Annotated in this window: 52 protein-coding genes and 2 pseudogenes; 24 read left to right on the plus strand and 30 right to left on the minus strand. The window is 67.0% G+C overall.

Annotated elements, in window-relative coordinates; all coding sequences use genetic code 11:
* Nucleotides 1-388: pseudogene (locus FV217_RS08005) on the minus strand (EVE domain-containing protein); the annotation flags it as partial.
* A gap of 480 nt (nt 389-868) precedes the next feature.
* Here FV217_RS08005 and FV217_RS08010 point away from each other — a divergent pair.
* The 3 genes and pseudogenes from FV217_RS08010 to FV217_RS08020 all read left to right on the plus strand — a co-directional run bounded on the left by FV217_RS08010 (nt 869) and on the right by FV217_RS08020 (nt 4,459).
* Nucleotides 869-2,005 carry an S-(hydroxymethyl)glutathione dehydrogenase/class III alcohol dehydrogenase gene (locus FV217_RS08010; protein WP_147816672.1) on the plus strand — a complete coding sequence of 379 codons (1,137 nt, stop codon included), beginning with the start codon at nt 869-871 and terminating at the stop codon, nt 2,003-2,005.
* A gap of 213 nt (nt 2,006-2,218) precedes the next feature.
* A complete protein-coding gene (gene fghA / locus FV217_RS08015) occupies nt 2,219-3,052 on the plus strand; it encodes an S-formylglutathione hydrolase (RefSeq protein WP_147816673.1) in 834 nt (277 codons plus the stop codon).
* A gap of 324 nt (nt 3,053-3,376) precedes the next feature.
* A pseudogene (locus tag FV217_RS08020) lies at nt 3,377-4,459 on the plus strand (IS630 family transposase).
* Here the strand turns inward: FV217_RS08020 and FV217_RS22780 are convergent.
* Nucleotides 4,460-4,636: a hypothetical protein gene (locus FV217_RS22780; RefSeq protein WP_187272479.1), complete on the minus strand. Its 177-nt coding sequence runs from the start codon at nt 4,634-4,636 to the stop codon at nt 4,460-4,462.
* 68 nt (nt 4,637-4,704) lie between these two features.
* On the opposite strand from FV217_RS22780, the gene FV217_RS08025 reads away from it, so the two are divergent.
* Nucleotides 4,705-5,337: a site-specific integrase gene (locus FV217_RS08025; protein WP_147816674.1), complete on the plus strand. Its 633-nt coding sequence runs from the start codon at nt 4,705-4,707 to the stop codon at nt 5,335-5,337.
* A 229-nt stretch (nt 5,338-5,566) separates the two neighbouring features.
* Here FV217_RS08025 and FV217_RS22785 read toward each other — a convergent pair whose 3' ends face one another.
* Nucleotides 5,567-5,740: a hypothetical protein gene (locus FV217_RS22785; protein ID WP_187272480.1), complete on the minus strand. Its 174-nt coding sequence runs from the start codon at nt 5,738-5,740 to the stop codon at nt 5,567-5,569.
* A 594-nt stretch (nt 5,741-6,334) separates the two neighbouring features.
* Between FV217_RS22785 and FV217_RS08030 the strand changes: the two genes are divergently transcribed.
* From FV217_RS08030 to FV217_RS08055, 4 genes are all read left to right on the plus strand, one after another.
* Nucleotides 6,335-6,811 carry a BLUF domain-containing protein gene (locus tag FV217_RS08030; protein WP_147816675.1) on the plus strand — a complete coding sequence of 159 codons (477 nt, stop codon included), beginning with the start codon at nt 6,335-6,337 and terminating at the stop codon, nt 6,809-6,811.
* Nucleotides 6,812-7,209: 398 nt separating this feature from the next.
* On the plus strand, nt 7,210-8,094 hold the full coding sequence (locus tag FV217_RS08035) for a cobalamin-dependent protein (RefSeq protein WP_147816676.1): 885 nt from the start codon (nt 7,210-7,212) through the stop codon (nt 8,092-8,094).
* Between the two features lie 1,159 nt (nt 8,095-9,253).
* Entirely contained in the window at nt 9,254-9,814 is a 561-nt protein-coding gene (locus FV217_RS08050; RefSeq protein ID WP_147816677.1) for an HAD domain-containing protein, read from the plus strand.
* Nucleotides 9,815-10,002: 188 nt separating this feature from the next.
* Nucleotides 10,003-10,740, plus strand: coding sequence for a hypothetical protein (locus tag FV217_RS08055; protein ID WP_147816678.1), 738 nt, complete (start codon nt 10,003-10,005; stop codon nt 10,738-10,740).
* Nucleotides 10,741-10,972: 232 nt separating this feature from the next.
* Here FV217_RS08055 and FV217_RS08060 read toward each other — a convergent pair whose 3' ends face one another.
* The gene (locus tag FV217_RS08060; protein WP_147816679.1) at nt 10,973-11,416 is read right to left on the minus strand and encodes a PACE efflux transporter; all 444 of its coding nucleotides are present in this window, start codon (nt 11,414-11,416) and stop codon (nt 10,973-10,975) included.
* Nucleotides 11,417-11,504: 88 nt separating this feature from the next.
* Here FV217_RS08060 and FV217_RS08065 point away from each other — a divergent pair, with 88 nt between their 5' ends.
* A complete protein-coding gene (locus FV217_RS08065) occupies nt 11,505-12,413 on the plus strand; it encodes a LysR family transcriptional regulator (protein WP_147816680.1) in 909 nt (302 codons plus the stop codon).
* A 157-nt stretch (nt 12,414-12,570) separates the two neighbouring features.
* On the opposite strand, the gene FV217_RS08070 is transcribed toward FV217_RS08065, so the two are convergent.
* The 4 genes from FV217_RS08070 to madL all read right to left on the minus strand — a co-directional run bounded on the left by FV217_RS08070 (nt 12,571) and on the right by madL (nt 16,593).
* Nucleotides 12,571-13,410: an LssY C-terminal domain-containing protein gene (locus FV217_RS08070; protein WP_147816681.1), complete on the minus strand. Its 840-nt coding sequence runs from the start codon at nt 13,408-13,410 to the stop codon at nt 12,571-12,573.
* 1,109 nt (nt 13,411-14,519) lie between these two features.
* Nucleotides 14,520-15,185, minus strand: coding sequence for a GntR family transcriptional regulator (locus FV217_RS08080; protein ID WP_147816682.1), 666 nt, complete (start codon nt 15,183-15,185; stop codon nt 14,520-14,522).
* A 131-nt stretch (nt 15,186-15,316) separates the two neighbouring features.
* Complete coding sequence (gene madM, locus FV217_RS08085) at nt 15,317-16,081, minus strand: malonate transporter subunit MadM (protein WP_147816718.1); 765 nt, start codon at nt 16,079-16,081, stop codon at nt 15,317-15,319.
* Between the two features lie 5 nt (nt 16,082-16,086).
* Nucleotides 16,087-16,593: a malonate transporter subunit MadL gene (gene madL, locus FV217_RS08090; RefSeq protein ID WP_147816683.1), complete on the minus strand. Its 507-nt coding sequence runs from the start codon at nt 16,591-16,593 to the stop codon at nt 16,087-16,089.
* A 242-nt stretch (nt 16,594-16,835) separates the two neighbouring features.
* Between madL and mdcA the strand changes: the two genes are divergently transcribed.
* From mdcA to FV217_RS08125, 7 genes are all read left to right on the plus strand, one after another.
* Nucleotides 16,836-18,494, plus strand: coding sequence for a malonate decarboxylase subunit alpha (gene mdcA / locus FV217_RS08095; RefSeq protein WP_147816684.1), 1,659 nt, complete (start codon nt 16,836-16,838; stop codon nt 18,492-18,494).
* Between the two features lie 10 nt (nt 18,495-18,504).
* The gene (mdcC, locus tag FV217_RS08100) at nt 18,505-18,813 is read left to right on the plus strand and encodes a malonate decarboxylase acyl carrier protein (RefSeq protein WP_147816685.1); all 309 of its coding nucleotides are present in this window, start codon (nt 18,505-18,507) and stop codon (nt 18,811-18,813) included.
* Nucleotides 18,814-18,815: 2 nt separating this feature from the next.
* A complete protein-coding gene (locus FV217_RS08105; protein WP_147816686.1) occupies nt 18,816-19,730 on the plus strand; it encodes a biotin-independent malonate decarboxylase subunit beta in 915 nt (304 codons plus the stop codon).
* Entirely contained in the window at nt 19,717-20,433 is a 717-nt protein-coding gene (mdcE, locus tag FV217_RS08110; RefSeq protein WP_147816687.1) for a biotin-independent malonate decarboxylase subunit gamma, read from the plus strand. Before FV217_RS08105 ends, mdcE begins: the two co-directional genes overlap by 14 nt.
* Nucleotides 20,363-21,085 (plus strand): malonate decarboxylase holo-[acyl-carrier-protein] synthase, encoded by a 723-nt coding sequence (mdcG, locus tag FV217_RS08115; protein ID WP_306424653.1) that lies wholly within the window; start codon nt 20,363-20,365, stop codon nt 21,083-21,085. The genes mdcE and mdcG overlap by 71 nt, the downstream gene beginning before the upstream one ends.
* A gap of 62 nt (nt 21,086-21,147) precedes the next feature.
* Complete coding sequence (gene mdcB / locus FV217_RS08120) at nt 21,148-21,957, plus strand: triphosphoribosyl-dephospho-CoA synthase MdcB (RefSeq protein WP_246682741.1); 810 nt, start codon at nt 21,148-21,150, stop codon at nt 21,955-21,957.
* A complete protein-coding gene (locus tag FV217_RS08125; RefSeq protein ID WP_147816689.1) occupies nt 21,954-22,889 on the plus strand; it encodes a malonate decarboxylase subunit epsilon in 936 nt (311 codons plus the stop codon). Before mdcB ends, FV217_RS08125 begins: the two co-directional genes overlap by 4 nt.
* A 222-nt stretch (nt 22,890-23,111) precedes the next feature.
* On the opposite strand, the gene FV217_RS08130 is transcribed toward FV217_RS08125, so the two are convergent.
* The 4 genes from FV217_RS08130 to FV217_RS08145 form a co-directional block, all read right to left on the minus strand.
* The gene (locus tag FV217_RS08130; RefSeq protein WP_147816690.1) at nt 23,112-23,363 is read right to left on the minus strand and encodes a MoaD/ThiS family protein; all 252 of its coding nucleotides are present in this window, start codon (nt 23,361-23,363) and stop codon (nt 23,112-23,114) included.
* 16 nt (nt 23,364-23,379) lie between these two features.
* Nucleotides 23,380-23,976, minus strand: coding sequence for a CDP-diacylglycerol--glycerol-3-phosphate 3-phosphatidyltransferase (gene pgsA, locus FV217_RS08135; RefSeq protein WP_147816691.1), 597 nt, complete (start codon nt 23,974-23,976; stop codon nt 23,380-23,382).
* A 72-nt stretch (nt 23,977-24,048) separates the two neighbouring features.
* The gene (gene uvrC, locus FV217_RS08140) at nt 24,049-26,103 is read right to left on the minus strand and encodes an excinuclease ABC subunit UvrC (protein ID WP_147816692.1); all 2,055 of its coding nucleotides are present in this window, start codon (nt 26,101-26,103) and stop codon (nt 24,049-24,051) included.
* A gap of 53 nt (nt 26,104-26,156) precedes the next feature.
* Nucleotides 26,157-26,879 carry a protein phosphatase CheZ gene (locus FV217_RS08145; RefSeq protein WP_147816693.1) on the minus strand — a complete coding sequence of 241 codons (723 nt, stop codon included), beginning with the start codon at nt 26,877-26,879 and terminating at the stop codon, nt 26,157-26,159.
* Nucleotides 26,880-27,241: 362 nt separating this feature from the next.
* On the opposite strand from FV217_RS08145, the gene FV217_RS08150 reads away from it, so the two are divergent.
* Nucleotides 27,242-28,033: a L,D-transpeptidase gene (locus tag FV217_RS08150; RefSeq protein ID WP_147816694.1), complete on the plus strand. Its 792-nt coding sequence runs from the start codon at nt 27,242-27,244 to the stop codon at nt 28,031-28,033.
* A 75-nt stretch (nt 28,034-28,108) separates the two neighbouring features.
* Here the strand turns inward: FV217_RS08150 and FV217_RS08155 are convergent, their stop codons facing one another.
* The 5 genes from FV217_RS08155 to lgt all read right to left on the minus strand — a co-directional run bounded on the left by FV217_RS08155 (nt 28,109) and on the right by lgt (nt 33,152).
* Complete coding sequence (locus FV217_RS08155) at nt 28,109-28,855, minus strand: DUF2076 domain-containing protein (RefSeq protein ID WP_147816695.1); 747 nt, start codon at nt 28,853-28,855, stop codon at nt 28,109-28,111.
* Between the two features lie 257 nt (nt 28,856-29,112).
* Nucleotides 29,113-30,012 (minus strand): porin family protein, encoded by a 900-nt coding sequence (locus FV217_RS08160; RefSeq protein WP_147816696.1) that lies wholly within the window; start codon nt 30,010-30,012, stop codon nt 29,113-29,115.
* Nucleotides 30,013-30,359: 347 nt separating this feature from the next.
* Complete coding sequence (pgeF, locus tag FV217_RS08165; protein WP_147816697.1) at nt 30,360-31,130, minus strand: peptidoglycan editing factor PgeF; 771 nt, start codon at nt 31,128-31,130, stop codon at nt 30,360-30,362.
* Between the two features lie 37 nt (nt 31,131-31,167).
* Nucleotides 31,168-32,175, minus strand: a complete 1,008-nt coding sequence (locus FV217_RS08170; RefSeq protein ID WP_147816720.1) for an SAM-dependent methyltransferase — start codon at nt 32,173-32,175, stop codon at nt 31,168-31,170.
* An 86-nt stretch (nt 32,176-32,261) separates the two neighbouring features.
* Nucleotides 32,262-33,152: a prolipoprotein diacylglyceryl transferase gene (gene lgt / locus FV217_RS08175; protein WP_147816698.1), complete on the minus strand. Its 891-nt coding sequence runs from the start codon at nt 33,150-33,152 to the stop codon at nt 32,262-32,264.
* Between the two features lie 160 nt (nt 33,153-33,312).
* On the opposite strand from lgt, the gene FV217_RS08180 reads away from it, so the two are divergent.
* Complete coding sequence (locus tag FV217_RS08180) at nt 33,313-33,990, plus strand: MgtC/SapB family protein (protein WP_147816699.1); 678 nt, start codon at nt 33,313-33,315, stop codon at nt 33,988-33,990.
* A gap of 7 nt (nt 33,991-33,997) precedes the next feature.
* Here FV217_RS08180 and ilvA read toward each other — a convergent pair whose 3' ends face one another.
* The 5 genes from ilvA to FV217_RS08205 all read right to left on the minus strand — a co-directional run bounded on the left by ilvA (nt 33,998) and on the right by FV217_RS08205 (nt 39,109).
* Nucleotides 33,998-35,521 (minus strand): threonine ammonia-lyase, biosynthetic, encoded by a 1,524-nt coding sequence (gene ilvA / locus FV217_RS08185; RefSeq protein ID WP_147816700.1) that lies wholly within the window; start codon nt 35,519-35,521, stop codon nt 33,998-34,000.
* A 171-nt stretch (nt 35,522-35,692) separates the two neighbouring features.
* Nucleotides 35,693-36,181, minus strand: a complete 489-nt coding sequence (locus tag FV217_RS08190) for a PilZ domain-containing protein (protein WP_238232788.1) — start codon at nt 36,179-36,181, stop codon at nt 35,693-35,695.
* Between the two features lie 512 nt (nt 36,182-36,693).
* Nucleotides 36,694-37,038 (minus strand): diacylglycerol kinase, encoded by a 345-nt coding sequence (locus FV217_RS08195; RefSeq protein ID WP_147816702.1) that lies wholly within the window; start codon nt 37,036-37,038, stop codon nt 36,694-36,696.
* Entirely contained in the window at nt 37,035-38,087 is a 1,053-nt protein-coding gene (locus FV217_RS08200) for an AbrB family transcriptional regulator (protein ID WP_147816703.1), read from the minus strand. The genes FV217_RS08195 and FV217_RS08200 overlap by 4 nt, the downstream gene beginning before the upstream one ends.
* Nucleotides 38,088-38,143: 56 nt before the next feature.
* A complete protein-coding gene (locus FV217_RS08205) occupies nt 38,144-39,109 on the minus strand; it encodes a LysR substrate-binding domain-containing protein (protein WP_147816704.1) in 966 nt (321 codons plus the stop codon).
* Nucleotides 39,110-39,236: 127 nt separating this feature from the next.
* Between FV217_RS08205 and FV217_RS08210 the strand changes: the two genes are divergently transcribed.
* On the plus strand, nt 39,237-40,826 hold the full coding sequence (locus FV217_RS08210; protein WP_147816705.1) for a catalase: 1,590 nt from the start codon (nt 39,237-39,239) through the stop codon (nt 40,824-40,826).
* Nucleotides 40,827-41,508: 682 nt separating this feature from the next.
* Here FV217_RS08210 and FV217_RS08215 read toward each other — a convergent pair.
* The gene (locus tag FV217_RS08215) at nt 41,509-42,225 is read right to left on the minus strand and encodes a BA14K family protein (protein ID WP_147816706.1); all 717 of its coding nucleotides are present in this window, start codon (nt 42,223-42,225) and stop codon (nt 41,509-41,511) included.
* Nucleotides 42,226-42,368: 143 nt separating this feature from the next.
* Here FV217_RS08215 and FV217_RS08220 point away from each other — a divergent pair, with 143 nt between their 5' ends.
* The gene (locus FV217_RS08220; protein WP_147816707.1) at nt 42,369-42,695 is read left to right on the plus strand and encodes a YnfA family protein; all 327 of its coding nucleotides are present in this window, start codon (nt 42,369-42,371) and stop codon (nt 42,693-42,695) included.
* Here FV217_RS08220 and FV217_RS08225 read toward each other — a convergent pair.
* The 5 genes from FV217_RS08225 to FV217_RS08245 form a co-directional block, all read right to left on the minus strand.
* On the minus strand, nt 42,674-43,879 hold the full coding sequence (locus FV217_RS08225; protein ID WP_147816708.1) for an MFS transporter: 1,206 nt from the start codon (nt 43,877-43,879) through the stop codon (nt 42,674-42,676). The two genes, FV217_RS08220 and FV217_RS08225, sit on opposite strands and share 22 nt — an antisense overlap.
* An 8-nt stretch (nt 43,880-43,887) precedes the next feature.
* Complete coding sequence (gene lnt, locus FV217_RS08230) at nt 43,888-45,561, minus strand: apolipoprotein N-acyltransferase (protein WP_147816709.1); 1,674 nt, start codon at nt 45,559-45,561, stop codon at nt 43,888-43,890.
* 98 nt (nt 45,562-45,659) lie between these two features.
* On the minus strand, nt 45,660-46,796 hold the full coding sequence (locus FV217_RS08235) for a hemolysin family protein (protein WP_147816710.1): 1,137 nt from the start codon (nt 46,794-46,796) through the stop codon (nt 45,660-45,662).
* 45 nt (nt 46,797-46,841) lie between these two features.
* A complete protein-coding gene (gene ybeY / locus FV217_RS08240; protein ID WP_147816711.1) occupies nt 46,842-47,339 on the minus strand; it encodes an rRNA maturation RNase YbeY in 498 nt (165 codons plus the stop codon).
* A 24-nt stretch (nt 47,340-47,363) separates the two neighbouring features.
* Nucleotides 47,364-48,158, minus strand: a complete 795-nt coding sequence (locus FV217_RS08245) for an EAL domain-containing protein (protein WP_147816712.1) — start codon at nt 48,156-48,158, stop codon at nt 47,364-47,366.
* A gap of 449 nt (nt 48,159-48,607) precedes the next feature.
* On the opposite strand from FV217_RS08245, the gene sfnG reads away from it, so the two are divergent.
* Together sfnG and FV217_RS08255 are read left to right on the plus strand one after the other, a co-directional pair.
* The gene (sfnG, locus tag FV217_RS08250; protein WP_147816713.1) at nt 48,608-49,717 is read left to right on the plus strand and encodes a dimethylsulfone monooxygenase SfnG; all 1,110 of its coding nucleotides are present in this window, start codon (nt 48,608-48,610) and stop codon (nt 49,715-49,717) included.
* 293 nt (nt 49,718-50,010) lie between these two features.
* A complete protein-coding gene (locus FV217_RS08255; protein ID WP_147816714.1) occupies nt 50,011-51,270 on the plus strand; it encodes an SfnB family sulfur acquisition oxidoreductase in 1,260 nt (419 codons plus the stop codon).
* Nucleotides 51,271-51,273: 3 nt separating this feature from the next.
* Here FV217_RS08255 and FV217_RS08260 read toward each other — a convergent pair whose 3' ends face one another.
* On the minus strand, nt 51,274-52,413 hold the full coding sequence (locus tag FV217_RS08260; RefSeq protein WP_187272481.1) for an FAD-dependent monooxygenase: 1,140 nt from the start codon (nt 52,411-52,413) through the stop codon (nt 51,274-51,276).
* A gap of 201 nt (nt 52,414-52,614) precedes the next feature.
* Here FV217_RS08260 and FV217_RS08265 point away from each other — a divergent pair, with 201 nt between their 5' ends.
* Nucleotides 52,615-53,913, plus strand: a complete 1,299-nt coding sequence (locus FV217_RS08265) for a lipopolysaccharide biosynthesis protein (RefSeq protein ID WP_238232784.1) — start codon at nt 52,615-52,617, stop codon at nt 53,911-53,913.
* A gap of 54 nt (nt 53,914-53,967) precedes the next feature.
* On the opposite strand, the gene FV217_RS08270 is transcribed toward FV217_RS08265, so the two are convergent.
* Nucleotides 53,968-55,206 (minus strand): amidase, encoded by a 1,239-nt coding sequence (locus FV217_RS08270; RefSeq protein ID WP_147816716.1) that lies wholly within the window; start codon nt 55,204-55,206, stop codon nt 53,968-53,970.
* A 113-nt stretch (nt 55,207-55,319) separates the two neighbouring features.
* Between FV217_RS08270 and FV217_RS08275 the strand changes: the two genes are divergently transcribed.
* Nucleotides 55,320-56,134: extensin family protein (locus FV217_RS08275; RefSeq protein ID WP_147816717.1), on the plus strand; the 815-nt coding region annotated here is incomplete at its 3' end.

Consider the following 56,134-nt stretch of genomic DNA (forward strand, 5'->3'; position numbering starts at 1 on the left):
TGAGGATACGATCGAAATCAGCCGGTGAGATCGGTCGAACAGCTGACTGCGCACGTCCCGAGATCCGGCCCTGATCGTTCAGAACGCCTCGCTCCAGGACACCGCTTTCATCAGCGAACGGCACCGGGCGTGCGAAATCCAGGTAGCTGCCGGGCTCGATAACCGCGACGAACATGCCAGCACCTGAGGGATCTGGGATGACATCCTGGACCCGTGCAATCGCGAAATATCCACGTGTGCCTGTGATCTTGCGTGGTTCGTAGTAAACGATCCAGTCGCCAAGACAGGCTTGGACGCGGGTCAAGTACTGCTGGGGGAATTGGTAGCGCTCGGCCGGACTGTCATCGTAGACCGAATCAGGACGATGGATAAAAACGCCGAGGGCCATTATAAGACGCTTGTGATTTGAGCGATCTCGTTAATGCAATCGATTGCCCGAACACAAGCCACGATCGTTGCTTCAGCTTGCAGCCAACGAAGCCCTTCGCCTATGCGCCAGAAGCAGAAGTTGGCTTCCTGCCCGAAAGCAGACGTTCCGCATCCGACCCAGTCATTTCGGCTGTCCGCCGCAATGCCTGGAAGCGGACGTTGAGCGAACCAGCTCTCTATTACTAAAATTAGCCGAAATCAGCATGCGTCCTTTTAAGCGGCCGATGCCGTTAGGCTGGCGTCGCCGTCCTGAGCGCCGTCTCGGATGCGAAACGCACAGGTTCGCTCGAAACGAAGCCGAAAGCGTTGCATCCGCGCGCGAGAAGCAGCACACACGCCCCAGATTTTCGGGCCGTTCAGCGTGCCGCCCCTGAGCGAGGCGCGCTGAAGAGTCGGCAGTTCGGCACCGTCCGTTATCATCCAGACAAAGGAACACGTGATGAAAACGCGCGCTGCTGTCGCGTGGGAGGCCAAGAAGCCTCTCACCATCGAAACCATCGACATCGAGGGGCCCAAGGCCGGCGAAGTGCTCGTTGAGGTGATGGCCACCGGCATCTGCCACACAGACGCCTACACCCTCTCGGGCCTTGATTCCGAGGGCAAGTTCCCGGCGATCCTCGGCCACGAGGGCGCTGGCATCGTCCGCGAGGTCGGGGCCGGCGTCACCGACCTGAAGGTCGGCGACCACGTCATCCCGCTGTACACGCCCGAGTGCCGCAGCTGTAAGTCCTGCCTGTCGCAGCGCACCAACCTTTGCACCGCGATCCGCTCGACGCAGGGACAGGGCGTGATGCCGGACGGCACCAGCCGGTTCTCCTGCACTTCCACCGGCGGTAGCCCGGGCGGCAAGAACACCCTGTTCCACTACATGGGCTGCTCGACCTTCGCGAACTTCACCGTCCTGCCGGCGATCGCGCTGGCGAAGGTCCGCGAAGACGCCCCGTTCGACAAGATCTGCTACATCGGTTGCGGCGTCACCACCGGCATCGGCGCGGTGATCTACACCGCGAAGGTCTGGCCCGGCGCCAACGTCGTGGTGTTCGGTCTCGGCGGCATCGGCCTCAACGTGCTCCAGGCCGCCCGGATGGTCGGGGCCGACAAGATCATCGGCGTCGACATTAACCCGGACAAGCAGGAGATGGCCCGCAAGTTCGGTATGACCCACTTCATCAACCCAAAGGAAGTCGGCAACGATCACGTCGTCGCGGCGATCCTCGACGCGACGGGCGGCGGCGCCGACTTCTCCTTCGATTGCACCGGCAACGTCAACGTGATGCGCCAAGCCCTCGAGTGCTGCCACCGCGGCTGGGGCGAGTCGATCGTCATCGGCGTGGCCGAGGCCGGCAAGGAAATCTCGACCCGTCCGTTCCAGCTCGTCACCGGCCGCGTCTGGAAGGGCTCAGCCTTCGGCGGCGCCCGAGGCCGCACCGACGTACCGAAGATCGTCGACTGGTACATGGAGGGCAAGATCAACATCGACGACCTGATTACCCACACCATGCCCCTGGACGAGATCAACCACGGCTTCGACCTTATGCACGAAGGCAAGTCGATCCGCTCGGTGGTGCTGTACTAGAACCAGCCCGCGGGTCTTCCCTACCCCCCTCCGGGGGGAGAGAGTGGCCCGCGAAGCAGGTAGGGAAAGGGGAGCACGTTCTCCGGAAAGGTCGCTCTCCTCTCCCTACCGTCTTTGACGCGAGGCCCACCCTCCCATGCTTAATGGGGGAAGGGAGGAGCCCGCACCGACCAACGGCCCCGAACGGCTCAAAGAGCGCCAGGAGATCACCCCATGGAAACCGTCTCGAAGGCCCTGTCGCATGGCGGCATCCAGGGCGTGTACAAGCACGAGGCCGAATCCACCGGCTGCCCGATGACCTTTGCGGTGTTCGTGCCGCCTCAGGCCGCCGACGGCCCCGTGCCGGTGCTGTGGTACCTCTCGGGCCTGACTTGCACCCATGCCAACGTCATGGACAAGGGTGAGTACCGGCAGGCCGCCGCCCGCCACGGCGTCATCATTGTGGCTCCCGACACCAGCCCCCGCGGCGAGGGCATTCCAGACGAGGCCGGCAACTGGCAGTTCGGCTCGGGCGCCGGGTTCTATCTCGACGCCACCCAGGCGCCCTACGCCAAGAACTACCGGATGTGGAGCTACGTCACCGGGGAGCTTCCGGCACTGGTGGCGAAGAACTTCCCCGCTGACATGAGCCGCCAGGGCATCTTCGGCCATTCCATGGGCGGCCACGGTGCGCTGACCATCGCGCTGACCTATCCCGACCGCTTCAAGTCCTGCTCGGCCTTCGCGCCGATCGCTCAGCCGATGACCGCCGGTTGGTCGAAGCCGGCGCTGGAGAAGTATCTCGGCACCGACGAGAGCGCATGGCGCGCGCATGACGCCACCGCGCTGATCGCCGACGGCCACCGCTTCCCCGAATTCCTCGTAGATCAGGGCACCGCCGACAGCTTCCTTCAGGACGGCCTGCGGCCGTGGCTGCTGGAGGAAGAGTGCAAAAAGGCCGGCATCGCACTGACGCTGAACATGCGCGAAGGCTACGACCACTCGTACTTCTTCATCTCCAGCTTCATGGACGACCACATCGCCTGGGCCGCCGCGCGACTAAAGTGACATCGCCAGCGTGGCTTCCCAACGGAGCGTCAGGGCTTTCATGGTCTGATGTAGCATGACATCCTCTCTGGACGTCGCATCAGCGATGTGCATCGAGACATCCTCTGCCGAATCCATCTAGGCGAAGTGACGACCCACGGCTCCTTTCCGCCTATACGGGCCGTCCAGCACATCTCAGGCCTCTCGGCGAGCGGCAATCGCTACTCGCCGGGTTAGTCAGTTGTCTAACGCAGCGAAATAATACCAGCGAGCTCTGATGGTGACTCACGGGGTTTCGGATAGGCGGCGGATCTGATTCGATGCGGTGAACCGGGGAGGTTTGCCATGTCCGCAGCCGCGCCGCTTCGCGAAAACTTCAACACCGACGCTCTGCGCCATCTAGCCAAGACGAGCCGGGATGCCGGGCAAAGCCGGCGTATTCTGGTGCTGGCGACGATCTACGATGGTGGCAACCGCACGGACGCAGCCCGGATCGGAGCGGTGGGCCTGCAGACGGTGCGCGATTGGGTGTTGGCCTTCAACGCCGATGGTCCGGTTGGCCTGATCGACGGCAAGGCACCGGGGCAGCGGCCCAAGCTGAACGACGACCAGCGCCGGGCGCTGGCCGCGATCGTCGAGCACGGTCCAGACCCGGATCAGGACGGCGTCGTGCGCTGGCGGCGCACGGATCTGGCCGCCTGGCTCTATGCGCGCTTCCGCGTCAGCCTGGACGAGACCACGGTCGGGCGCGCGTTGCGGAAGCTCGGCTTTGCCAAGCTCTCCGCCAGACCCCGGCACTATGCCCAGGATTCGGCCGCGCTGGCGGTGTTTAAAAAAGTCTGCCCGCCGCGCTGAGGGCGATCCGCGCCACGCTGCCGGTCGGCACGGACATCGAGCTGTGGTGGCAGGACGTCCTTCGAGAGCCTCAGGATGAGGGCTCGCGTCGGCCAGAAGAACACCCTGCCACGTCGCTGGGCGCGTCGCGGCACGCGGCCCACAGCCCCCAAGGATCAGCGTACGGAACATGCCTACATCTTCGGAGCGATCTGCCCCGAGAAGGGCAAGGGCGCCGGCCTCGTCCTGCCCCGCTGCAATGCGCAAGCGATGAACGCGCACTTGGTCGAGATCAGCCTCGCCGTCGATCCCGGCGCCCATGCCGTGCTGATGCTCGACGGCGCCGGCTGGCACGTCGCCGGCGACCTCGTCGTGCCCGACAACATCACACTGTTGCAACTCCCAGCCCGCGCTCCGGAACTCAATCCCGTCGAGAATGTCTGGCAGTTCATCCGCGACAACTGGCTCGGCGACCGGATCTTCACATCCTACGAGGACATCGTCGACCGCTGCTGCAACGCCTGGAACAGGCTCACCGATCAACCCTGGAAGATCATGTCCATCCGACTGCGCGAATGGGCTCATCGGTTATGATCAGCGCTCGTTGGTATAAGTTGTCGCGAGCTTCGCGGCGAGCGCATCCGGCACGGACTTCTGCGTGCCGCCGATCTCCGTGACCGTCGCCGCGCCGAGGTCAAACTGCGGCTGATCCGTTGCCGGGATGGCGAGCGGATGCGGGGTGCCGATGTCTTCCGAGAGGTCGTCGGTCACAGGAATGCATCGGAGAACCGAACTGGACGGCCCACATTCTGGCCGAGCCACGCGAGCGCGTCCGCGAGATGACCTATGAGGAAGAGGGTCGGATCGAGGATCACGAGCGCGCCAATTATCGCCCAGCGCGGGTCTTCGCGCAGATCCCCGGCCTACGCCGGCGCGAGGTCGTGTCGCTGACGTGGCCCCAGGTCGATTTCGACGCCGAAGTCCTGCGCATCGTCGGCAAGGGCGACAAGCCGCACATCATCCCGATCACGCCGGATTTGCATGCCCTGCTCTGGCCGCTGCGAGGGCACCACCCGACACACGTCTTCACCTACATTTGCCAGCGGACCCGGCGCGAGGAGCGATCCGGCCGCGAACTGGTGAAGGTTGACCGCTACCCAATCACCTATTGGGGGCTCGGCTCCCGCATGCGCCGGACCATGGACAAGGCCGAGGTCGTCGGCCTGCGGATCCATGACCTCCGACACACGAGCGCGACGCGGACCCTACGCGCCACCGGGAACCTGAAGCTGGTCCAGCGCCTGCTCAACCATTCGACCATGCGTGTGACCGAGAAATACGCGCACGCGAGCCTCGACGATCTCCGCGAGGCGATGAAAACGACGGCCGCCGATGATGACCGCCGTCGCACCAAGTCCCGAGGAAAGTCCCAAAGTTTGGAGCGAAAGCCAAAGCCGTCCAAAATTTCTTAGCAAAGACAGAGGCTTACGACATGCAAATCTCTTCGGACAACCGCCTTGCAAGCGGTAGGTCGCGAGTTCAAGTCCCGCAACCGGCACCACTTTTTCCGGCCGGAGTTGAAACTGGCGGTTCCAGTTTCAACTTTCGTCCACGAAGCGTTCTCCAGTGGCACGCACCAGGCATGCAAAAACCCGCCGCGGCCAAAGCCGGGCGGGCCCAAATCATTATGACCTTGGCGCATCAGGCCGGCGGCGGGTGCCGCTGCAGCTGAGCGCTCTTGCTCCAGAAATCACGCAGCTTCGCCGGAATGTTTTCGATGTACGGCGTAGGGTCCGGCTGCACGGCGAGCACCGCCGGCACCGTAGCCACAAGGAAGAAGCCGCCGATCACCACCTTGTTCGTGCGCGGCACCACGCCGTCGGCCGCCCCCTTGGGGATGACGTGCAGGATGCAGTCGAGGCTGGGACCGCCGATTTCGATTGGCCGGAGGCGACCGGCTCACCGCTTGCGCTGACCCGTAAATCTCCGCCGCTTGCCGTGCGCGGGGGCCCTGCCTCTCAACCACTTGTTCTGGATTGGATGTGCCGGTCACGGCCGGTAGGGCGCCTTTAACGGACGCGCCGGCAGTTTCAGGCAGAAGCGTTCTGACCGAAGTTGATTTGTAGCCTGACCCGGCCTTGAACGCAGCTGGTTGCCTGAGCGGATCCCATTACGGCAAAGGTGGTTTGGATCACGCACGTGGCGAAACGTGATGTGCGTGCCATGTCAGACAGCACTGCGGCGGCAATTTCGCTGTCGCCCGCGCACGAAATAATGCAGTATGGATTTAAGTCAGATGGCTTGGTCGAGGGCGAGCGGGCTGTTGAGGGCATCGAATAGCAGCACTTTCGGTATCCGCACGTCGGTCTGTGCGCCACGCTTCAACTTTAAATGCATCCAACTGCACTATGTCGCTGCTCGCTCGCCGGGCGAAACGCCTTGACTGACATCACTGGAGCAAGCCTACCCATGTTCGACGAATATGGCTTTCTCCGCGACGCTGATCTGGACGAAGCAGCGCTGCCAGCGCTACATCATTTCGTTTACTGCAGCCGTGCCGTCGACAGCGTCGACGACGCCGAGGTCGGTCGCATCGTCGAGTTGGCCCAGCGCAATAATCTCGCGCGCGGTATCACCGGGGTGCTGGTTTTCGGTAGCGGCGTTTTCTTCCAGTGGATCGAGGGGCCGGCCGCCCAGATGAAGAATCTGATCGCGAGCCTACATAGCGATCCGCGGCATTACGATATCGTCACGCTGGACCAGAGTGAAGAAAAGCGAGAGCGTCTCTATCCAAACTGGGACATGGATAAGGTCGAGGCCGAAGACATCCGCATGGTCCTACAGGACGCACTCGAAAGTGCCGAAGACAAAAACAACGTCGCGGCGCTCACGCGGATTCTCAAGCAACTCGACTCAGGACCGCTGAATTCGCTTGGGCGAAGTTGATCGGGCCGGCAACTCGTCACTCCAAGGCGATCCGCCACTGGTGTGGCGGCGAAATGGTCTATCCGCTCGCAAGTCGCCAAATGGAATTGCGCGAGGCGAATTGCGAAACGCACTAAGTGAATTGATTCCGTACCTCAACTCTGCCGAACGCCGGCTCCCGCAGACAAAACAAAGACAAATATCTTCTTTATAGTGTTGATATACTTGGCACAGCCCAGCACTTCATCCGCTATTCGTGGTGGGTGGACGGGGCGTGGCACAACGGTCATTGGGTTCGAAGGGTCGAATGTCAACCTTTACATTTCGACTGCCGTGAGGTTTGTTCCTGCCCCTTAAAACGGCTGCTCGACGGCCGGATGGCGACGGGGATCTCAACTCTGGACCGTGGGTAGGGAGCAATGCTGGAACTGGGACCATCCCACCATGAGTGGGCCAACCTGCTGACAGCCGAGATCGCCGAAGCGGCAGGCGTCCGAGAGGACTACGCGCGACGGAGATCTGCCGAACACGCGCGCGAACGGACGTTGGCGCTTGGCCGGGTTATCCAGGCCGAGATTATCCCACGCCTGATGCTACTCGACCGAAACGAGTTGCGCGTACAACCGGAAGCTTTGCCGAAGCTCGAAACGGAGGCGGTGGCTGAGTTCACCGATCTGATTCTTGCCCACGATGTCACGGCACTCATGGAGGCCTTCAGCGCCCTCATGGTGCAGGGCTATGCGGCCGATGACCTGTTCCTCGACCTTCTCGCGCCCTCGGCCGCGCTGCTGGGACGGATGTGGGACGATGACCTGTGCGATTTTATCGAGGTCACAGCTGGTCTGGCTCAGTTGCAATTCCTGCTGGCCACATTCCGTATGGACGGCGGCATCGCGCCTTTCGACGAGAAGCGTCGCATCCTCCTGATGGGAGCACCGGGCGAGCAGCACACTTTCGGCCTGGCGATCGTCGAGCAGTTCATGCGCAAGGCTGGCTGGCACGTCGCCAGTGGCCTCGCCTCCAGTCCCGAGCAGATTGCCGAACGGGTCGGATCACAATGGTTCGGCGTCGTGGGTCTGACCCTAAGCCGGGAGAGCCACCTCGATCACCTGGCGGCCTCAATCCGCACCGTGCGTCGGGCTTCGCTCAACACGTCCATCGGCGTCATGGTCGGCGGCCCGGTTTTCCTTGAGCATCCCAAATACGTCAAACAGGTCGGCGCTGATGCTTCGGCGGTAGACGCGCCGACCGCAGTGCTGCTGGCGCAACGGCTGCTGACCTACGTGGGCGCCACACGCGCCTAATAAGGGAAATGTGACGCTTGGTACCCCGCTGCCGGGGCCGGTCCCGGCCCTTAAGAGGCTTTGGGGGAAGGTCCGCTTTCAGGCTGTCGGGTGTAGCAGAGATTTCGATCGGATTAGGTGGAAAGCGGCCTTACCAGGGTGCACCCCTTAGGTGACGAGCTACTGCGATCGCGGGTCATCGCGTCTGGGTAATAAGTGACGCATAAAGGAGCATCGCTGGCTTCGGTACCGGCCGCCTCTGCCTGAGAGCAGCGAGCGTTCCCGCCTTGATCACGCGGAGCACGTCTGTGTCTGACAGCAGGCCCATAGCTATCCTCATCGCAGAGTCTGACCAGCTCGTCCGTATGGTCACCGCGGACATGCTGACGAATATTGGTTATCAGGCCATAGAGGTCTGCACCGCCGCCGAGGCACTGGCGATGCTTCAAGGACCAGCCACCGTGCGCATACTCATCACGGGGCGTAGCATTGTAGGCGATGGTGTGGCCCTGGCCCACCTCGTTCACCACCGTTGGCCCGATGTCGGCATCATTGTCACCTCGGGAGTTGGAGCCGAGCTTCAGCGCGAGTTGCCGCCGGGTACGCACTTGCTTAGAGCCGTACCCGACCCGATTGCATCGGGTCGGCGTCTCTAATCCTTTGTTGTGACGCGCTTTCTTTCGACCAACCGGCAACCACTTGGTCGGAAAGCGCTCTAGCAAGCCATACAGGTTTGCGGACCTCATCCAAAAGGTAGAGGCTGGCCTCACACAGGTGCTGGACGAGGCCTCGACCGCGCCCGTATTGCCGAGCGGCGTACCGCCCCATAGGGGATTGGATCTGGGCCACGGCGTGGGCACCATTGCCGCTCCCTCGACCGAGCCGGACAAGACGTAATCTCTGTCTCCACGACGATTGGTTCATTACCCGAGCCGGCCGCACGCATCTGGTGCGCTTAACATCCTGATCGACAGACCCAAGGCATACGGGTCCGCTATGGTTCGGGCTCCGCGCGTCGACGTCAGAGACTTGTCCGCGCCATAGCTGATCGTCAACCTCGGCCAAAGGCGGCACCGCCCGCACTTATGGTGTCCTTCATGCGCACGCTGGACGGTTGCAGCGACGCATTGTAGGCGTCCGCGGCGAATGCAAGGTTGCTGCACCAGACGAGGTTGGCCTCTTGAACGAGCATAGAGGCACCGCTCCGCTGACGATTTACCTCGACGTGGACGGCGTTGTGACGACGGTCGGCTATCAACGGCGCGCCGGCAAGGACGAGCTCAACCCAGTCCAGGTCGCCATCGTCGCCGGCTTGGTGATAGAGTTCGACGCCAAGGTGGTCGTTTCATCGACATGGCGCGTCGCCGATTGCCGTCCGACCTTGATCGATGCCGGCCTTCCCGAAACCTGCTTTCACCCCGACTGGCACACCGCCATCCTGCAGACGAGCCGAGATGCCAAGACGGGCGGTATGCTCTCCGCCGAGCGAGCCGGACGCGGCGACGAAATCGCCGAGCACGCGACCCGGAATCGTATCACGGATTATCTCGTCCTCGACGACGTCGAAGTTGGCCCCGTGCACTTGGGTCGGCACGTCCGGCCGATCGCGGAATTCGGCCTGAGCGAAGCGGATCGGGGCCTGGCCCGGAGGCTGCTGGCTGGGATGGTCGACGTCCGCCGGACGGCGGATCGGAATGGCTCACATCCCACAACTGCCGATTTACGCTTCGGTAGGGATTGAACTTTCCGAAGGCTCGGGTCATTCCATGACAGTGGAGTGACACGCGCGTCACGCCGCCCCCCGACATCGACTGGGTCACCTAGACCTCCGCCGGACCTGCTCGTCCGGTCGCACCTCGACACCGCATCCGTGCGGCTGCTGAGTGCGCGTCGCGTGGGGTCATGGAGTGGCAGGAAGGAGCGGCTGCGATGTTCGGGTTCAGAACTCAGGAAAAGACCTTCAGCCCCTCGCTTGCTGCCCTGGGCATCGTCGAACGGTCGGCTGCTGGGGCCTATGCCGCGCTCCTCGCCACAGGCTGGTCCGAGATCGGTTTCGGATACCATGGCACCGTCCACGCGCATCCGGACCACCCGAATGTCGTCGTGCGCTTCGCGCGCAAGGCTGACGGGTTCGGCGACTATGCGGCTCTCCTACGTAAAGGGTTTGCGGGCTCGAATGGACCGCATGCGCCGCGCATCTACGACATGCATGTCAGCCGCTGCGGTGCCCTGATGACCGTGGGCTCGCGGCTGACCAATCCTGCGCACGACATCTGGTGGCTGGCTTACGCCCATGCCGTCATCGCCGACCATCCGGGTGTTGCGATGGATGATGGCGTGCGCGATCGGTTCAAAGTTGAATGGCCGGCGCATGAGCCGCGGGTCGATCATGCGAGCTTCGACGGCATCCGCGAGGCGTTCAGGGCCACGTGGCCCGGATACGAGACCTATGTCGCCAAACTACGGGCGGTGTCGCCACAGGGGCTCGACCCCAATATCGGCAATGTGCTTGTCGGCAGCGACGGCAGCCCGGTGGTGAACGATCCACTGTGCGACGATGGATATGGCTTGTGGCGCTCACCGCTCTCCCGAGTGCTGACCCGCTATGCGGAAGTCTTGCGTCGGCTGGCAGGCGAAGCACTCGGCAGATCACCCGTTCCCGCTTGATCACGGGGGCGACGTTATAGAGCGGCGCAATCGCATCGGACCGGTGACTGGGACACCGACGACGTTTTCATCGTGCTAGACCTGCATTCGAGGATCCTTTTCAACGAGGCATTCCCGAACGTCGGCGGCTATTGGCTCGACGTACGGACGCGAGCCTTCAGCTGCATACCTGCTCCCGTTATCCGGTTGCTGCAGCCGAACACCAGAAGGCGGGCGCGAGGTTCGGACATGCTCAGCGGGAGGGCTCCGCTGCGACCTCGCCCCAGCCCGGCAGGGGAAAGGCCCGGTCGTAGGCCAGATTGAAGAGGAAGGCGTAGGCCACGTAGAAGGCCGCGATCGCGATATCCATGATGAAGGCCTGAACGAGGCCGATGCCGAGATACCAGGCGATCGGTGGCAGCAGGATCACGAGCAGCCCCGCTTCGAACAGCACGGCGTGGCCGACCCGCAGGACGAGGCTCTTACGCGTGTGCCCGACCAGCCGCTGCATCGCGCGATCGAAGCCGAGGTTGTAGGCGTAGTTCCACGCCGTCGCGACCAGGGCGCTGCCCACGCCGATCACGCCCATGTCGGAGGCGTGCAGGCCGAACAGCACGGTCCCGAGCGGAACGATGAGCGCGAGCCCGACGATCTCGAACAGGATGGCGTGGCGGATACGGTCGCGTGTGCTGCGCATGGTCTGGCCTGGAAAGCGCGTCTGGTCCGCCGCCTTCTATCTGTGATATTCCGGTCGGCAAGTTGGTACATATCTGGAACTCAGATAGATGGCCGTCTCCCTTGACCAGCTTCAGGCCTTCGTGGCGGCAGCCGAGGCCGGTTCGTTTTCCGGGGCTGCCCGTGCGCTGCGCAAGGCGCAGTCGGCCGTCAGCACACAGGTGGCGAACCTCGAGGCGGATCTGGGTCTGGCCCTGTTCAGCCGGGCAGGCAGGAATCCGGTGCTCACCCCGGCGGGGGAACGGCTCCTGCTGGAGGCGCGGGTCGTGCTCGACCGGCGCGAGCACATGATCGGCGTGGCGAGCAGCCTGGAACAGCGGGTGGAGAACCGGCTGGTGGTCGCCATCGACGAACTCTATCCCGAGCATGCCCTTGGCGCCCTGTTCGCCGATTTTGCCGGGCGCTTCCCATTCGTGGAACTCGAGCTGCTCTTCCCGCTGATGGAGGATGTCAGCCGCATGGTGCAGTCCGGAGCCGCCGACCTCGGCGTGATGTGGCGCCAGGAGGTGCTGCCCACGGAGCTCGGCTTTCAGACCATCGGTTGGGTGCCCCTCAAGCTCGTTTGCGGGCGTGATCATCCGCTGGCGAAGGCACGGGTCGAGTGGGAGGAACTGAAACGCCACCGCCAGATCCTTGTGGCCGCCCGCAGTGACGGGCCGGAGAAGCGCCGCCTGCGGGTGGCCGCCGAGGTGTGGTGGGTGGAAAGCCACTGGGTCATTCTGGAGATGGTCAAGCACGGGATCGGTTGGGCTTTCGTCACCGACCACGTCATCGCCGCGTCCCTCACCGCGCCGTACCTCGTCAAGCCGGACCTGCAGTTCGACAAGGGCGACTGGCCCATCGCCCTCGAACTGGTCTGGCACAAGCAACGGCCTTGCGGCCCCGCCGCGGCATGGCTCCGCGAGCGCTTCGCGGCGGATCGGGTTGGTAATTTGTCAGGAGGCGGCCGGACAGGCTGAGGGACGAGCTTCGGAGGAGGTCGCAGCGATCGTCGGACGATGCATCGGGACCCGCCTTTCTCACGCGTCTTTCCAGAAGCGGTCAGGCCGCTTGGGGTGGTTTGAAGTCCGACTGCTTCCGTTCCGTAGAACGCTACCTTCGGCCATGGACGCCAAGTCAACGCCCATGATCGGGCTCCGGCCTCAAATCCGCGACGGCCAGCATGCCATCGCTGAGGTAGCGGTTCACGGAGCCAAGTGTCAGCCGCTCGCCCGGCCGGTGGTAGCGGACCGGGCCGATCCCACCGTGATCCGTCAGCACTTGTACAAGGAACGCACGCTCTGCATCGGCGTCGACGTCGGTCGCGTGGGTGACCTGTAAGCTGAGGCTCGTCAACGAAAGACCGATATCCTTCGTCGCGGCACCGACCCACATCGCGCGCTCGGAAGCGGCCGGTGAGCCAGACGCGAGCCAGAAGGCCACCGTGTCCAGGGATCCCTCGTCGCGTTCGGCGGAAAGGCCCCAGAACCGGACGTGGTGGCGCTTGCGGGGGCTGTCGTCGATGGAGCACTGGAAGCCGGTGTCCTGCCCTCGGTTGAACAGGAATAGCGTGCTGAATGGGGCGCTCGGATAGGGCCGGTTCAGGACGAAGGCGTAGGCCATCAGCCATGAACTGCGGAGGCCCAGGGGATCTGCCTGTGTCCAGCCGGCGAGGGCGAAGGCACGGCGCAAATCATCGAAGGTGCCGATCAGGACGAGGTTGACCGGATCGCCCGGCAATCCATCGCCGGTCATCGTGTAGGAGGGTACCCGACCCCGGTTGAGGATGTGGGCACCGAGCCTGATCGCGCGCGGTAGGATCAGGTAGGCGGCGGCCACGTAGGTGGACGCGATCGCCAAGACGAGTGGCAGGCGACGGTCGGCGACGTCGTAGAACAGAACCAGGATGAGCCAGACGGTGATCAGGCCAAGGAGCGCGACAAGCGTACGTTGGCCAAGCAGCTTCAGGCGCTTCACAGAGCGTGCTCCTCCTCCGGCCGCCTGCCGCCCTGCGTTCTCGTTCGGCGCTCGCTGGTCACAGCCGGAAACCTCATGGCAGCGACTGGGGTAAGCGTTCCGGCGCCCTGTCTCTCGACCCGGGCGCCAAGGTGGCATCCCGACCGAACAGGAACCACACTCTCACGGCAAGCGTGGAGTCCGGCCTACCAAATGTCACGAGCAAATGAGGGAACACGCCGGACGTCGCCAGTGGCAGGAGAACGCCTGGAACAAGAACCGACCGGTCGACCACAGACGCGGCAACGACCTGTCGCGCGCCCGAACGACCTCCGAGCAGGTACAGCCAGCCGATGACGCGGATGAGTCCTTGCTCATCCCAATGAAAGCGCGGTCCCCGAACAGCGTCTGCGTCGCGCCCGGCCAGGCGTTCAGCAGCGTGCCGGCGGCAAGGTAGATCACGCCGTTGGCAGGCCGTGTAACTGGATGGAATCCCCAGGTTGGTGGGCTTTGTGAGAAGCTCTCGAACGAGTGACATGGCCTTGGTCCATTCGCTGCCGAACCTGCCTTTCTCATGTGAAATCAATCGGCATGACCCGGGAGCACGTGGCCCAGTTGCGCCTCCTATGCTGAAGGCGCCCAGTGCCGCGACGGTCTCGAGCCAGAGCCTCATACGGATAGTCTGAATGATTGTAATGGGCGTGCTACTGCCGGAACGGCGGCGCGATCAAAGTCCGCTTTTGAGTAGGGCGTAGGTCAATGGTAACGGCCAGGTTGGGTCGCGAGCGGCCGGAATGGCAACGTCTGCATTCGTACTTGAGCGCTCCGAAGCGGTCGTCCTGCTTCCTGCCAACGCAAATCGTTCTTTAGCACCGCCGACCGCCCTATCTCTCAAAGCCTTTTGACGCGGTTGCAGACGTGGTTACAGTCACGTGGCGATGCGGCGGTGAGCGGAGTTACCAGAAATTTCATAGCGTTTCACGCTTGGGCTTGGTCCACCCAGCGGAGATCGCAAGTCCGATTTCGTTGAATGGCATGAAATTGAGTGCGATTGCTTGAAATCGTCGAACGGCTAGATTCGCGCTCTTGTAAGCGGTCGGTCGCGAGTTCAAGTCCCGCAACTGGAACCACTATTTATGCTCGGCGATGTATCGCCCGAGCGCACTCGCTGCTTTGAGCATGTGAGCCCGCATGCGCCGTGCAACAACCTCGCCGTCGCCCTCGGCCATGGCGGCAAGAATTTCGCCGTGCTCGGCGCGCGATGCCTGGATGCGAGTTCCGTAGCGCAATTGGGTGCGACGGAACGCGGAGAGCCGGGAGCGAATTGCGAGCGCCTGTTCCGCCATGAACGCATTGTGCGTCGCTCGGTAGAGCGTCTCGTGAAATTCGCGATTCAGCGCATCATACGCATCGAAGTCGCTCCTCTCCGCCATCGGGGCCGAGGCCTCGTGGAGGTCGATGAGGCGACTGCGCTCCAATGGCGTGATCCGGTAGGTCGCCAACCGCGCGCACATCGCCTCGATTTCGGCCGTCGTCTCGAACATGTCGCCGATGCGCTCGGGCGTGGTGCGCATGACGACGGCGCCCCGCCGTGGCCTCAATTCGACGAGGCCATTGAATGCGAGCTGGCGCAGCGCCTCGCGCACGGGGGTCCGCGAAGCGCCGAACCGATCCGCCAATTCCTGCTCGTCGAGCGCGGTGCCTGCGGCGAGGTTGCCGCTGGCGATTGCGTCGGTCAGCGCGTTGCGAACGTGATCGGAGAGCAGACCGCGATCCCCGACCGATCCCGAATCCATCGTCCTCGCCCGCTGTTTCAGCCTAGAGCAGGCTGCGAAAACGTGGCCACGGCTTTTCGCAGCCTGCTCTAAACTTTTGAATCGATCGCGTTTTCTGCGTTTTGATCGATTCGATCAAAACGCGGCGTGATCTAGCCGACCAGCGCCCGCACCGTAAGAAAGAAGATCGACGGGCCAACGAGGCAGCCGATGCCGGTGTGGAACGTCGCGGTCAGAGCACCATAAGGTACGAGCCGGGGATCCGTGGCCGCGAGCCCGCCCGCGACGCCGCTCACCGTGCCCATCAGGCCGCCATAGGCCATGGCCGAGCGCGGATTGTCGAGGCCGATCAACTTGGCGACCAACGGCGTGCCGACCATCACCATGACCGCCTTGGTGACGCCGGTGGCGATCGAGAGCGCCATCACGGTGGAATCCGCTCCGATAGCGGCGCCCGTGACCGGACCGACGATGTAGGTGATGGCGCCTGCGCCGATCGTCGTGATCGAGACCGCGTCATGGTATCCGAAGGCGATCGCCGTCGCCACGCCGACCAGGAAGGGCAGCAGCGTACCGAGCGCGAGTGCCAGAACACCGACCAGGCCGGCCCGCTTAGCTTCGGCAACATCGACCTCGAAAGCGGTGGCGACGATCGCGAAGTCGCGCAGCATCGCCCCACCCATCAGGCCGATACCGGCGAGCGCCGGGATGTCGGCGACCCCCTTCTTTCCGCCCGTATACAAGCCGCCGAAATAGGCGAGTGCGAGGCCGAGAACGATGGCGATCGCCGAGCCGTGCACGCGCCCGTTGGTCAGGTGCTTGGCGGCGAAGTTGGAGAGCAGCATCAGCCCGCCGACGAGGGCGAAGGCCGCGACGAGGCTCTGCTCGATGAAGACGTGTTCGATCCCGTGCAACATCGTGCTCAAAGCCTCCGGCCAGCAGAAATCGCGGAGGCGGATGCGTCTCGCACCGGCTCGACGGTCGTCTTGGCGTCCGTACCCTTGGGGGGCGGCAGTTCTTCGGCATCACCGGCAATGACGGAGCCGCCATGTTCGGCCCAGTGGTCGTCTTCCGGCCGGCGGCCGAACCGGCTCAACAGCGCCACGCAGCCGAAGCAGAGTACGAGCGACCCGGTCGCGGCGATGAGTACGATCGGGCCGCCGCTCGCCGCTGCGACCACGTTCTGCTGCGCAGCCATGGCCACGACGATCGGGATATACAGACCGGCCCAGAACTCGACCCCGAAGGTCACGCCCTTCGTCAGGCGGCCATGGTTCTTCAGCCAGACGCGCGCAGCGATGAGCAAGATCATCGCGATGCCGACACCGCCGACATTGGCCTTCACACCGAGCGCGGCACCGAGCAGATCGCCGAGATAGACGCCGATCAATGTGCAGGTTGCGAGAAGCGCGACACCGAGGATGATCATGGCTTCACATCCGCGCAAAGGAGGAAGCACGGCGTCCGACCGGGAGCATCGGCGTTGGTTCGGTATACGGCGTCCATGGGCGTCGCCTCCTGCGGCCTCGTGATTCGCATTATGTTTCATTCTGTATACATTTGATTGACAAAACCGCAATAGAGGATACAAAAATGGCTGAGATGGCTGCATAAAAATTCTGCAATGCGGAATTTAGGCGTCTTCGTATACGCAATGCCCCGGAGGGACCGATGGTGGATTGGCGGAAGCAGCGTGCGGATCGGGATGCGCGAATCGCTGCCGGTCGCGCGCATTCGGACGGACGGAGCGGCGGCAAGGTCGTCGCGGCCGCCTCCGTCGTCGATCTGCTGGAGGCCGTCCTGAAGCCGGGCGATCGAGTCTGCCTGGAGGGCGACAACCAGAAGCAAGCCGATTGCCTCGCACGTGGCCTGAGCGCCTGCGATCCGGCGAAGATCCACGACCTGCACATGGTGCAGTCAGGCATCGTGCTGCCGGAGCATCTCGACGTCTTCGAGCAGGGGATCGCGAAGCGGCTCGACTACTCGTATTCCGGCCCGCAGGGCGGCCGCATCGCCAAGATGCTCTATGGCGGTCAGATCGAACTCGGTGCGGTGCACACCTATCTGGAGCTGTTCGCCCGCTACTTCGTCGATCTGACGCCGAACGTCGCGCTGATCGCCGGCGTATCGGCCGATCGCGACGGCAATCTGTATACCGGGCCGAACACCGAAGACACGCCGACGGTCGTCGAGGCCACCGCCTTCAAGAACGGCGTCGTCATCGCCCAGGTCAACGAGATCGTCGAAAAAGTCCCCCGCGTCGACATCCCGGGTGACCGCGTCGATTTCGTCGTCGAGGCGGATAGGCCCTTTTATGTGGAGCCGCTCTTCACCCGCGATCCGGCCGCGATGACCGAGACACAGATCCTGATGGCCATGATGGCGATCAAGGGGATCTATGCGGAATACGGCATCCGCAGGCTGAATCATGGAATCGGCTTCGGGACGGCGGCGATCGAACTGCTGCTTCCGACCTATGGGGAGAGACTTGGCCTCAAGGGAAAGATCGCGACGCATTGGGCGCTCAACCCGCATCCGACGCTGATCCCGGCGATCGAGTCGGGCTGGGTGGAGCAGGTGCATTGCTTCGGCTCGGAGGTGGGCATGGACCGCTACATCCGTGAGCGGCCGGACGTGTTCTTCACCGGCGCCGACGGCTCGCTGCGCTCGAACCGCGCCTTCTGTCAGACCGCCGGGCTCTATGCCTGCGACATGTTCATCGGCGCGACCTTGCAGATCGACCTGATGGGCCACTCCTCCACCATCACGACGAACCGCGTCGCTGGTTTCGGCGGCGCGCCCAATATGGGCTCCGACCCGCATGGGCGGCGCCACCCCTCCGATACCTGGATGAAGGCGGGCCGAGAGGCGCAGATCACCGGCGATCCGGCCTTGATGCGCGGGCGCAAGCTCGTGGTACAGCTCGTCGAGACCTTCGGCGACAAGCTCGTGCCGACCTTCGTCGAGCGTCTCGACGCCCTCGAACTCGCGAAAAAGATCGGGTTGGAGCTCGCTCCGGTGATGATCTACGGCGACGACGTCACCCACATCGTCACCGAGGAGGGCATCGCGAACCTCCTGCTCTGCCGTGACGCCGACGAGCGCGAACAGGCGATCCGCGGCGTGGCCGGTTACACCGAGGTCGGGCGCGGACGCGACAAGGCGAAGGTCGAAGAGCTGCGATCGCGCGGCATCGTTCGCCGTCCGGAAGATCTCGGCATCGAACCGCTCGACGCCGACCGTTCCCTGCTGGCGGCCAGGTCGATCAAGGATCTCGTGCACTGGTCGGGTGGTCTTTACGAGCCGCCGGCCCGGTTCCGAAACTGGTGAGGGTTACCCCATGGAAACGCTGACCTTCCGCCACACGACGACGAAGCCGCTCGGCGGCACGACCTCGCAAGCGATCACCGGTGTCGTCGCATCGGGCAATCTCGAAGTCTTGCTGGAGCGCATCCTGGCACCCGATTCGTGCGAGATCGCGATCGAAACGCCGATCAACGGCTTCGGCGATGTCTGGGAAGCCGTGGTCGCCGACTTCGTCGCGCGTGCGCAGCCCGGCGGCTTGCGCATCAGCATCAACGATGGCGGCGCGCGCCCCGACACCGTTTCCCTGCGCCTGTTGCAGGGCGCCCGCTTGATGGAGGCTTGAGCATGGCTCTTCCCGATCCGAATGCGGTGAGCTGGTACGAGGCCACGGCCCGTCAGCGCCTCTCTGCGTTTCTCGACGCAGGCACATTTGTCGAATTCCTGGGCCCTGCCGAGCGGCGGATGAGTCCGCATCTGCCGCTCTTCGACCTGCCGCGCGCCTTCGACGACGGCATCGTCACGGGCCGCGGCACCCTCGACGGCAAGCCCGTGCTCATCGCCGCCCAGGAGGGCCGCTTCATGGGCGGCGCCTTCGGCGAAGTGCACGGAGGCAAGCTCGTCGGCCTGCTTCGCGCCGCGCTCGACGTGAAGCCGGACGCGGTGCTGATCCTGCTCGATACCGGCGGCGTCCGGCTGCAGGAGGCCAATGCCGGCGAAACCGCGATTGCCGAGACGATGCGTGCCATCGTCGATGCACGCGCGGCCGGCGTGCCGGTGATCGGACTGATCGGCGGCCGGTCCGGCTGCTACGGAGGCGGCGGCCTCATCGCCGGCACCTGTTCACGCCTTGCCGTTTCGGAAAGCGGGCGCATCTCGGTCTCCGGTCCTGAAGTGATCGAGACGAACAAGGGTGCGGAGGAATTCGACTCGCGCGACCGGGCGTTGGTCTGGCGTACCATGGGCGGAAAGCACCGCAGGCTGATCGGGGGAGCCGACGCCTATGTCGACGATTCCGTTTCCGCCTTCCGTGCCGCCGCGCTCGACCTGATCGGGCACGCTCCGGCCTTCGACCTCGCGACCCTGGACGCCGAGCAGGCACGCCTGGAGTCACGCCTGGTGCGGTTCGGCGATTGCCGCGACGCCACGGAGATCTGGGCTCGGCTCGGCGTCAACGATCCCGACGCGATCCCGTCCATGACGACGGCCGCCTTCGCGGAAACCGTGGCAGGCGTGACGGAGGCCTCCCATGACGCTCGCTGAAATCCTCGCCTCGCTGTTTCCGGACGGCCATTCGGTCGTCGTCGAGAACGGCCTCGTCACCGGCGGCGGCAGCCTCGACGGGCATCCGCTTCATGTCGTCGGTATCGACGGCACCACACCGCTCGGCGTGGACGAGGCGTTGACGCTGTCGGCGGCCGTGCTGGAAGCGATCCGCGCGGGCGATCGCGCACCGATCCTCGTGGCGATCGATTCGGACAGCCAGCGCATGAGCCGGCGCGACGAACTGCTCGGCCTCAACGAGTGTCTCGCCCATCTGGCCAAGTCGCTGCTCCTCGCAAACCACTCCGGGCATCCGACGATCGGTCTGATCTACGGCCACTCGGCGGCTGGCGCCTTCATCGCGACCGCGCTCGCCACCCGCGTGCTCGCCGCACTGCCGGGGGCCCATCCAAGCGTCATGGACCTGCCCTCCGTCGCACGCGTGACCAAACTCCCGCTGGACAAGCTCGAGGACATGGCGAAATCGACCCCGGTCTTCGCGCCGGGGCTCGACAACATGGTCGCGACCGGCGCCGTCCATGTCGTGCTCGATCCGGGCAAGCCACTCGACGGCCAGATCCGCAATCTGATCGGCAATCTGCCGCAGGGCGACCACCGCGACCGGCTCGGCCGTGAGCGCGGCGGCCGTCCGGCCGCCCAGGACGTTGCCGCGCGCGTCGCAGAGCAGGCGCGCGGTGCCTGACAGCCTCCGTCGCCACGACCTCTTCAGGATCGATCCCGCGTCGTGGGCGACGCACCTTCGCGGGCGTCCAGACCTGGAGGGCGTGCCCCACGTTGAAACCTGGGCGCACAAGCGCCGACCTTTGATCGTGCGCCGTCGCAACGCTGGCGAAGACCGCCTCACGGTGCCGCTCGGGCTGCCTCTGCCGCCCGGCGACGGCAAGCGGCGGATCGGCATCGTTCTGCGGCCCGACGCGCTCGAACCGTGCCCGGCGCCGAGTCTCGCGGATGTTGCCGATGTGGCTCCGCCCGCTTGGCGTTCGTCGATCGAAGCGCTGATCGCCGTTGGCGGACGTCATGGCGTCGTGCCGCGCCCGTTCGGCGCGCTGCTCTGGCAGGCCATGACCGGCCTCGCCTACCTGACGCCGGCCTCGGACCTCGATCTCCTCTGGCCGCTCGCCGACAAGCTCCCGCCATGCCTGCTCGGCGAGATCGCCGACGTCGCGGCCAAGACCCCGATGCGCCTGGACGGTGAACTGATCCTGCCCGACGGCGCCGGCATCCATTGGCGGGAATTGTTCGAGGCGCCGGAGGACGGCGAGGTGCTGGTCAAGTATCGGGACCGCCTGGACATGCGTCCGGCCGCGGCCTTGCGCGCGAGCATCGCGGCGTGAGCGCAGCCGTCGCCTGGCCTGCCCCGCCCACGCCCACGCCCACGCCTTGCGGCCAGAAGCGCATCGCGCGCCTGGCAGTCGACGCCTTGCGGCTCGAACTCGACACCTACCCCAAACCCGGCCTCGTCAGCCGCGTCGACAGCGGCAGCCACGCCGACATGGACGCATCGACCTTCGAGGCGAGTGCGGCAGCGCTCGAGCCTTACTTCGAAGAACTGGCGCGTGCAGGCGCCGAGGATCGCGGCATGGACGCTCTGCGCCGAATCGGTCTCGACGCGGAATCCGCCATGCGGACGGCGACGGCAGGCATCAATACGCATCGCGGCGCGATCTTCGGCCTCGGGCTGCTCGTCGCGGCGGCAGGCGCCCTCGACGACGGAGGCTCCCCCTTGGGTCCGGGTGTGCTCTGCGCTCATGTGCGTGCCCGTTACGCAACAGACATTCTCGGTGGGCCGGCCCTGCTGCACATGCCCGGCGCAAGGGTCCGGCAACGCTACCGCATCGGCGGTGCGCCGGCAGAGGCTGCGGCGGGCTTTCCAACGCTCTATCGCGTCGGGCTGCCCGCCTTGCGCCGCGGCCGGGTCGCTCAGCCCGACAATCCGGAGGCGGCCAGGGTCGAAGCCTGTCTCGCTCTGATCGCGCAATTGCAGGACACCAACCTGCTCCACCGTGGGGGAGAGGCGGGCTACCGCTTCGCGCGCGAGGCGGCGGCCGGATTCGCCGCGCGCGGGGGCATCTCCTGCGACGATTGGCTGAAGGAGGCTGTGCGGCTGCATCACGCCTTCGTCGCGCGCAACCTGAGTCCCGGTGGTGCGGCGGATCTGCTGGCGATGACGCTGTTCGTCGACGCCGTCGAAGAGGTCGGCCCGTGAGCCTTGCCGTACTCCTGTCCGGTCAAGGCGGCCAACATCCGGGCATGTTCGACCTGACGGCCGATTGCATCGAAGCTCAGCCTGTTTTCCAGGCCGCAACGCCGCTTCTCGGCGGCACCGATCCGCGCGACCTCGCAAGGGCCGGCGGCAAGGCGCTGCACGAGAACCGCACCGGGCAGATCCTGTGCTGCGTCGCCGCCCTCGCCGGCTGGGCGGTCGTGGAGGCGGCTGGTCCGAAGCGGGTGATCGTGGCCGGCTACAGTATCGGCGATCTCGCCGCTTGGGGCGTCGCGGGGCGATTTCCTTCAGACACCTTGCTGCGTCTTGCCGCCACGCGCGCAGAGGCGATGGACGCAGCTTCGGGCGATGGCTTCGGCCTCGCGGGCCTTCGTGGACTTCCCCTCGATCTGGTGGAAAGCATGGCCCGCCGCCACGACTGCCACCTCGCTATCCGCAATGCCCCGGACAGCAGCGTCGTCGGAGGAAAGCGGGATGCGCTCGACGCTCTCTGCCGGGAAGCCGTCGGCGCCGGTTCGCAGCGCGCCGTCGTCCTCCCCGTCCACACGCCCTCGCACACGCCGCGACTCAAGGCTGCGACAGATCGGTTTCGTGATGTTCTCGCGCAGGAGGAGCCGTGCCGCCCCGGGCCTGGTGCGCCGCGCCTCATCAGCGGTCTCGATGGGACGACGGTGTTTGCTGCCAAGGCCGGGCTGGAAAAGCTGGCGCTTCAGATCTCGCAGACCCTCGATTGGGCGGCATGTCTCGTGGCATGCCGCGAATACGGCGTCGATCAGGTCTTGGAACTCGGCCCCGGCCATGCGCTCGCAACGATGGCGCGCGACGCTCTACCCGCAGCCCGCGTCCACGCACTCGAGGATTTTCGGTCTCCGGACGGCATCGTCGCGTGGGTGCGAGATGCGCAATCGCGGTGAGACGCTATTGCTCACGATAGAATTTCATTCGTGGATGCTGATTGCCACAGAAGCCGGCATTCAACCCTCTATTCCGATGTCTTAGCGTACGACAACGATGGACGGCTATCGGCCGTTTCGGTCGGCGAGAACGCCGTCTGCAAAGCCGGTGGCGAAGCCGAGCCGCCCTGGGCGGACCGCCGATATCGACGGCACCACGCTCAACGGCATCCCTTCCTAAGCTCAGCCGCCCGTCATCGGTGGAAAGAAGGCGATCTCGGCGGCGCCCGTGATCGGACTGTCGGGCCGGGCGTGCACCCGGTCGATCGCGGCGCGGACCACACCCTCGTTCTCGAAGGCGTAGGCGTATTCCTCGCCGTGGGTCTTCAGCCAGGACACGAGGCCGGCGATGGTGTCGATGCCGGGTGGCGGGGTGACGGTCTCGTCGGCCTTGCCGATCCGTTCGCGGACCCAGGCGAAATACACGAGCTTCATTGTTCGACCGATCGTCTCAAGGCTCGTGGATGACGTGCCGGATTCCGGCCCGCATGTAGTCCCAGCCGGTGTAGAGCGTGAGGGCTGCGGCGATCCAGAGCAGGACGAGGCCGATATCGACCGTGTGCGGCAGGATGGTCTCGCCGGCCGGCCCCGCGACGAGGAAACCCAGGGCCACGAGTTGCAGGGTCGTCTTGTACTTCGCGACCTTGCTCACCGGCACGCCGACCTTCAGCTCGGCGAGATACTCACGCAGCCCCGAGACCAGCACCTCACGGCACAGGATCACGATCGCCGCCCACAGCGAGAAGCCGGAGATGGTGTGGTCTGCGGCGAGCATCAGCAGGCAGGCCGCGACCAGGAGCTTGTCGGCGATCGGGTCGAGCATCCGGCCGAGGGCCGAACTCTGCGCGTAGGCGCGGGCGACATAGCCGTCGAGATAATCGGTGATGCCGGCCACGATGAAGATCGCGAGCGCGGCGAACCGCGCCCCGATCTCGTCCGGCCAGAACAACAGGGCGACCAGCACCGGCACCGCGACGAGGCGGCCATAGGTCAGGCAGTTCGCCAGCGTCCAGGCCTGCGAGCGCCTTCGGGGAAAGACCGCGTTCATCGGCGAGGTGAAATCATGCGCTCGCGGGGGCGTCAACCGCGGCGTTTGGCAAGGAGGCCTGAGCATTTGGGTTCAGGCGTTCGTATGGAAGAAATCGTAGACGGCCCTCGCCGTCGCGGCATTCACCCCCGGAGCCTGGGCGAGATCTTCGAGCGCCGCCCTCTGGATCGCCTTCACGGTCCCGAAATGGTGGAGAAGCGCGCGTTTGCGCGTCGGCCCGATGCCGGCGATCTCGTCGAGGGGATTGCGAACCATCTCGCGCTTGCGCTTGGCCCGGTGGGTGCCGATGGCGAAGCGGTGGGCCTCGTCGCGCAGGCGCTGCACGAAGTAGAGGGTCGGATCGCGCGGCGGCAGCTTGAACGGCGGCTTGCCGGGAATGAAGAAGGTCTCGCGGCCGGCATCGCGGTCACGGCCCTTGGCGATTCCGGCAAGCGCCAGATCGGTGACGCCGACTTCTTCCAGCATCGAGCGGGCGGCCTCGAGCTGACCCTTGCCGCCGTCGATCAGGACGAGGTCGGGCCAGGCGGGAAATGTTTCGCTGTCGGCCTCCGGCTCGGGGACCGGCTCCGGCGCGCCGCCCTCGCTCGCGGCGAGCGCGGCTTCCTTCGGCGTACGCGGCGACTCCTTGACGAGGCGCTTGAAGCGGCGGTGCAGCACCTCGCGCATCATCCCGAAATCGTCACCCGGGCTCAGCTCCTCCGACTTGATCGTGAAGGTGCGATAATGCGTCTTCATGAAGCCGGTCGGGCCGGCGACGATCATCGCCCCGACGGCGTTCGTACCAGAGATGTGCGAGTTGTCGTAGACCTCGATGCGGCGCGGCGGCTTGTCCAGGCCGAAGGCCTGGCCCAGCGCCACCAGCAGCTTGCCCTGCGAGGCGGTGTCGGCGAGGCGGCGGCCGAGCGCCTCCTTGGCGTTGCGCTGCGCGTAGTCGACCAGCGCCTTGCGCTCGCCACGCTGGGGCTGGTGGATGTCGACGCGGTACTCGACGCGGCTCGACAGGGCGGCGGCGACGAGTTCGGCCTCCTCGACGGCATGGCTCGTCAGCACGACGCGCGGCGCCGGCTTGTCGTCGTAGAACTGGCCGATGAACGAGGCGAGCACCTCGTCGGCGCTCATGGAGCGGTCGGCTTTGGGGAAGTAGGCGCGGTTGCCCCAGTTCTGGAAGTTCCGGAAGAAGAACACCTCAATGCAGAACTGCCCGGCCTGTTCGTCGAGCGCGAACACGTCGGCCTCCTCGACGCCCTGCGTGTTGACACCCTGCACACCCTGCACCGTCGAGAGTGCCGCGATCCGGTCGCGGAATCGCGCGGCGCGCTCGAACTCCATCGCCTCGGAGGCCTCCTGCATCGATTCCCGCATGCGGTCCTTCACGGCGTTGGACTTGCCGGACAGGAAGGCCTGCGCGTTCTCGGCGAGGCCGGCGTAATCCGCCTCCGAGATCTCGCCGGTGCAGGGGCCGGCGCAGCGCTTGATCTGGAAGAGCAGGCAGGGCCGCGAGCGGTTCTCGTAGTAGCTGTCGGAGCAGGTGCGCAGCAGGAAGGCGCGCTGCAGGGCGTTCACCGTGCGGTTGACCGCCCAGACATTGGCAAAGGGGCCGTAATAGCTGCCCTTCCGGCGGCGCGCGCCGCGGTGCTTGACGATCTGCGGAGCCGGCCCTTCGGAGGTCAGCAGGATATAGGGAAACGACTTGTCGTCCCGCATCAGCACGTTGAAGCGGGGCTTCAGCTGCTTGATGAGGTTCGCCTCGAGCAGCAGCGCCTCGGTCTCGGTTGCGGTGGTGACGAACTCCATCGCCGCCGTCTGCCCGATCATGCGGGCGATGCGGTTCGAATGGGCTTGGCCCCGGGCATAGGAGCCGACGCGGGCCTTCAAGCTCTTGGCCTTGCCGACGTAGAGGACGTCGCCCTTGGCATCGAACATCCGGTACACGCCGGGCGATGTCGGAAGGGTCGACCAGAACCGCTTGATGACCTCGGTGCCGGCGGCGACCGCCCCGGGCTCGAAATCGAAGTCGATCTCGGCCGCATCGTCGAGAGCCGGAGCCTCGGTCTCGTCGTCCTCGGCGGCGTCGAACGCGTCCGGCGGAACGTCACCTTGGGCAGATCGGGGCGCGTGGCGGCTCATGGCCCCGATGTAAGGTCCGGCGATTCCGCTTGGAAGGGCCGGCGGCGCGCAGGTCAGCCGAACAGGGCGTCGATATCCGTCTGATCGACGTGGCCGGCATCCTCGGCAAGCTTCGGGCCGTTGAGGAGCGAGCTCTCGTCGTCCTCGGAGGGCGGCGGCGTATCGACCGAGATGAGCTCGCGGAAGCTGTCGAGACCGCTCCAGGCCTCGATCATCCGGTCGAGATGCTCCTCGACGAACTTCAGCACGCTCACGATTTTGCTGATGCGCTGGCCGGTCAGGTCCTGAAAGTTGCAGGCCTCGTAGGCGACGATCACCCGCTCGAGGATGACGTCGACATGGGCCTGCGTCGCCCGCGGAAGACGCTGGCCGCGCAGCATGTTGGCATTGGTCTCGATTTCCTCGATCGCGCCGAGGATCGTGGACGTCGCAGCCTCGGTCGATTCGACCACGGCGTCGAGTTCACCTGCGACCCGTTTCATTCCCTTCCCGGCGCTGTCCGAGCGATGGAGGTTGGCGATCTCCTGCTTGGTGCGGGTGATCGCATCCTTCATCAGGTCGAGTTCGGAGCGCATGGAGAAGGCTTCGGTCAGTTCGCGCCGGCAGGCGTCGATGGTCTCGCCGGTGCTGGCCTGCGTGATGCGCCGCAGATCCTGGATCGCAGCCAGGATTTCATCGAGCTGGGCCGCTCGCGCGGGCGAGGCGGCTTCCATCTCCGACGTCATGTCCGAGGTCAGGCCGAGGGTGTCCTCGATGCGGTATCGCTTTGCGGTCATCGGTCGGCTGCGGCCCATGTCGAGGGTGTCGAGGCAGGATTACCGAAAACGGTTTCCATTTCCTGAATGTCCGACTTCCGCGGCCGGAGTTTACGCAGTGTTGACGACGAATCGGATCATTCCGCGCCGCGCGCCCTCGACACCTTCGACGACGCAAATCGCGTTCAACAGATAACGCATTGATACAAAGCGATATTTGGAATTCACGAGCTTTCACCGAAGCTCCGCCGTCGTGAACGATTCACTACGTTTTTTCACGGCTTTCTCGCCTTGCCGCCCGATCATCGAGACAGGAGCGCGGCGCAGTCGTCGGCGGCACGGGCGCTTCTGATTCATTTCGGATGCTGAAAGGACCACGCGCGATGCGTTTGGCGGTAACCGTGTCGGCGGCGGCGCTCGCCACCCTCATCTCGGGCCATGTGGCCGAGGCCCAGTCCCGATCCGGCCAGTATGGCGGCGGCTTCATCGAGTACCTGATGACGGGCGACGGACCCGCACCCATCGTCCCCCGCGGCGGCCGGGGTCTGCGCGACGACGGGACTCTGCCGCAGCATCCGGCGGCCTACGGCTACGGAGGCCCGGATGCGATGCGTTACCCCGACGGCGACCCCTATTCGGGGCATAGCCCGGAGGCAGCGACGCCGCACACCCGCCTCGCCGCCCTCCCCTCCCGCCCGGAGCCGCAGGAGGTGGCGATCGGCCGTGCGATCGACCCGCGCTACGAGCGGCAGGTCGTCGAATTTCCCGGCGCGCGGCGCGCGGGCACGATCGTGATCGATACGAACGCCAAGCACCTCTATCTCGTACAGGACGGCGGCCGGGCGATCCGCTACGGCATCGGCGTCGGCCGGCCCGGCTTCCTCTGGACCGGCACCAAGACCATCAGCCAGAAGCGCGAATGGCCGGATTGGACGCCACCCTCGGAGATGTTGGCGCGCCGCCCCGATCTGCCCCGCCACATGGAGGGCGGCCCCGGCAATCCGCTTGGTGCGCGGGCGATGTATCTCGGCTCTTCGCTCTACCGCATCCACGGCACCAACGAGCCGCACACGATCGGCCAAGCGGTGTCGTCCGGCTGCATCCGGATGATGAACGAGGACGTCATCGACCTCTATCAGCGCACGTCGGTGGGCACACGCGTCGAGGTGCTCTGACATCGCCGCACAAAAGAACCCCCGACACCGTGTGAGCGGCGCCGGGGGTTCTTCTTGAAGTCCCTGCTCCGGCGATCAGACCCAGTCGTCTTCCCCGCCGCCGCCGAAATCGCCGCCGGGATCGCTGTCGAAGGATGCGTCGTCGAAGCCGCCGGTATCGCTGCCGCCGCCGAGCGCCGAGCCGAGATCCTGGTTGCCGCCACCGCCGTCACTTCCGAAGAAGTTGTTCTCCGTGACGGTGTCTCCGCCGCCGAGCCCGGCAGCCGCCGAGCTGCCGAGATGCGAGTGACCGCCAGCGAATGCGTTCGAGAGCGCGCTCCCGAGCAGCATGCCGCCGGCCGCGCCCGCTGCCATCGGCAGCGCGGATGCGAGGAAACCGCCGCCGCGCGCAGGAGGCTGCTGCGCCTGTCCGGCCCATGGGCCGCCCTGTTGCGGACCGCCGTATCCCGGCTGGCCGCCGTAGCCGCCACCCTGCTGCGGACCGCCGTAGCCGCCCTGGTTACCCCAGGGCTGACCGCCCGGCCGCTGCTGCGGCTGCGGGTCCTGGCGTGAACCGCCCCCGCCGAAGATGCTCGACAGGAAGCCACCGCCGCCCTGAGGCTGCGCCTGTGCCTGCTGCCGCGCCTGCTCGAGCTGCTGGTTGAGGCTCTTGATCGCCTCCTCCTGCACGTAGATCAGCTGGGCCATCGCGTAGGGTGCATATGGCTGGGTGCGCAACTTCTCGGCGATGAAGCGCTCGGCATCGGCGTCGCGCTGCTGGTTTCCGGCCTGTTCCAAGCGCTGGAAGATTCCGTTGATGATGTCGCGTTCTTCGCTGTTCATGGCCGTCCTCCTGAGGGCGGGCGGCAGCAGCGCCACCGCTTGTCGCCTACGACATGGGGGGCTGCGATGGCTTTGTCAGGGGGCCGTGTAAAATTTGCGATGCGTACGGAGCCGGGGGAAGGAACTCGCGCCGGAGCCGATCGGGCCTACCCACCTCGAAACGCGAAAAGCCCGGCCGTGAGGCCGGGCTTCCAGAACGATACCGAAGCGGTAGGACTGATCGGGCTCGACCGCGAGGATCGCCGTCCAGTCGGGTCTTAGTACGAGCCGAACTTGTAGTTCACGCCGGCGCGGACGACGGCGAAGTCGGTGTCGCGGGTGCGGGCGGCACCGGAGACCAGCGCGACGTCAGGCGAGCTGATCGAGATGGTGCGGCCGGCAGCGTTCTGAGCGAAGGCGCCGTTGAGGCCGTTGCCCTGGTCGAGGTTCACGTAGAGACCTTCGATCTTGAACGTCACGGCCGAGGACTTGAAGAAGTTCAGGAACGAGTCGGTGGGGAGAGCGTACTCGACGCCGCCGCCGACAGCGTAACCGGTCTTGAAGTCGTCGCTGGAGCCGTTCGGGAGACCGAAATCGCTGCCACCGCCGGCGCCGTAGGCGAAGCCGCCCGTTGCGTAGACGAGGGTGCGGTCGAAGGCGTAGCCGAGACGGCCGCGGACCGTGCCGAAGTAGTCGAGGCCCGACAGGCCCGACGGGTTGAACACGGTGGTGCCGGGCACGATGCCGCCGCCGGCAGCGGTGGCGAAGGCGAAGCGGTTACGATCACGGCCGAAATCGGCGTACTGGGCGTCGGCCTCGATACCGACGACGAAGCCCGAACCCGGCGTGAACTGGTAGTTGTAGCCGATCTGGCCACCGCCAACGAAACCTTCGTTGTTGTTGCGGTTGCTGAAGGCGAGAACGCCGGGCTGCAGGCCGGCCGGGCTTGCGAAGATGCCGGTGCTGGCAGCGGCGCCGACGACGGTCGGAGCGTTGCTGTCGCTGGTGCCGAAGCCGTAACCGGCGTTGAAACCGGCGTAGAAGCCCGTCCAGGTGAACACGGGCACCGGAACGAAGACCGGCGGCGGCGCAGCGCGGCGCGGAAGGTCGGCGGCGAAGGCCGAGCCGACGAAGGCAATGGCAGCGAAGGCGGTGGACGCCCGGAGGATCGATTTCATCGTACTGGTCCCTTTACTCTGCGTCGGCGCACCCCTCAGGGCCGGTCCGGCGCGGTTCCCCGTATCTATTCCAGCAACCGAAGAGATGCTGTTGCAGAGCAACCACGCCGACCGTCCCGAAGGCGGCCCCTTTGTGGCAGTGGTTGCCTTTCCCTTGGCTACTTGAGGCTAGAACGCCACCAAACGGTCAAGGTTCACTTACTGCCGAGCTTTTTTCCCCTGTTTTCTTGGACAAGTTGTCGCAGGGTGGAACCCTTACGGCCAAGTTCCGCAGTGGAGGTAGCGATACGACCGGTTGGTGTGATGTGCGTCCGCACACACGGTTCAGCTTGCCGGCCCGCTGCAACTCACGGCGTCAGGGCGATCGCGGAGATCAAGCGGCCGTAATCGGCCTCGCCGCGGTGAGTGGCCCGCCGATAGCTGTAGAAGCGCAGCTCGTCGGCATAGGTGCAGAGGCCGAGAACCGCGGCTTCGCCGATCCCTGCCTCATGCAGCCGGGACAGGATGAAGCCCGGCAGGTCGAACCGTGCGTGCCCTGCCCGCTCGCCCTCGGCGAAGAAGCGCTCCGATCCCGGGGCCTCGCTGCGGAACCGTGCGAGAAACTCCTCGTCGACCTCGTAGGCGGCCTGCGCGATCGTCGGCCCCAGCACGGAGACGATCCGGCCGCGCTCGGCCCCGAGATCTTCCATGGCGGCGACGGTGTTGGTAATTACGCCGGTGAGCGCGCCCTTCCAACCGGCATGGGCCGCGCCGACGACGCGGTTCTCGGGATCGGCAAAAAGGATCGGACCGCAATCCGCCGTGGCGATGCCGAGCGCCAGACCCGGCACCCGCGTCACCATCGCGTCGGCCTGCGGGCGCGCATCGAGGGGGAACGGCGCCTCGACGGTGACGACGCGGTTCGAATGGACCTGGTAGAGACTGACCAAAGCACTCGCGGGGAGCGCGAGCTGTGCGCACATCCGCTCCCGGTTCTCGACGACGCTTGCGGGTTCGTCCCGCGAGCCGATGCCGCCGTTCAACGAGGCGTAGAGCCCTTCGGAGACCCCACCCTGCCGCGTGAAGAAGGCGTGCCGGACATAGGAGTGCGAGCTGAGTTCGGGCGCTTCGATGAACATGGCGGGTCCGGGCGATCTGTTTGCGAAAGGGCCGTCCTCACGCCGTCGCGGGAAAGGCGGGCAGCGCGCCCAGCGAGGGATGGCTGATGCCGAGCACCTTGAACAGGGTGCCCATGCCGCGCCGCGCCGGATCAGTCAGCCGTGCATGAGCCGCTGCGATCGCCTCGGCCTGGGCGGGCGTGGCCCGGGCCGTCAGGCGTTCGGCGCGCAGGCGAAGCCCGAGCCCCTCCAGGAAGTCGCGCTGGTCGATGGGGCCGTGGAGGCGGGCGCCCTCCCCCGCAGCGGCGGCGGCCAGCGCCGAGAAGTCGACATGGGTGGTGAGATCGGCCTCGCCGGGCCGCTCGAGGGGATCGACGAAACGGTGACGCGCGAGCGCCTGCAGCGTGTCGCCGAAACCGGGCCGGACATGGCCGTAATCGATCGCGAGCAGTGCGCCGCCCCGGCGGACGAGCCGCGCGGCAAGAATGCGCATGGTCGCGAGGGCGGCGCTCGGCAGAGTGAGAACGACACCGGGTGGGGCGTCCCGGGTGATCGTGCGATCGGGATCGGGCGAGAGGCCGCGCACCAGCTGCGTCCCATCGAGCGAAAGGCCGACGCGGTGCTCGCACCACCCGGCCTCCCGACGCTCGAACTGGCGCACGGGCAGCGCATCGAAGAACTCGTTGGCGACGATGATCGCGGGTCCGTCGGGCAGCGTCTCGACCGTGTCGTGCCAACGCGGCGCGGCGCCCGGGAGCCGCTCGGATTGTAGCGCCCGCAGGACCGGGCTCGTCTCGACGAGATGCAGGTCGAAGCCGGCACGGGGAGCGGCGGAGCACAGCGCCCGCAGCGCGTCCTCCATCAGCGTGCCGCGGCCCGGCCCGAGCTCGACGAGGTTGAGGGTCGCGGGTGCACCCATCGCTGCGTGGGTGGCGGCGATCCAGACGCCGACGAGTTCGCCGAACATCTGGCTGATCTCGGGCGCCGTGACGAAATCGCCCTCGCGTCCGAGCGGGTCGCGGGTCTGGTAATATCCGTGAACCGGGTGCCCGAGGCAAAGGCCCATGTAGCGGTCGAGGCCGATCGGCCCGTTCACGCGAATCTCCGCCGCGATCTCGCGGAAGAGTGGCGCCGGCTCTGGTGGGAGCCCGCTCAGATCTGCCCCGCCTCGGCCTGGACCTCGATCTCGGGGTTGCGCGGCCGGGTCACGCCGCGGGCGGCGAGCACGATGTAGGTGAGGCCGACGACGGCCATCGGCAGGCAGAGCAGCATGCCCATGGTGATGCCCCCGCCGAGCGCGCCGACATCGCCGCCGAACAGGAAGCCGAGTTGCGCATCGGGCTCGCGGAAGAACTCGCAGAAGGTCCGCGTGACCGCATAGCCCAACACGAAGATGCCGCCGATGAGCCCCGGCCTGCGGAAGCCGAAGCGGCGCACGGCGAGCGCCATCACGACGAAGAGCAGCAGGCCTTCCGCGCCCGCCTCGAACAGCTGGCTCGGATAGCGCGGCACCTCCCCGCCGGTGGGGAAGACGACCGCATAGGGAAAGTCCCGCGCCGGGCGGCCCCAGAGCTCGCCGTTTACGAAGTTCGCGATCCGGCCGAAGAACAGGCCGATCGGCGTCACCACGGCGGCGAGGTCGAGCATGGTGTAGCCGTTGAGCCCGCGCATCCGCGCGAACAGCAGCAGCGCGAAGATCGCGCCCAGAAAGCCGCCGTGGAAGGACATGCCGCCGTTGCGGATGGCCAGGATCTCGGTCGGGTCGTCGAGGTACATCGGCAGATTGTAGAACAGCACGTAGCCGATGCGGCCGCCGAGCACGACGCCGAGCGCCACCCAGACGATCAAGTCGTCGACGTCGGCGAGCTTCGGCCGCTTCACCACGCCCCAGAGCGAGTCGGCGGCAACGAGGCGGCGCGCGTAGAACCAGCCGCCGACGAGCCCCGCGATGTAGGCCAGCGCATACCACTTGATGGTGATCGGCCCGAGCGCGACCGCCACGGGGTCGATGGCCGGGAAGGGAATGGCGAAGAGCGGCGGCATCGGCAGGCCTTTTTCAGAGCGCGACGGGCTTTCCCGATGAATCGCGGTGGCCATGCACCGGGGCCGGCGGAAGCGTCAAGCCTCAGGCCGCGGCGCTTGCCCGACCGCACGTGGCGGGCGAAGTCTCACACGGGACGAAACGCACCGGAGACGCGGCGGCGTGCTGAACAATACCGAGATGGTGGCGCGGCTGGTGCTCGCCGGCGCGCTCGGCAGCGTGATCGGGTTCGAGCGCGAGCGGCTGCTCTGGGCGGCGGGCCTGCGCACGCACATGCTGGTCTGCGTCGGCGCCTGCCTGATCATGCTGGTCTCGGCCTTCGGCTTCGCCGACGTCCTCGGCCACAAGGACATCGTGCTCGACCCCTCCCGCGTCGCCGCGCAGGTCGTCTCGGGCATCGGCTTCCTCGGCGCGGGCACGATCCTGCTGCGCGGCGAGGTGGTGAAGGGGCTGACCACTGCCGCGAGCCTCTGGGCCGTCGCCGCGATCGGCCTCGCGATCGGCGGCGGGCTCTACGTCCCGGCCATCGCGACCACCGTGATCGTCATCGGCATCCTCGCCGGCGTGAAGCCGATCGAGGAGAGCTGGCGCGGGAGGATGCAGACGCGGGTGCTGCGCCTCACGGTGAAGCGCGGCGCGCTGACGATCGACACGTTGCAGGCGGTCGCCGGTGCGCGGGCCTCCCGGGTGCGCCAGTTCGTGGTGAAGCCCGGCTCAGACCCGGAGGTCGAGGAGGTCACCATCTCCTTCGTCCGCCTCTCGCACACCAGCGTGGACGCCATCGCCGCGAAGCTGCGGCAGAACGCCGACGTCGTCAGCGTCGAGGCGTCGGAGGGCTGACGGCTCGTCAGCGCGATGCGTCGTCGAGAAACAACCGATAGGCCGGATTCACGGTTTCGTCGCAGCACGGGTAACCCAACGCCTTGAGCGCCGCATCGAATCGGACCCGCTCGGCCGTCGGCACGTCGATCCCGGCGAGCACGCGACCGTAGTCGGCGCCGTGATTCCGGTAGTGGAACAGCGTGATGTTGAAGCCGTCGCCGAGTGCGTCGAGGAACTTCATCAGCGCACCGGGACGTTCCGGGAACTGGAAGCGGTAGAGCCGCTCGTCGGGCAGGCCCTGCGCGCGACCGCCGACCATGTAGCGCACATGGACCTTGGCCATCTCGTTGTCGCTGAGGTCGTGAACGCGGTAGCCCGCGCCCGTGAGGGTGGCGATCAGGTCTCGTTTCTCCGGGCGTCCGCCGGGCAGGTTGATGCCGACGAAGATCTGCGCCTCGGACTCGCGCGCATAGCGGTAGTTGAATTCGGTGATCGCACGCGGTCCCAACGCGGCGATGAAGGCGCGGTAGGCGCCCGGCCGCTCGGGGATGGTGACGCCGAGCAGCACCTCGCGCTCCTCGCCGATCTCCGCCCGCTCGGCGATGTGGCGGAGGCGATCGAAGTTGAGGTTGGCGCCGGACGAGATCGCCACCAGCGTGCCCCCTCCCCCGCCCTCGCGCGCCGCATAGACCTTGGCTCCGGCGAGGCTCAGCGCGCCGGAGGGTTCGGAGACCGCGCGGGTATCGTCGAAGACGTCCTTCACCGCCGCGCACATCGCGTCGGTGTCGACGGTGATGATTTCGTCGAGATGCTCGCGGCAGAGCCGGAACGTTTCGGCACCGGCCTGCCGGACGGCGACGCCGTCGGCGAAGAGGCCGACGCTTGGCAGCATGACCAGCTCGCCCGCGTCGAGGGCCGCCTTCATGCAGGCGGCGTCGTCCGGCTCGACACCGATGACCTTGGTCTCGGGCCGCAGGTATTTCACGAAGGTGGCGATGCCGGCAGCCAAGCCGCCGCCGCCGACGGGCACGAAGATCGCCTCGATCGGCCCGGAATGCTGCTGCAGGATCTCCATGCCGATGGTGCCCTGGCCAGCAATCACGTCGGGGTCGTCGAAGGGGTGCAGGAAGGTGAGGTTCTGCTCGGCCTCGAGCCGGCGGGCCTCGGTCAGGGCTTCATCGAAAGCGTCGCCGTGCAGGATCACCTCGGCGCCCCGCGCGCGGCAGGCGTCGACCTTGATGGCCGGCGTCGTGCGCGGCATCACGATCACCGCGCGCACGCCGAGCCTCTGCGCGCCGAGCGCCACGCCCTGCGCATGGTTGCCGGCCGAGGCGCAGACGACGCCGAGCGCCAGCGCCTCGGGGCTCAGCCCCGACATCTTGTTGTAGGCGCCGCGCAGCTTGAACGAGAAGACCGGCTGCAGGTCCTCGCGCTTCAGTAGCACCGGTCGTCCGAGCCGCTTCGAGAGCCGCGGCATGGGGTCGAGCGGGCTCTCCTTGGCGACGTCGTAGACGCGGGAGGAGAGGATTTTCTTGATGTAGTCGGTCACGGGCACGTCATCGGGCTTGGCGGGCTGCCCTGCGGCGGCTCCGAAACGGTAGGCAGCATCGGCGGCGTTCCGAGCCGGCGCGCACCCACTTAAGCCCTCGGCCGCCCGGATGCGAGGACAACGGCGCGACTTCCAGCGCGACATGGCGGACGGCCGCAGGCGCCGTCGGTATCAGAACGTGATGGATTCCGTCACGGCCGCAGGATCGAGTGGGACGTGGAACGACGCTCCCATGCCGCCCACGATGTGCCGCACCACCGTGGCGGCGATCTGCCCGATCCGGATTGTCGTGCCGATTGCGGCCGGATCGTCGATATGCAGGGCAACGCCTGTCGCCGATACGTCGATGAGCCGCCCCGGCATGACGTCGCCGCTCTCCAGCGTCACCGAGACCCCTTTGCAGCGGGGCACGACCCGAGGATGGGTCCGGATCGGCGCATGGGGACGCTGCTGGCGCCCGAATTCGATGAGGCTGGCGGCGATGGCGGAACTCTGTCCCCGCCCCGCCAAGAGCCTGACCGTGAAGAGATTGTCTCCGACTCGCACCACCCGGGCCTCGACGAGCCCCACGCCGCGGATGCTGCAGGTCAGGACCTCGGAGACGAACGGCGTGGTGGCGGAGCGGAACTGGATCCCGTCGAGAGACACGTCGTCGGTCACCGCGTAGAAATCCGGTCGGTGCTTGTTCCAGCACAAAGCCGGAAGGATCACCTTGTGCTGATGTTCGAGAGCCAATTCCCACACGCTTTCGACGCCGCCAAGAAGACCTCATTTGTTAAGACGCGTCCCTTTCCCGGGTGGCGTGGGAATGCATAAAATTGTCGGAAGCTGCCACCGACCCGGTGGATCGATTTTCCGAACGGAGCAGTCGGATAAATGTGGAGTGGTTATTCTTGGATAGTCGGCGTTATTATCGCGATGATATAAAATATATTTCTGGTAAATCGATGTTTTTGCGATATTTTATTTCGATGACAATTGCCAATAGCGGGACTTCATCGATCAGGAAAATCCGATCGGCAGCGCCAATGGCAAAAATTACTCCGCTATTCACCAGCGATGACTAGCTGCCATGCGACGGTCCTCGGGCAAGCCGCACCAACGGCGTCATGCACCTGAAGCGTAGAGGCTACCCGTTTCAGCAGCCGAATGCCGTCGAGAGCAGGACGGACTCAGAGCCGATCAATGACCGCGGCGATCCATACGAGAGCCGCCAGCATCTGGGCGGCGAAGGCACCGGCAGAGGCGAGGTCCTTGACGATGCCGATCCGGGCGTGGTGGCCGGGGTGGAGGTGGTCGCAGAGCTTCTCGATCGCGGTGTTCAGGAACTCGGCGCAGAGCACCAGGAGGAGGCTCGCGAGCAGGGCGACGCGGATCCAGAGCGTCGCACCGAGCAGGACGGTCGCCGGCAGGCCGAGCGCCAGCAGCATGAGTTCGAGACGGATCGCGCGCTCGGTGCGGGCCCCGTGGACGAGGCCGCGCCAAGAGTTCAGCAAGGCGATGTACAGGGCCTTCATGCGCCCGGCCCCGGTGCCGCGCGGGCGATCCAGCGCGCCAGGATCGGGCCTGTCAACAGCACCGTAAACAGGCGAAGTGTCTGAACGCCCAGCACAAACGACACGTCGGCCTTCGACCCGACCGCGATGATCGCCACCGAGTCGAGACCGCCGGGGCTGGTTGCGAGGAAGGCGGTGAGGAAATCGATCGGTAGCAGGAAGGTCAGCCCCCAGGCCCAGCTTCCGCAGAGGACGATGATCGCGACGGTGGCGACGAGGATGCCGGGGAGCGCGTGCCAGACCGCCCGCAGCGTCTCCCGGTTGAAGCGCAGGCCGACATACCAGCCGATGCCGGCATAGGCGGCGTCGAGCAGCGCGCCGGGGACGGAAACGCTTGCGATTCCAGTGGTATGCAGGACGGCGCCGAGCAGCATCGGCCCGACCAGGGCGGCGGCGGGAATGTGCAGCAGCATGGCGAGGCCGGCCCCGAGGGCGGCGATGCCGAGGGTGGCCAGCACGGAGAGCGCGGGCGCCGGTTCGGCGGCCGCGACCGCCGGCAGCGCCGAGCCGTCCACGAAGAAACGCGCGACGACAGAAGCGGTTAGCACCACCGCGGCGACCCGCACGTACTGCATGAAGGCAACGAGGCGGGGGTCGGACCCGTAGGCCTCCGACATCGCGACCATGGCAGCGGCGCCCCCGGGGGCCGAGCCCCAGGCGGCGGTGGAGCCGGGCAGGATCTGGAGCCGCGTCAGGATGATGCCCAGGATAGCCCCGGCGAGCACCGTAACGCACACCGCGGCGCAGATCAGAGCAGCATCGTCGACGATGGTCCGGGTTATCTCGGGCGTGATCGAATGGGCCACGAGGCAACCGATCACCGCCTGCGCCGCGAGGAATAGCGGGCGCGGCAGGGCGAGGCCGGCGCCGCGAATTCCGAAGACAATGGCGACGAGCATCGGCCCGAGCAGCAGCGCCGCCGGAAACCGTGCGAGATTCAGCGCGGCGGCGAGGAAAGCGGAGGCCGCCAGGAGCGCGATCCAGCGGAAAACCGTGCGGAGATCGGGCAAGGGCTACTGCAGGTTGCGGAGCGTTTCGCCGGCCGGGCGCGGGCGACCGGGTGGCGCTACACCGCCGAGGCCGAGCTGTCACCGCTCGACATGGCTGCGTGGCCGGCGTCCCGGCAGGCAATGGTGCCGTCGGGGACATGGCTCCGAAAGAACGCAGCGAGATGCGCGAGGCCGCCGGCCCGCGGGTCGCTCGAGCGCCAGACCAGCGCGATGGTGCGGCCCGGACCGTCCGCTGCGAAGCGCCGCGTCACCGTGAGCCCGCTCGGGTCGGGACCCGAGGGGGCCGCGAGCAGCGGCAGCAGGGTGAAGCCTGCGCCGGCCGCCACCATGGAGCGCAGGGTCTCCAGGCTGGTCGCGTGCCGGCCGGAGGCGTTGCCGGCGCCGCAGGCGGCGATGGTCTGGTCGCGCAGGCAGTTGCCCTCGTCGAGGAGGAGCAGGTCCGGCCCCGCGATCCGGCCGGCGTCGAGGGCGCCGCGCGCGAGGCCGTGGTCGGCCGGGCAGGCGAGCAGGAACGGTTCGTCGAACAGCGGCGACACCGTCAGCCCCGAGGCGGGAATCGGCAGCGAGACCAGGGCCGCGTCGATGCGCCCGTCGCGCAGCCCCTCCAGGATCTCGGCGGTGCGCGCCTCGCTCAGCGCCAGCGACAGCATCGGAAACTCGGCCCGCAGCCGCCGCAGCACCAGCGGGAAGTAGTAGGGGCCGAGCGTCTGGATTGCGGCGAGCACCAGCCGCCCGGTCAGCGGCGAGCCGCGCCCCTCGGAGGCCATCGCCAGCAGCCGCTGCGCCTCGGCCAGGACGATGCGGGACTGGCGCACGATCGCCTGCCCGGCCTCGGTGAGGAGCACGCGCCGGTTCGAGCGCTCGAACAGCACGAGGCCGAGGGTGGTCTCGAGCTTGCGTACCTGCACGGACAGCGTCGGCTGGCTCACGTTGCAGCGTTCGGCTGCCCGCCCGAAATGCGTCTCGTCGGCGATGGCGACGACGTATTCGAGGTCCCGCAGCGACAATCCGGCGACATTCATAGGTTGCGCCTATCACAACCTTTGCGACGATGCATTTGCCACTGGGGGATGCCTGCGCCATATCCCGTGTCGAGAACGGTTCCAGCTTCGGCTGAGAATCGTCCCCCATCACGGAGAGATTTCGCGCATGAGCGACAACCGCCCGATCCTGACCACCCGCCAGGGCCATCCGGTCCGCGACAACCAGAGCACCCGCACGGTCGGCGAGCGCGGCCCGGCGACGCTCGAAAACTACCAGTTCATCGAGAAGATCACGCATTTCGATCGCGAGCGGATCCCGGAGCGCGTCGTCCACGCCCGCGGCGCCGGCGCCCACGGCTATTTCGAGGCCTACGGCAAGATCGGCAACGAGCCGGCTTCCAAGTACACCCGCGCCCGCGTCCTCAACGAGGTCGGCGTGAAGACGCCGATGTTCGTGCGCTTCTCAACCGTGGCCGGCGCCAAGGAGAGCCCTGAGACCGAGCGCGACCCGCGCGGCTTCGCGGTGAAGTTCAAGACCGTCGACGGCAACTGGGATCTCGTCGGCAACAACCTCAAGGTCTTCTTCATCCGCGACGCGATCAAGTTCCCCGACATGATCCACGCGTTCAAGCCGGACCCGGTGACCAACCGGCAGGAGGCCTGGCGCTTCTTCGACTTCGTGGCCCAGCACCCCGAAGCGATCCACATGGTCACGCACCTCAAGTCGCCCTGGGGCATCCCCGCGAACTACCGCGAGATGGAGGGCTCGGGCGTCAACACCTACAAGCTCGTCAACGACCAGGGCGAGGCCGTGCTCTGCAAGTTCCATTGGGAGCCGAAGCAGGGCATCCGCAACCTGACCTCGGCCCAGGCCGCCGAGATCCAGGGCAAGGATGTCGGGCACGCCACGCGCGACCTCTACGACAACATCTCCAAGGGCAATTTCCCCGAGTGGGAATTCTGCGTGCAGATCATGCCCGACGGCCCGAACGACCACCTGTCGTTCGATCCGCTCGACGACACCAAGCTCTGGCCCGTCGAAGACTTCCCGCTCCTGCCGGTGGGCCGCATGGTGCTCGACCGCGTGCCGGACAACTTTTTCGCGGAAGTCGAGCAGTCGGCCTTCGGCACCGGCGTTCTGGTCGACGGTATCGACTTCTCGGACGACAAGATGCTCCAGGGTCGGACGCTGTCCTACTCGGATACGCAGCGCTACCGCGTCGGCGCCAACTACCTGCAGCTGCCGATCAACGCTCCGCAGCCCGGCGTGAAGGTTTTCTCCAACCAGCGCGACGGCCAGATGACCTACGGCGTCGACGGTCACGGCCAGAACCGGCACATCAACTACGAGCCCTCGACCGTCGGCGAAGGCCTCGCCGAGGCTCCCAAGCCGGCGCATGACTATCACCAGCCGGTGCAGGGCCAGCTCGGCCGCTACCAGACCTCGCGCACCGAGGACGACTACGCCCAGGCCGGCGTGCGCTATCGCTCGTTCGAGACCTGGGAGCGGGACGACCTGATCGCCAACCTCGTCGGCGACATGAAGCAGTGCCCCGAGGCGATCCAGCTGCGGATGGTCTGGCACTTCTCCCATGCCGACGCCGATTACGGCCGCCGCGTCGCCGAAGGCGCCGGCATCGATCTGGCAAAGGCGCTGGCCCTGCCGCCACTGCCGGGCCGCGCTGCGCCGGGCAAGCGTCTCCAGGCCGAGACCTACACCGACGGCTCGCACGCCCACCGCGTCGCCGCCGAATAATTTTTCGGGGTAACGCGACAGAGAAAAGTCCCGTGGAGCCTATGCTCCGCGGGGCTTTTTCTTGGGGTCGTCCTTCGTTGGGGTGCTGTCAGCCTATCGGCCGCGCAAAAAGAAGAACCACACCAGGAGAATGACGGGGATCGGAATCCCGATGAGCCACAACAATCCGCCGGTCAGCATGTCGATCTCCTTGAGCCGACTGAGCAACGATGGGTTTGGCAGGACCGTTCCGTCGGTGGAGGCGCAAGCGCTGGAATGTCGGTGTTTCGGATCGACTCATTCGGTATGGGCCTTCGTTTCGAGTTCCGCGATCACCCTGTAGGTCCAAAGACGAGTGCATGGAAAAACCCAGAATATCTATTTCCGGATGATCGGATGTATCCACCACCGCCATTGCAAGCGTAGCGAAGCAATACAGGACAAACTGGTCGACGTCAGTGAGTTGGCCCTGGATTGCTTCGCTGCGCTCGCAACGACGGATTTGGTGTTCGAATTTTCGAGAATTAACTGGATGGAATCTTCTAAAATATGCCGGCACTAGGCCAAAGATCTAAGACGACTTGTCTTATGTTCACCGCATAACGCAATTTTTGTCACGAAACGAAGCAAAAAATCTTTCGTATTCTTAACGGCTCACCATCGATCCGGCCCCCGCCCTCGGGCGGGGGCCGTGCCGCGTCAACTACGGGCAGGCGTGCCGTGCGCCGTCGTTGCCGAGATACGTGCCCGAGCGCCGGTCGTAGGAACGGAAGCGGGCGACGCAGTAGGACACGGAACGGGTGGGCTGGACGGCCTCGGTCTCGACCGGGGCATAACCCTCCTGGTCGTAACCGTAGGCGGCCGGGGCGTAGCCGTTGCCGTAATAACCGTCGTCGTAGCCGTAGCCGCCACCGTAGCCATAACCGCCGTATCCGTAGCCCAATCCGCCGGCCGCGAGGCCGAGCCCGAGACCGAGGCCCAAGCCGCCGTAGCCGAGACCGCGTCGGCCGTAGCCGCGACCGCCGTAATAGCCGCCGCGGTTGCCCGCGAAGCCGCCGCGATAGCCGTTGCCGGCTCCGACGACACCGCCGCGGTTGAACCCGCCGCCGAATCCGGCGCCGCGGACCCCGTTACCGAATCCGGCCCCGCCGAAGCCGGCCCGCTGACCGCCGAAGCCGCCGACTCGCGAGACGCCGCCACTCAAGGCGTTGGTGCCGACGCCGCCGGCCCTGAAGCCACCGCCACCGAAGCCGCCGCCCCGGAACCCGCCTCCGCCGAAGCCGCCGCGCATGCCACCGCCACCGAAGCCGCCTCCGCCGCCACGAAATCCACCGCCGCCGAAGCCGCGGGCATCCGCTGCGACGGGAACCAGAAGGAGGGCGCCGGCCAGGGCTGCCGATACGGTCAAGATACGATTCATCGTGTTCACCATTTTGCGGGAGAGTATCCCTTGGTGATCGAACGCGCCCGCGCCCTGATCGGGTCTGCGGCATATCGATATATTTCAACCTGGGGTCTCGGTGCCCGGCGCAGCCGGGTCCGGTTTCATGGCGATAAGGCCGCATGACCAATCTCGCCGCCTTCATCGGCGCCGCGCTCGCCGAGATCGCCGGCTGCTTCGCCTTCTGGGCCTGGGCACGACTCGGGGCTTCGCCGCTCTGGCTGCTGCCCGGCCTCGCCTCGCTCGTCGCCTTCGCAGCTCTGCTGACCCTCGCCGACGCGCCCGCGGCGGGGCGGGCCTACGCGGCCTATGGCGGGATCTACGTCGTGGCCTCGCTGGTCTGGCTGAAGCTCGTCGAGGGAGTCGACCCGGACCGCTGGGACCTGTCCGGCGCGGCGCTCTGCCTCGCCGGGATGGCGCTGATCCTCTACGGGCCGCGCGCGGCCTGACCGACCTGTTGGGCACGGCCGGCGCCGAGGCCGCAGATCGCACCGGCCACGGCGATGGCGGAGAACAGCAGGGCCGGCAGGCCCCAGCCGCCGGTGGCCTGGTGTGCGAGCCCGAAGCCGAACGGGCCGAGGGAGGCGAGGGCATAGCCGAACCCCTGCGCCATGGCCGAGAGCGCGCCGGCCCCCGCCGCATCCCGCGCCCGCAGCACGATCACGGTGAGGCCGAGCCCGAAACAGCCGCCGCTGGCGAAGCCGAGCACGATCGCCGCCGGCACCGTCAGGATTTCAGGTCCGAAGGCGAGGGTCAGGAAGGCCGCCACCATGGCGGCGAGGCCGCCGACGATCCAGCCGCGCTGGTCGCGGGCGCGGGCGGCGGCGGTCGGCAGCAGCAGCGCACCCGGAGCCTGCGCGATCGCCGCAACGGCGGCGAGGTATCCGGCATCGAGGGCGTCGAGCCCCCGCCCCTGCAGCACCGCCGGCAGCCAGCCGAACTGGATGTAGGCGAGCGAGGATTGCAGCCCCATGAAGCCGGCGACCTGCCAGGCCAGCGGCTCGCGCCACAGGCTCGGCGCGGGCCGGCGGGCGACGCTCGCGGCGGCCGCCGGCCGGGCCTTGGCGAACGGCGCCCAGGCGAAGACCGCGACGAGCGCCGGGAGCGACCACAGCGCCAGGGCGGCGGCCCAGCCCTGGCCGAGGGCGTGCTCGAACGGCACCGTCAGCCCGGTGCCGGCGCCCGCGCCGACGCAGAGCGCCATGGTGTAGAGCCCCGTCGCCCGCCCGGCCTGCCGGGAGAAGTCGCGCTTCACCAGAGCCGGCAGCAGGACGCCGGCCAGCCCGATGCCGAGGCCCGCGACGGCCGCGCCGGCAAACAGGGCCGGCAGGCCGCCGAACCCGCGCAGCAGCAATCCAACGAGGACCGCCGCGATACCGGCAAGGATGCCGGCATCGACGCCGAGCCGCCGGATCGCCGCCGGTCCGAGCGCGCCGCCGAGGCCGAGGCAGAGCACCGGCAGCGTCGTCAGCGCCGCCGCGCCCGTGGCGCTCAGGCCCGTCTCCGCGACGATCCCCGTCAGCAGCGGACCGACGCTGGTGATGGCGGGCCGCAGGTTGAACGCCACCAGCATCACCGCGAGGCCGATCAGGACCGGGCTGTGCGGCTTGGTGTCCGGCTTCGTGTCGGTCATAGACCCGTTCATGCGATGCCGTTCGCCTCGCGCCGCCGGCCGGCCGCAGCCAGCAGCAGGCCGCCGAGCAGCAGGACCGCGAAGGGCGCGTCACCGAGGCGGGCGTAGAGCGTGCGGCCGGGGATGCGGGCGGGGAGATCAGCATCGAGCACGCCCTCTGTGCCGAGCGGCAGGGCGGCGACGATGCGGCCATGCGCATCGACAACGGCCGAGATGCCGCTGTTGGCGTCGCGCACCAGCGGCAGGCCCTCCTCGACGGCGCGCAGCCGCGCCTGGGCGAAGTGCTGGTGTGGCCCCGGCGTGTCGCCGAACCAGGCGTCGTTGGTGAGGTTCAGGATCAGGCCGGGCACGACCGGCGCTTCGGCCGGCACGATGGCGCCGGGAAAGATCGACTCGTAGCAGAGCGTCGCCGCCACCGGCGGCAGACCCGGCACGGTGAGGATGCGCTGGCCTTGTCTGCTCCCCGCCGTGAAGCCTCCCGGCACCGAGACGAACTGCCGGAGGCCGACCGCCTTCAGGATCGCATCGAGCGGAGCCGGCAGATATTCGCCGAACGGCACGAGGTGGACCTTGTCGTAGCTGTCGCCCAGCGTCCCGCCGTGCGCGATCGTCAGGATGGAGTTGAAGAACACCGCATGCTGGCGCGTGAACGGCTCCTGCGCCCGCGCCGCCCCCGTCAGCAGGAGCTTGCCTTCCGGCAGCACCGCGCCGATGCGTCCCAGCGTCTCGGGATCGCGCTGGACCAGGAAGGGAAAGGCGGATTCCGGCCAGACGATGTGGGTGACGTCGGCGATCCCGCTACGATCGGGCGAGGCCGCCCGGTCGCTGAGCGCGAGGTACTTGTCGACGACGGCATAGCGGTCGTCCGGCTGGAACTTGGCGTCCTGCGCGATGTTCGGCTGGATCAGCCGCAGGCGCACGCCCGCGATGGTGGCGTCGGGTTTTCCCGGGACGCGCCAGGCGCCGAACAGGGCGAGCGCCGCGAGCGCCAGCGCGGCCGCGAGGAGCGGCCCGATCCGGGCGCGGGTGCCGGCCCCGGTTGCGAGCGTCGCGGGGGCGGCCGCGATCGGCACCACGATCAGGCTCAGGCCGTAGAGCCCGATCACCGAGGCCCCCTGCATCAGCCAGAGGTTGCCGCCGAGCGCCATGCCGAGGCCGTTCCACGGAAACCCCGTGAACCAGTGCCCGCGCAGCCACTCGCTCGCCGCAAGGCCGAAGGCGAGCGCGAACAGCCGCCCCGGCCCGCGCGACCAGACCAGCCGCGCCGCCGCGAAGCCGAGGGCGTAGAAGATCGCGAGCACGGCCGGCAGCCCGACCACGCCGAGCGGCATCGCCCAGGCGAACTGGTCCGCCTCCACCAGGAACGCCGCCCCAAGCCACCACAAACCGGCGACGAAATACCCGAAACCCCAGGCCCAGCCGATCGCCGCGCAATCCCGCAGCGTCCGCCAGCCGCGCGGGCCGGCGCTGGCGCCGTCCACCAGCCAGACCGCCACGGTGAGCGACACGACCAAAGCCGGAAAGACGCCATAGGGCGGCATCGCCAGCGCGCCGACAGCCCCGGCCAGCACGGCCAACCCGAGGCGGGGCCAGCCATGGCTCAGGATGATCCGATGCGCGGTCCCATCGAGCCAGCCGGCCGCCGGCACGGAACGCGTGTCGCTCTTGCGCGCGAAGATCATGCGGTGGGAATCATCGGGCAGCCGGGCTCTTTTCGGAATCGTGCGGGCTTTACACGATTCCCGGGCTTTGGCTTCCGATCAGTTTTCGCGAGACAGCCTCAGCCCCCGCCCGACCCGGCCGCCTGAGCCGGCGGCGGCAAGGCCGTCGGCGGGGCGGGCAGCGCCAGGGGCACCACCTGCCCGATTCGAGAGGGACCACGCTGCAGCCGCAGCCGCTTCACCCGGCGCGGATCCGCGTCGAGGACTTCGAATTCGAGTTCGCTCGGGCCGACGATGATCTCGCCGCGGGAGGGCACGCGGCCGGCCAGCGTCACGATGAGGCCGCCGATCGTGTCGATCTCCTCTGCCATCTCGCCGGCCGAGGCGACGAGGTCGACGCCGGTGGCTTCCGAGACCTCGGCGAGGCCGGCGCGGGCGTCGGCGACGTAGGTGTCGGTCTCGCCCTCGACGCGGTTGATGAGCTGGCCCTCGGCCACGTCGTGCTCGTCCTCGATGTCGCCGAGCACGACCTCGATCAGGTCCTCAATGGAGATCAGACCGTCGGTGCCGCCGTACTCGTCGATGACGAGCGCCATGTGCGTGCGCGTCGCCTGCATCCGCACCAGCAGGTCGATGGCGGGCATCGAGGGCGGCACGAACAGCACCGGGCGCTGGATGCGGGTGGAGGCGAGCGTCACCGACAGGTCGACCTTGCCGAGGTCGAGTTCCCGGATCGCCCGAGCCGGCAGCCGGCGCACGCGTGTCGGGGCGGGCTTGTCCTCGTTCGCGACGGTTGCAGTTGCACCGTTTGCCGGAGCGCGCCGGGGTGCTGCCTCGGCCTTCGAGGCGAAATACTCCACGAAATCGCGGATGTGGACCATGCCGCGCGGGTCGTCGAGCGTCTCGCCGTAGACCGGCAGGCGCGAATGGCCGGCGGTCCGGAAGAGCTTGAGCAGGTCGCCGAGGCTGGTCTCGACGGGCACGGCGACGATATCGGCGCGGGGCACCATCACGTCGTCCACACGCACCTTGTGCAGGCCGAGCACATTCTTGAGCATCGCCCGCTCCAGCGGGGAGAATGCGTCCTCGCCCGTATCGGGCTCGGCGAGGGCGTCTTCGATGCCGGTGCGCAGGCTGTCCCGCGAGCGCAGATTGAAGACGTTGAGCAGGCGGTCGTACCAGGCCTCGCGGGGCTGGGAATCGGCGTCTGCATTGGGCGCGGCCAGGGCCGCGCCGCGACTTCGGTCGTTCGTCATGTCTCTCTTGAATGTCTGAGGCGGAAGTGCCGGGATCGGAGCGGATCAGTCGCCGCAGAGGTCGGCGTAAGGGTCGGGAATGCCGAGGGTCGCGAGCGCTGCGACCTCGAGGGCTTCCATCGCGTCGGCTTGCGATTCGCCGGTCTCGTGGTCCTGGCCGAGCAGGTGAAGAGTGCCATGGACGAGGAGATGCGCGAGGTGATGACTGAGCGGCTTCGACTGCTCGGCACTCTCGCGCAGCAACGTGTCATAAGCAAGAACCACGTCGCCGAGCGGCTCCGGCGCGCCGGGCGGCAGAGGCTGCTCTGCGGCCGGAAACGACAGCACGTTGGTGGGCTTGTCCTTGCCCCGCCAGGTCTTGTTCAGCGCTTGCACGGTAGCGTCGTCGGCGAGCAGGATGCTGATCTCCATCGGGCCTGCCTGCGAATCGGGCATGACCGCGAGGGCGGCAGCGACCGCCCGCTCGACGAAGGCGTCGAGGTCGGGCACGGCCTCCGCCCAACGCGCATCCTCGACGGCGATGTCGATGCTGTTCTGGATCATCGGGACGCTGGAATCTCGGGCCGGTCAGGCTGCCTGGGGTACGCAGGCCTCTAGCACGGGTTCCCGCTCCGATCCGAACATCCGTACCGTGGGCAGGCTCGCCACGGCCGGCTTGGCGAAGAGATAGCCCTGGAACAGGGCGATGCCGATGCCGCGCAGGGTCTCGAACTCGGCCTCCGTCTCGACGCCTTCCGCGATGACCGAGATACCGAGGGCCTGGGCCATCTGCGTCACGCCCGCGACGATGACCCGGCGGGCCGGCGAGGCGTCGATGCCGCGCAGCAGGTCCATATCGAGCTTGACGAAGTCCGGCTGGAAGCTCGCCAGCAGACCGAGCCCGGCATAGCCGGCCCCGAAATCGTCGATTGCCGTCGAGAAGCCGTGCCGGCGATACTCGACGATGATGCGCCGGACATGGTCCACGTCGACCATTTTCTCGTTCTCGGTGAACTCGAACATGATCTGCCGATGCTGGAAGCCGACGCGCTGCGCCGCTTCGAGCGTCGCACGGATGCAGGCTGCCGGCTCGTAGACGGCGTTCGGCATGAAGTTGATCGAGAGCCGGGTCTCGGCATCGGGAAACAATGCGCCGGCCAGCTCGATCGCCTTCACGCGGCAGGCCTGGTCGAACTTGTAGCGGTTCGTCGCATCGACCATCCCGAGGATCTGAGCCGCGCCCTCGCCCTGGGTGCCGCGGACGAGAGCTTCGTATCCCCAGACCGCACCTTGGCGAATGTCGATGATCGGATGGAAGGCCATCGTGAAGGCGAACGGCAGCGGCGTCCCACCCTTGCAGCCCTGGCACCCCACCTTGCTCATGCGCCGCCTCTCCATCTCGACGCGATCCGTATAGGGCGCGCGAATTAACGAATGCCCGTTTTTGGACATCCGATGCTTGGGTGAACATAGACGACTGTATGATTCTTCACATTCGAGCCTGTTCCTCAAGATCTTGGATACGTCCGGGAAGTTGCGGACGCGTCGATCGAACGCCGGCGTCTCGACGCGGCCGCGAACCGGCCGCAAGGCCGGAATGCAAAACGCAAAAGAACAAACTGCTTCAGCAGGCTTGTCGCCAGAGAATGACCGTATCGTCTACGTAGAAAAAAGATGATTTAATTCGTTTGATCGCGACCCGTCTCTACGACAATCTTGGCGGTCTCGATTTTCTGCCGTCCGGCCAATGGTTCGATGGCATTTTTACACAGAAAAATCTCATCAATACTGTCGCTATCGACCGCGACACGACCATACCCCGAAAGGCCGCCATGACCTCGCCCAGCACCGCCGCACCGGAGCCGATCCGTTTCGCCTATTGGGTGCCGAACGTCTCGGGCGGCCTCGTCATCAGCAAGATCCCCCAGCGCACCAGCTGGGATGCCGACTACAACCGCAAGCTCGCGCAAATCGCCGAGAAGGCCGGCTTCGACTACGCACTGACGCAGATCCGCTTCACCGCCGGCTACGGCGCCGAGTACCAGCACGAGTCTGTGGCCTTCAGCCACGCCCTGCTGGCCGCGACCTCGCGCATCAAGGTCATCGCCGCGCTGCTGCCCGGGCCATGGCACCCGACGCTCGCAGCCAAGCAAATCGCCACGATCTCGCAGCTCACCGAAGGCCGCATCGCCATCAACCTGGTCTCGGGCTGGTTCTCCGGCGAGTTCCGCGCCATTGGCGAGCCCTGGCTCGACCACGACGAGCGCTATCGCCGCTCGGAAGAGTTCATCACGGCGCTGCGCGGAATCTGGACGCAGGACAACTTCACCTATCGCGGTGATTTCTACCGCTACACGAACTACACCCTGAAGCCGAAGCCGGCCGACCCGCAGCCCGAGATCTTCCAGGGCGGCTCGTCCCGCGCCGCGCGCGACATGGCCGCGCGCGTGTCGGATTGGTACTTCACCAATGGCAACACGCCCGAGGGCATCAAGGCTCAGGTCGACGACCTCCAGGCCAAGGCCGCGGCCAACAACCATTCCGTGAAGATCGGCGTGAACGCCTTCGTGATCGTCCGCGACACCGAGGAGGAGGCCCAGGCGGTCCTCCAGGAGATCATCGACAACGCCGACCCGGACGCCGTGAAAGCCTTCGGCCACGAGGTGAAGAACGCCGGCAAGGCCTCTCCCGAGGGCGAGGGCAACTGGGCGAAGTCCACCCTTACCGACCTCGTCCAGTACAACGACGGCTTCAAGACCAACCTGATCGGCACGCCCGATCAGGTCGCCGAGCGCATCGTGAACCTCAAGGAGGTCGGGGTCGACCTTGCGCTGCTGGCCTTCCTGCACTTCCAGGAGGAGGTCGCCTATTTCGGCGAGCACGTGATCCCACGGGTGCGGGCGATCGAGGCCCAGCGCGAGCGGCGGGCCGAGGCGGCGTAGCACTCAAGCGTTCGAACGCCGGCCGACGCAGCCGCGCATCCCGCTCTCCCCGCACGCGGGGAGAGGGCCGCGACGACCTTGTCGTCGGCGCGGCAAGGCGGCAGCCGAAGGTGAGGGGGCGGTGCCGGATGTGCCTCGTTCGGCGAAGCCCCCTTACCTTTGCTTCGGCTTCGCCTTCGCTTGCCACGGACCCGACAAGGGGTCCGTGGCCCTCTCCCCGCATGCGGGGAGAGAGGGGATGCAGCTCAAGCCTTCAGCCCCTGAACATTTCGCCTAACGCTTCGGAGCCTCCCATGAACATCGCCGTCAGCGCCAGCACGCTCCAGCAGACCGGCACCCCGCAGGGCGTCGCCGGCCCGGCCCGCCCGAGCCAACCCGCTCACGTCATCCGCGACGACGCCGAAGCGATCCGAGTCGCCCACGCGCTCGCCGCCGAATTCCGCGAGGGCGCCTCCGAGCGCGACCGCGCCCATATCCGCCCGCTGAAGGAGCTCGACGCCTTCTCCCAGAGCGGGCTCTGGTCGATCAACGTCCCAAGAAGTTTCGGCGGGCCGGAGGTGTCCTATCGGACGCTGGCGCAGGTGATCGCGATCATCTCGGCGGCCGATCCGTCGATCGGGCAGATCGCCCAGAACCATCTCGGCATCGTCGCGGCGATCCGCACCGTGTCCGATCAGGAGCAGCAGGCGCTGCTGTTCGGGGAGGTCCTGAAGGGCACCCGCTTCGGCAACGCCTTCTCGGAGAGGGGCACCAAGCGCGCGGCCGATTTCGAGACGAAGTTTTCGGACCACGGCGACCACGTGATCGTCACAGGTCAAAAGTTCTATGCGACGGGGGCACTGCTCGCGCATCTCGTGCCGATCGTCGCCGTCGATGATCAGGGCCGTGCCTGGTACGCCATCGCCGACCGCAACGCGCCGGGCCTGACCGTGATCGACGATTGGTCGGCCTTCGGGCAGCGCGGCACGGCGAGCGGCACCGTGATCATCGACAACGTGCGGGTGGAAAAGAGCCACCTCGTGCCGGCCTGGAAGGGCTACGAGGCGCCGCGCTCGGACGGGGCGATCTTTCAGATCATCCAGGCGGCGGTGGATGCCGGCATTGGCCGGGCCGCGCTCGACGACACCATCGCCTTCGTGCGCACCAAGTCGCGTCCCTGGATCGACAGCGGCCAGGAACGCGCCTCGGACGACCCCTACACCATCCAGGCGATCGGCGACCTCACCATCCGCCAGCATGCGGCCGAGGCCCTGCTCGACCGGGCCGGCCTCGCCATCGACGCGGCCATCGCCGAGCCGAGCGGCGAGAGCGTTGCGGCGGCACAGCTCGCGGTGGCGGAATCGAAGGTGCTGACGACGGAAGTCGCGATCGCCGCGACGAACAAGCTGTTCGAACTCGCCGGCACCCGCTCGACGCTGGCCGAGGACAACCTCGACCGGCATTGGCGCAACGCCCGCACCCACACCCTGCACGACCCGGTGCGCTGGAAATACGCGATCGTCGGCAACCACGCCCTCAACGGCGTGAACCCACCGTTCCACGCCTGGAGCTGAAGCTCAGCGCCGCTCCATGAAGCGGTTGGCCGGCAGGCGGTAGAGCATCCGCACGACGGTCTCGCTCTTCGCCCGCTTCAGCTTCCACAGCAGCGACGTCTCGATCTTGATCGAGCGGGCGTCGAGGCTGATGCGCAGGGCCGAGCGGTCGCGCACCTGCTTCACCGGATCTGCGTAGAAGCCCGCGAGCTTGTCCGCCGCCATCCCAGGCGTCTCGAGCCAGGCCGGGACGTGGACGTGGCAGAGCCGGTCGACGTCGGTGAGCGCCTTGTCGATGCCGGTGCCGGTGATCGGGCAGGTCGTGGCGAATGCGTCGCCCACCACCACGAAGCCGTCCCGCCCGGCATGATCCTGCACCCGGTACAGGTCGATCGGCCGGGTCACGACCTTCCCGTCGACCCGGATCTCGCCGAACGTCTCTTCGAGCCGCGGCATCATCCTGCGCAGCATCGCTTCGGGCGAGAGCCGGAAATCCTGCGTCCAGGCATCGGATTGCGCCCGGTAGACGTAGAGGTTCGCCCGCACCGTGTCGCCGACGGGGAACAGGGTGAGGTAGGACACCCGGTCGCCGAAATGTTCTCCCGTCCAGACCAGCGAGGGGAACGGGAACGCGGCCGGCGGCCGCGTCAAGGTGAAGCCGGCGGCCAGGGTGTGCGACGGGCTGATCATCTCCCGGCGCAGGCCGAGTTGCCGGCGCACGCCCTCGCCGAGCCCCGTCGCGACGACCAGCAGCCGTGCCCGCACGACGCGGCCGTCGAGCAGGGTCACGGACTGGATGTCCGGCCCGGTCGCGATGGTGTCGGTGCGACCCACGACGCGCTCGACCGAGTCCGGCAGCGCGCCGCGCAGAGCATCGATGAGCCGGGCGTAGTCGCAGCCGTATTCGCGCTTGGCGTTACGGTCGACGATCCGCCCGAAGCGATGCAGCCAGACCCCGTCGAACGGCGTCGTCGCCTTGCGCGCCACGTCGCCGAGGCCCATGCGGTCGAGGAGCCGCATCTGCGGCTCGCCGAGCTTCTCGGCGCGGAACTCGGGGGGATGGCGATCGTGCTGTGCGATCAGGGCGACGCGCCGGCCCTGGCGGGCGAGCGCAGAGGCGGCGGCGATTCCGGCGATGCCGGCGCCGAGGACGGCGACGTCCACGTCGATCGTCCCTGGGCCATCCGTGGGTTGCGCGGATTGACCCGGATCGGGGATGAGGGTGACTTGAGCGCCCATGACGCCTCGCATCGGTCGGCCTCCGACGATACGCCGGAGCAGGCTAGCCGTCCGTCAAACCGCAAGGTTCACGCTACCGCAACGTGTAAATCTGCGTAAGCAGTGTTTTCTCGGGATTAAAACGCATTGAACCGTCGGCTCACGGAACGGCTGGCGGCCCTTCGACGGCACCTGCCGTTGGGGCTGTCCTACATCGCCTCCAGCGGCAGCCTCGTCGCCGCGAGTGCGGCCCAGCTTCTCACCTTCGCGATCCTGGCGCGCGCCCTCGGCCCGGCCGAGTTCGGCCGCCTCATCGAGTTCACCGCCCTGACCAACGTCGCGGTCCATATCTGCGGCCTCGGCGCCTCGGACTGCCTGCTGCGCCGGGTCTCGCAGAATCGGGCGATGTATCCGGCCATGCTCGGCCACAACGCCATCCTGATCGCCGTGACCGGGTCGCTCCTCGTCGGGCTCGGGCTGGCGACGCTGCCGTTCTGGCTCAAGGTCAGTCCCGATCCCGCGACCAATCTCGGCGCGACGGCGCTGCTGCTCGTCACGAACGTCGTGCTGGTGCGCATGATCCTGCTGGCGGAGCTGATCTTCCTCGGCCACTCGCGCTTCGCCTCGGCGAACCGGGCCGTGGTCGGCTATGCCCTGGCGCGGACCCTCACCGCTGTCACCGCCTGCCTCGTCTTCTCGACGGCGAGCCTCGCGCAATGGGCGGTGTGGCAGTTCGCCGGCAACCTCGTCGTGGTGGCCGCCTACGGCTGGTGGCTGCGCGGCCTCGGCCGGCCGCGCTTCGTCATCGTGCGCAACGAGATCCGGCTCGGCCTGTATTTCTGCTCGCAGTTCGTGGCGCGGGCGATCCGCCAGAACGCCGACCTGTTCATGCTTGGCCTCGTCTCGTCCATCGAGGTGGTCGGCAGCTACGGCGTGGCGCGCCGAATCCTCGACAGCAGCTACCTCAGCATCGACGCCCTGAACCGGCTGGTGTTTCCGCGCTTCGCGAAGACGAGCCTCGACGGCATCCACGCCACGATGCCGGGCGCACTGCGGCTGCTGCCGATCGCGCTCGCGCTCGGCACGGCGACCTCGCTCGGGCTGTTTCTGGTGTCGGGCTACCTGCCGCTGATCTTCGGGCAGGACTACACCTCGCTGTCGCGGTTCGTCCGCATCCTGGCCTGGATCCCGATCCTGATCGCAGCCTCCTCAGTCGCGATGGACGTGCTCGGCGCCTCCAGTCACCAGGGCGAGCGCGCGGCCATCGTCAACGCGACCAATCTCGGCGGCGCGCTGCTCATCGTCTGGTGGTCGTGGTGGTTCCCGCCGAACGGGACCCTCGCGGCCCTCTACGTGATCGAGGCCTGCACCATCGCCGCCGCATGGCTGATCCTGCTCAGGCTGGTTCGCCGCAGCGCGGCGCGGGCGATGGCGACGGCAGCATAGTTCACCGATCGGGGCAGGCCCGGGACACTCATGCGTTGGATAGCCGAGCCGCAATCAGCTCCTTGCGAGCGCCGTCGCGATCAGCCCCGCCACCGCCAGCGCCTGCCCGTCGCCGCCGAAGCGCGCGATCACCTGCACGCCGAGCGGCAGGCCGTCGCCCGGCACCGGCAGGTTCACGCAGGGTACGCCCATCAAGGTCCAGAGCCGATTGAAGCGCGGATCGCCAGTGGAGCCGAGGCCGCGGGGGGCGCGGCCGGTGGTGGAGTAGGTCAGGATCGCGTCGAACTCCGAAAACACGTCCTTGAGCTGCCGGCGGGCGCGGTGCGCGCTACGGCGGGCGTCGTCGTATTGCGCGGCGGTCAGCGCCTGCGCCCGGTCGAGCTGTGCGCCGAGCACCGGCGGTAGCGTGTCGCGATGCGTCGCGTATTCCCAGGCGAGCGCCTGACGGGCCTCGAAATCCTGGATCAGCGGGTGGACCTCCCAGGCCCGCGCGAACGGCTCGGGCAGGGTGAGGTCGGTGACGACGGCGCCCGCGGCTTCCGCCGCGCGGGCGGCACGCGAGAGCGCCTCGGCGGCATCCGCATCGGCCTCGCCGGCGAAGCCCTGCAGGCAGAGGCCGATGCGCGGGCTGCGCGATCCCTCTCCCGAAGCATCGATCTCCGGCCGGTCGGCGATCAGGGCGAGGGCGCGGGCGATGTCGGGGATCGAGGCGCCGAACAGGCCGAGCGTGTCGAGCGCCCAGGAGAAGGTTTTTACCCCCACCATCGGCAGCAGCCGAAACGAGGGCTTGATCGCGGCGACGCCGCAGAAGGCGGCCGGGCGGATCACCGAGCCGCCGGTCTGGGTGCCGAGCGCCAGCGGCAGCATTCCGGCCGCGACCGCAGCCGCCGTGCCCGAGGACGAGCCGCCCGGCGTGTGGGCCGGATCGTGCGGGTTCACCGTCCGGGCCGGGTCGAGCCCGGCAAAGGCCGTGGTCGCGGTCTTGGCGAGCGGCACCGCGCCGAGCGCCTTCAGCCGCGAGACGATCGCGGCATCGGCCCGCGGCCGCCAGCCTGCGTAGATGGACGAGCCCATCTGAGTCGGCAGGTGGGCGGTGTCGATGATGTCCTTGATGCCCACCGCGATGCCGGCGAGCGGCCCCTCCCCCGGCACGACCGGGTCGGGATCGCTGCAGACGATCGCGCCGAGGCCGGGATCGCGCTCGGCGATCGCCGCCTGCGCCTCGGCCACGGCCTGCCGGGGCGTGAGGCGGCCGGCCTCGATGCGGGTGCGGAGTTCGATCAGGGAGAGCATGCGGGTCGATCTGGCTGCCGAGGGGCCACTGTCAACACTTGTCCACTGCCGTCGGCGGCGGAACGCCGCGTCGTTAGCAGCTCGTTTACGCGACCGTTCGCATTGTCGCGGTCATGTGGCGTAGCGTTCTCGCATTCTCGATCCCGGCGATGTTTCTCGCCGGCCTGGCCGGTTGCGCCGTCAACCGGTTCGAGGCCCGCGCCCCGTGGCGCGACCAGGCCGAGAACATGTGTATCGCGCGCGGCCTCGTGCGTCCCACCAGCTATGTCTCGCTCGCCAAGGAGATCGACGGGCCGGGCCCCTGCGGCATGCAGCAGCCCTTCAAGGTCACGCGGATGGGGGGCGGCACGGTGGCGCTGAAGCAGCGCATGACGCTGGGCTGTCCGGCTCTGGCCGAAGCCGAAGCCTGGCTCGCCGACACCATCCAGCCCGCCGCCAACCTGTATTTCGGCGTGGCGGTGGCCGAGATCAACGCCGGCACCTATGCCTGCCGCGGCCAGAACAACCAGGCCGGCGCCAAGCTCTCCGAGCATTCCTACGGCAACGCTCTCGACATCATGTCGCTGACGCTGGCCGACGGCCATGTCATCACCATCAAGGGCGGCTGGCGCGGCACCGAGGCCGAACAGGGCTTCCTGCGGGAGATCTTCACGGGGGCCTGCGCCCGCTTCACCACGGTGCTCGCGCCCGGCTCCAACATCTTCCACTACGACCACATCCACGTCGACCTCGCCCGGCACGACCCGCGCGGCCTGCGCCGAATCTGCAAGCCGCTACTTAAGTTCGAGCCGCAGATCGGCGCCGACGGCCAGCCGCGCCAGTTCGCCAACCCGCGCCCGCCGGTCCGCCAGCCCGCGCCGTCGCAGGCGCCGATCGAGCAGGAGACGGACGATCCGTACGCGGCGTCGCCCTCCGCCGCGCGCGGCGG

This window comes from Methylobacterium sp. WL9 (genome assembly GCF_008040035.1).
Taxonomy (GTDB): Bacteria; Pseudomonadota; Alphaproteobacteria; order Rhizobiales; family Beijerinckiaceae; genus Methylobacterium; species Methylobacterium thuringiense.

Excerpts from the sequence above, each read along its gene's own strand:
- FV217_RS08010 (WP_147816672.1), top strand. The coding sequence starts at position 869 with ATGAAAACGCGCGCTGCTGTCGCGTGGGAGGCCAAGAAGCCTCTCACC.
- FV217_RS08080 (WP_147816682.1), bottom strand. The coding sequence starts at position 15,185 with ATGGATTCGGGATCGGTCGGGGATCGCGGTCTGCTCTCCGATCACGTT.
- sfnG (WP_147816713.1), top strand. The coding sequence starts at position 48,608 with ATGACCTCGCCCAGCACCGCCGCACCGGAGCCGATCCGTTTCGCCTAT.
- FV217_RS08270 (WP_147816716.1), bottom strand. The coding sequence starts at position 55,206 with ATGCTCTCCCTGATCGAACTCCGCACCCGCATCGAGGCCGGCCGCCTC.
- uvrC (WP_147816692.1), bottom strand. The coding sequence starts at position 26,103 with ATGAGCCGCCACGCGCCCCGATCTGCCCAAGGTGACGTTCCGCCGGAC.
- mdcA (WP_147816684.1), top strand. The coding sequence starts at position 16,836 with ATGGTGGATTGGCGGAAGCAGCGTGCGGATCGGGATGCGCGAATCGCT.
- FV217_RS08155 (WP_147816695.1), bottom strand. The coding sequence starts at position 28,855 with ATGAACAGCGAAGAACGCGACATCATCAACGGAATCTTCCAGCGCTTG.
- FV217_RS08215 (WP_147816706.1), bottom strand. The coding sequence starts at position 42,225 with ATGAATCGTATCTTGACCGTATCGGCAGCCCTGGCCGGCGCCCTCCTT.
- pgsA (WP_147816691.1), bottom strand. The coding sequence starts at position 23,976 with ATGAACGCGGTCTTTCCCCGAAGGCGCTCGCAGGCCTGGACGCTGGCG.
- FV217_RS08170 (WP_147816720.1), bottom strand. The coding sequence starts at position 32,175 with ATGGGCCTTTGCCTCGGGCACCCGGTTCACGGATATTACCAGACCCGC.
- FV217_RS08210 (WP_147816705.1), top strand. The coding sequence starts at position 39,237 with ATGAGCGACAACCGCCCGATCCTGACCACCCGCCAGGGCCATCCGGTC.
- FV217_RS08065 (WP_147816680.1), top strand. The coding sequence starts at position 11,505 with ATGGCCGTCTCCCTTGACCAGCTTCAGGCCTTCGTGGCGGCAGCCGAG.
- FV217_RS08225 (WP_147816708.1), bottom strand. The coding sequence starts at position 43,879 with ATGACCGACACGAAGCCGGACACCAAGCCGCACAGCCCGGTCCTGATC.
- FV217_RS08205 (WP_147816704.1), bottom strand. The coding sequence starts at position 39,109 with ATGAATGTCGCCGGATTGTCGCTGCGGGACCTCGAATACGTCGTCGCC.
- madM (WP_147816718.1), bottom strand. The coding sequence starts at position 16,081 with ATGTTGCACGGGATCGAACACGTCTTCATCGAGCAGAGCCTCGTCGCG.
- FV217_RS08035 (WP_147816676.1), top strand. The coding sequence starts at position 7,210 with ATGCTGGAACTGGGACCATCCCACCATGAGTGGGCCAACCTGCTGACA.
- FV217_RS08245 (WP_147816712.1), bottom strand. The coding sequence starts at position 48,158 with ATGAGCAAGGTGGGGTGCCAGGGCTGCAAGGGTGGGACGCCGCTGCCG.
- lgt (WP_147816698.1), bottom strand. The coding sequence starts at position 33,152 with ATGCCGCCGCTCTTCGCCATTCCCTTCCCGGCCATCGACCCCGTGGCG.
- FV217_RS08195 (WP_147816702.1), bottom strand. The coding sequence starts at position 37,038 with ATGAAGGCCCTGTACATCGCCTTGCTGAACTCTTGGCGCGGCCTCGTC.
- fghA (WP_147816673.1), top strand. The coding sequence starts at position 2,219 with ATGGAAACCGTCTCGAAGGCCCTGTCGCATGGCGGCATCCAGGGCGTG.
- FV217_RS08150 (WP_147816694.1), top strand. The coding sequence starts at position 27,242 with ATGCGTTTGGCGGTAACCGTGTCGGCGGCGGCGCTCGCCACCCTCATC.
- FV217_RS08235 (WP_147816710.1), bottom strand. The coding sequence starts at position 46,796 with ATGACGAACGACCGAAGTCGCGGCGCGGCCCTGGCCGCGCCCAATGCA.
- FV217_RS08055 (WP_147816678.1), top strand. The coding sequence starts at position 10,003 with ATGTTCGGGTTCAGAACTCAGGAAAAGACCTTCAGCCCCTCGCTTGCT.
- FV217_RS08220 (WP_147816707.1), top strand. The coding sequence starts at position 42,369 with ATGACCAATCTCGCCGCCTTCATCGGCGCCGCGCTCGCCGAGATCGCC.
- FV217_RS08025 (WP_147816674.1), top strand. The coding sequence starts at position 4,705 with ATGACCTATGAGGAAGAGGGTCGGATCGAGGATCACGAGCGCGCCAAT.
- mdcE (WP_147816687.1), top strand. The coding sequence starts at position 19,717 with ATGACGCTCGCTGAAATCCTCGCCTCGCTGTTTCCGGACGGCCATTCG.
- pgeF (WP_147816697.1), bottom strand. The coding sequence starts at position 31,130 with ATGTTCATCGAAGCGCCCGAACTCAGCTCGCACTCCTATGTCCGGCAC.
- lnt (WP_147816709.1), bottom strand. The coding sequence starts at position 45,561 with ATGATCTTCGCGCGCAAGAGCGACACGCGTTCCGTGCCGGCGGCCGGC.
- madL (WP_147816683.1), bottom strand. The coding sequence starts at position 16,593 with ATGATCATCCTCGGTGTCGCGCTTCTCGCAACCTGCACATTGATCGGC.
- ybeY (WP_147816711.1), bottom strand. The coding sequence starts at position 47,339 with ATGATCCAGAACAGCATCGACATCGCCGTCGAGGATGCGCGTTGGGCG.
- FV217_RS08130 (WP_147816690.1), bottom strand. The coding sequence starts at position 23,363 with ATGAAGCTCGTGTATTTCGCCTGGGTCCGCGAACGGATCGGCAAGGCC.
- FV217_RS08160 (WP_147816696.1), bottom strand. The coding sequence starts at position 30,012 with ATGAAATCGATCCTCCGGGCGTCCACCGCCTTCGCTGCCATTGCCTTC.
- FV217_RS08105 (WP_147816686.1), top strand. The coding sequence starts at position 18,816 with ATGGCTCTTCCCGATCCGAATGCGGTGAGCTGGTACGAGGCCACGGCC.
- FV217_RS08030 (WP_147816675.1), top strand. The coding sequence starts at position 6,335 with ATGTTCGACGAATATGGCTTTCTCCGCGACGCTGATCTGGACGAAGCA.
- FV217_RS08255 (WP_147816714.1), top strand. The coding sequence starts at position 50,011 with ATGAACATCGCCGTCAGCGCCAGCACGCTCCAGCAGACCGGCACCCCG.
- mdcC (WP_147816685.1), top strand. The coding sequence starts at position 18,505 with ATGGAAACGCTGACCTTCCGCCACACGACGACGAAGCCGCTCGGCGGC.
- FV217_RS08060 (WP_147816679.1), bottom strand. The coding sequence starts at position 11,416 with ATGCGCAGCACACGCGACCGTATCCGCCACGCCATCCTGTTCGAGATC.
- FV217_RS08145 (WP_147816693.1), bottom strand. The coding sequence starts at position 26,879 with ATGACCGCAAAGCGATACCGCATCGAGGACACCCTCGGCCTGACCTCG.